The 57,671-nt window shown below is 72.9% G+C and carries 44 protein-coding genes and 1 other RNA gene (1 of these 45 running past the window's edge); 24 read left to right on the plus strand and 21 right to left on the minus strand.

The window, feature by feature from the left end; translation table 11 throughout:
• Nucleotides 1-167: 167 nt before the first annotated feature.
• From ACF1AL_RS38005 to ACF1AL_RS38025, 5 genes are all read right to left on the minus strand, one after another.
• A complete protein-coding gene (locus tag ACF1AL_RS38005; RefSeq protein ID WP_391828716.1) occupies nt 168-1,478 on the minus strand; it encodes a DUF58 domain-containing protein in 1,311 nt (436 codons plus the stop codon).
• A complete protein-coding gene (locus ACF1AL_RS38010; RefSeq protein ID WP_366842100.1) occupies nt 1,478-2,467 on the minus strand; it encodes a MoxR family ATPase in 990 nt (329 codons plus the stop codon). The genes ACF1AL_RS38005 and ACF1AL_RS38010 overlap by 1 nt, the downstream gene beginning before the upstream one ends.
• On the minus strand, nt 2,467-3,666 hold the full coding sequence (locus tag ACF1AL_RS38015; protein ID WP_391779352.1) for a DUF4350 domain-containing protein: 1,200 nt from the start codon (nt 3,664-3,666) through the stop codon (nt 2,467-2,469). Before ACF1AL_RS38015 ends, ACF1AL_RS38010 begins: the two co-directional genes overlap by 1 nt.
• Entirely contained in the window at nt 3,663-4,388 is a 726-nt protein-coding gene (locus ACF1AL_RS38020; protein WP_391779363.1) for a DUF4129 domain-containing protein, read from the minus strand. The genes ACF1AL_RS38015 and ACF1AL_RS38020 overlap by 4 nt, the downstream gene beginning before the upstream one ends.
• 226 nt (nt 4,389-4,614) lie before the next feature.
• Nucleotides 4,615-5,979, minus strand: coding sequence for a glycerophosphoryl diester phosphodiesterase membrane domain-containing protein (locus tag ACF1AL_RS38025; protein ID WP_391779351.1), 1,365 nt, complete (start codon nt 5,977-5,979; stop codon nt 4,615-4,617).
• A 140-nt stretch (nt 5,980-6,119) separates the two neighbouring features.
• On the opposite strand from ACF1AL_RS38025, the gene mtnA reads away from it, so the two are divergent.
• The 7 genes from mtnA (at nt 6,120) to ACF1AL_RS38060 (ending at nt 15,026) form a co-directional block, all read left to right on the plus strand.
• On the plus strand, nt 6,120-7,262 hold the full coding sequence (gene mtnA, locus ACF1AL_RS38030; protein WP_391828719.1) for an S-methyl-5-thioribose-1-phosphate isomerase: 1,143 nt from the start codon (nt 6,120-6,122) through the stop codon (nt 7,260-7,262).
• 249 nt (nt 7,263-7,511) lie between these two features.
• A complete protein-coding gene (mtrA, locus tag ACF1AL_RS38035) occupies nt 7,512-8,201 on the plus strand; it encodes a two-component system response regulator MtrA (protein ID WP_003975799.1) in 690 nt (229 codons plus the stop codon).
• 1 nt (nt 8,202) lies between these two features.
• Entirely contained in the window at nt 8,203-10,281 is a 2,079-nt protein-coding gene (gene mtrB / locus ACF1AL_RS38040) for an MtrAB system histidine kinase MtrB (RefSeq protein WP_391828721.1), read from the plus strand.
• Entirely contained in the window at nt 10,271-12,106 is a 1,836-nt protein-coding gene (locus tag ACF1AL_RS38045; RefSeq protein WP_391828723.1) for an LpqB family beta-propeller domain-containing protein, read from the plus strand. Before mtrB ends, ACF1AL_RS38045 begins: the two co-directional genes overlap by 11 nt.
• A 90-nt stretch (nt 12,107-12,196) precedes the next feature.
• Complete coding sequence (locus tag ACF1AL_RS38050; RefSeq protein ID WP_391828725.1) at nt 12,197-13,063, plus strand: ComF family protein; 867 nt, start codon at nt 12,197-12,199, stop codon at nt 13,061-13,063.
• A gap of 315 nt (nt 13,064-13,378) precedes the next feature.
• Entirely contained in the window at nt 13,379-14,071 is a 693-nt protein-coding gene (gene hpf / locus ACF1AL_RS38055; RefSeq protein ID WP_384214643.1) for a ribosome hibernation-promoting factor, HPF/YfiA family, read from the plus strand.
• A 205-nt stretch (nt 14,072-14,276) separates the two neighbouring features.
• Nucleotides 14,277-15,026 (plus strand): response regulator transcription factor, encoded by a 750-nt coding sequence (locus ACF1AL_RS38060; protein ID WP_366842089.1) that lies wholly within the window; start codon nt 14,277-14,279, stop codon nt 15,024-15,026.
• Nucleotides 15,027-15,029: 3 nt separating this feature from the next.
• Here ACF1AL_RS38060 and ACF1AL_RS38065 read toward each other — a convergent pair whose 3' ends face one another.
• Together ACF1AL_RS38065 and ACF1AL_RS38070 are read right to left on the minus strand one after the other, a co-directional pair.
• On the minus strand, nt 15,030-16,217 hold the full coding sequence (locus ACF1AL_RS38065; RefSeq protein WP_391828727.1) for a winged helix-turn-helix domain-containing protein: 1,188 nt from the start codon (nt 16,215-16,217) through the stop codon (nt 15,030-15,032).
• Nucleotides 16,218-16,504: 287 nt separating this feature from the next.
• Complete coding sequence (locus ACF1AL_RS38070; RefSeq protein ID WP_366842155.1) at nt 16,505-17,077, minus strand: GNAT family N-acetyltransferase; 573 nt, start codon at nt 17,075-17,077, stop codon at nt 16,505-16,507.
• 281 nt (nt 17,078-17,358) lie between these two features.
• Here ACF1AL_RS38070 and secA point away from each other — a divergent pair, with 281 nt between their 5' ends.
• The gene (gene secA, locus ACF1AL_RS38075) at nt 17,359-20,172 is read left to right on the plus strand and encodes a preprotein translocase subunit SecA (protein ID WP_366842156.1); all 2,814 of its coding nucleotides are present in this window, start codon (nt 17,359-17,361) and stop codon (nt 20,170-20,172) included.
• Between the two features lie 111 nt (nt 20,173-20,283).
• Here the strand turns inward: secA and ACF1AL_RS38080 are convergent, their stop codons facing one another.
• The gene (locus ACF1AL_RS38080) at nt 20,284-20,844 is read right to left on the minus strand and encodes an Rv3235 family protein (protein ID WP_391694219.1); all 561 of its coding nucleotides are present in this window, start codon (nt 20,842-20,844) and stop codon (nt 20,284-20,286) included.
• 314 nt (nt 20,845-21,158) lie between these two features.
• Here ACF1AL_RS38080 and ACF1AL_RS38085 point away from each other — a divergent pair, with 314 nt between their 5' ends.
• On the plus strand, nt 21,159-21,671 hold the full coding sequence (locus ACF1AL_RS38085; protein WP_391828729.1) for a DUF6912 family protein: 513 nt from the start codon (nt 21,159-21,161) through the stop codon (nt 21,669-21,671).
• Nucleotides 21,672-21,728: 57 nt separating this feature from the next.
• On the plus strand, nt 21,729-22,394 hold the full coding sequence (locus tag ACF1AL_RS38090) for an HAD family hydrolase (protein ID WP_366842159.1): 666 nt from the start codon (nt 21,729-21,731) through the stop codon (nt 22,392-22,394).
• A 101-nt stretch (nt 22,395-22,495) separates the two neighbouring features.
• Here ACF1AL_RS38090 and ACF1AL_RS38095 read toward each other — a convergent pair whose 3' ends face one another.
• Complete coding sequence (locus ACF1AL_RS38095) at nt 22,496-23,062, minus strand: DJ-1/PfpI family protein (protein ID WP_391694221.1); 567 nt, start codon at nt 23,060-23,062, stop codon at nt 22,496-22,498.
• Between the two features lie 586 nt (nt 23,063-23,648).
• On the opposite strand from ACF1AL_RS38095, the gene ACF1AL_RS38100 reads away from it, so the two are divergent.
• A complete protein-coding gene (locus ACF1AL_RS38100) occupies nt 23,649-28,601 on the plus strand; it encodes an NAD-glutamate dehydrogenase (RefSeq protein ID WP_391694224.1) in 4,953 nt (1,650 codons plus the stop codon).
• 81 nt (nt 28,602-28,682) lie between these two features.
• On the opposite strand, the gene ACF1AL_RS38105 is transcribed toward ACF1AL_RS38100, so the two are convergent.
• From ACF1AL_RS38105 to ACF1AL_RS38115, 3 genes are all read right to left on the minus strand, one after another.
• Complete coding sequence (locus tag ACF1AL_RS38105; RefSeq protein WP_391828745.1) at nt 28,683-30,407, minus strand: protein kinase; 1,725 nt, start codon at nt 30,405-30,407, stop codon at nt 28,683-28,685.
• A gap of 110 nt (nt 30,408-30,517) precedes the next feature.
• On the minus strand, nt 30,518-31,360 hold the full coding sequence (locus ACF1AL_RS38110) for an ABC transporter ATP-binding protein (RefSeq protein WP_391779361.1): 843 nt from the start codon (nt 31,358-31,360) through the stop codon (nt 30,518-30,520).
• A gap of 7 nt (nt 31,361-31,367) precedes the next feature.
• Nucleotides 31,368-32,285, minus strand: a complete 918-nt coding sequence (locus tag ACF1AL_RS38115; protein WP_366842038.1) for an ABC transporter permease — start codon at nt 32,283-32,285, stop codon at nt 31,368-31,370.
• A 183-nt stretch (nt 32,286-32,468) separates the two neighbouring features.
• Here ACF1AL_RS38115 and ACF1AL_RS38120 point away from each other — a divergent pair, with 183 nt between their 5' ends.
• Nucleotides 32,469-33,095, plus strand: coding sequence for a TetR/AcrR family transcriptional regulator (locus ACF1AL_RS38120; protein WP_391659975.1), 627 nt, complete (start codon nt 32,469-32,471; stop codon nt 33,093-33,095).
• A gap of 259 nt (nt 33,096-33,354) precedes the next feature.
• On the opposite strand, the gene ACF1AL_RS38125 is transcribed toward ACF1AL_RS38120, so the two are convergent.
• The gene (locus tag ACF1AL_RS38125; RefSeq protein ID WP_391828731.1) at nt 33,355-34,605 is read right to left on the minus strand and encodes a glycosyltransferase 87 family protein; all 1,251 of its coding nucleotides are present in this window, start codon (nt 34,603-34,605) and stop codon (nt 33,355-33,357) included.
• Between the two features lie 82 nt (nt 34,606-34,687).
• Nucleotides 34,688-35,176, minus strand: coding sequence for a MarR family winged helix-turn-helix transcriptional regulator (locus ACF1AL_RS38130; RefSeq protein WP_391779345.1), 489 nt, complete (start codon nt 35,174-35,176; stop codon nt 34,688-34,690).
• 127 nt (nt 35,177-35,303) lie between these two features.
• Between ACF1AL_RS38130 and ACF1AL_RS38135 the strand changes: the two genes are divergently transcribed.
• Nucleotides 35,304-35,717, plus strand: coding sequence for an organic hydroperoxide resistance protein (locus ACF1AL_RS38135; protein WP_366842042.1), 414 nt, complete (start codon nt 35,304-35,306; stop codon nt 35,715-35,717).
• Here the strand turns inward: ACF1AL_RS38135 and ACF1AL_RS38140 are convergent.
• The 6 genes from ACF1AL_RS38140 to ACF1AL_RS38165 form a co-directional block, all read right to left on the minus strand.
• Nucleotides 35,707-37,317 (minus strand): hypothetical protein, encoded by a 1,611-nt coding sequence (locus ACF1AL_RS38140; protein ID WP_391828733.1) that lies wholly within the window; start codon nt 37,315-37,317, stop codon nt 35,707-35,709. The genes ACF1AL_RS38135 and ACF1AL_RS38140 overlap by 11 nt on opposite strands.
• 94 nt (nt 37,318-37,411) lie before the next feature.
• On the minus strand, nt 37,412-37,792 hold the full coding sequence (locus ACF1AL_RS38145; protein WP_391828735.1) for a hypothetical protein: 381 nt from the start codon (nt 37,790-37,792) through the stop codon (nt 37,412-37,414).
• Between the two features lie 191 nt (nt 37,793-37,983).
• Nucleotides 37,984-38,898 carry a carbohydrate ABC transporter permease gene (locus ACF1AL_RS38150; protein ID WP_366842045.1) on the minus strand — a complete coding sequence of 305 codons (915 nt, stop codon included), beginning with the start codon at nt 38,896-38,898 and terminating at the stop codon, nt 37,984-37,986.
• Nucleotides 38,895-40,238, minus strand: a complete 1,344-nt coding sequence (locus ACF1AL_RS38155) for a carbohydrate ABC transporter permease (RefSeq protein ID WP_391828737.1) — start codon at nt 40,236-40,238, stop codon at nt 38,895-38,897. Before ACF1AL_RS38155 ends, ACF1AL_RS38150 begins: the two co-directional genes overlap by 4 nt.
• 4 nt (nt 40,239-40,242) lie before the next feature.
• Nucleotides 40,243-41,637, minus strand: coding sequence for an ABC transporter substrate-binding protein (locus ACF1AL_RS38160; RefSeq protein WP_391818799.1), 1,395 nt, complete (start codon nt 41,635-41,637; stop codon nt 40,243-40,245).
• Between the two features lie 192 nt (nt 41,638-41,829).
• Nucleotides 41,830-45,525, minus strand: coding sequence for an FHA domain-containing protein (locus ACF1AL_RS38165; RefSeq protein ID WP_391828747.1), 3,696 nt, complete (start codon nt 45,523-45,525; stop codon nt 41,830-41,832).
• A gap of 339 nt (nt 45,526-45,864) precedes the next feature.
• On the opposite strand from ACF1AL_RS38165, the gene ACF1AL_RS38170 reads away from it, so the two are divergent.
• The 4 genes from ACF1AL_RS38170 to ACF1AL_RS38185 all read left to right on the plus strand — a co-directional run bounded on the left by ACF1AL_RS38170 (nt 45,865) and on the right by ACF1AL_RS38185 (nt 52,049).
• The gene (locus ACF1AL_RS38170) at nt 45,865-47,571 is read left to right on the plus strand and encodes a serine/threonine-protein kinase (RefSeq protein WP_391694249.1); all 1,707 of its coding nucleotides are present in this window, start codon (nt 45,865-45,867) and stop codon (nt 47,569-47,571) included.
• A gap of 105 nt (nt 47,572-47,676) precedes the next feature.
• Entirely contained in the window at nt 47,677-48,927 is a 1,251-nt protein-coding gene (locus tag ACF1AL_RS38175) for a serine/threonine-protein kinase (RefSeq protein ID WP_391828739.1), read from the plus strand.
• An 802-nt stretch (nt 48,928-49,729) separates the two neighbouring features.
• Nucleotides 49,730-50,836, plus strand: coding sequence for a peptide chain release factor 2 (prfB, locus tag ACF1AL_RS38180; RefSeq protein WP_391659970.1), 1,107 nt, complete (start codon nt 49,730-49,732; stop codon nt 50,834-50,836).
• 283 nt (nt 50,837-51,119) lie between these two features.
• Nucleotides 51,120-52,049, plus strand: a complete 930-nt coding sequence (locus tag ACF1AL_RS38185) for a hypothetical protein (RefSeq protein ID WP_391828741.1) — start codon at nt 51,120-51,122, stop codon at nt 52,047-52,049.
• 126 nt (nt 52,050-52,175) lie between these two features.
• Here the strand turns inward: ACF1AL_RS38185 and ACF1AL_RS38190 are convergent, their stop codons facing one another.
• Nucleotides 52,176-52,367 carry a hypothetical protein gene (locus ACF1AL_RS38190; RefSeq protein WP_366841556.1) on the minus strand — a complete coding sequence of 64 codons (192 nt, stop codon included), beginning with the start codon at nt 52,365-52,367 and terminating at the stop codon, nt 52,176-52,178.
• A 249-nt stretch (nt 52,368-52,616) separates the two neighbouring features.
• Between ACF1AL_RS38190 and ftsE the strand changes: the two genes are divergently transcribed.
• From ftsE to ACF1AL_RS38225, 7 genes are all read left to right on the plus strand, one after another.
• Entirely contained in the window at nt 52,617-53,306 is a 690-nt protein-coding gene (gene ftsE / locus ACF1AL_RS38195) for a cell division ATP-binding protein FtsE (RefSeq protein ID WP_361622374.1), read from the plus strand.
• A 52-nt stretch (nt 53,307-53,358) separates the two neighbouring features.
• Complete coding sequence (gene ftsX, locus ACF1AL_RS38200) at nt 53,359-54,276, plus strand: permease-like cell division protein FtsX (protein ID WP_366841555.1); 918 nt, start codon at nt 53,359-53,361, stop codon at nt 54,274-54,276.
• Between the two features lie 68 nt (nt 54,277-54,344).
• Nucleotides 54,345-55,517, plus strand: a complete 1,173-nt coding sequence (locus tag ACF1AL_RS38205; RefSeq protein WP_391694255.1) for a S41 family peptidase — start codon at nt 54,345-54,347, stop codon at nt 55,515-55,517.
• 85 nt (nt 55,518-55,602) lie between these two features.
• Nucleotides 55,603-56,082, plus strand: coding sequence for an SsrA-binding protein SmpB (gene smpB, locus ACF1AL_RS38210; RefSeq protein ID WP_366841552.1), 480 nt, complete (start codon nt 55,603-55,605; stop codon nt 56,080-56,082).
• Between the two features lie 163 nt (nt 56,083-56,245).
• Nucleotides 56,246-56,648: a transfer-messenger RNA gene (gene ssrA, locus ACF1AL_RS38215) on the plus strand.
• 112 nt (nt 56,649-56,760) lie between these two features.
• Nucleotides 56,761-57,165, plus strand: coding sequence for a tRNA (N6-threonylcarbamoyladenosine(37)-N6)-methyltransferase TrmO (gene tsaA, locus ACF1AL_RS38220; RefSeq protein ID WP_391828743.1), 405 nt, complete (start codon nt 56,761-56,763; stop codon nt 57,163-57,165).
• A gap of 298 nt (nt 57,166-57,463) precedes the next feature.
• Nucleotides 57,464-57,671: the start of a DUF4232 domain-containing protein gene (locus ACF1AL_RS38225; protein ID WP_366841549.1), read on the plus strand. Its footprint extends 464 nt past the window's final position; the window shows 208 of its 672 coding nt (coding positions 1-208); the start codon lies at nt 57,464-57,466; the stop codon falls past the right edge of the window.

Raw genomic sequence — 57,671 nt, forward strand, 5'->3', positions numbered from 1 at the left:
GCTAAGCCTTACAGCGCCGATGGTACTGCAGGGGGGACCCTGTGGGAGAGTAGGACGCCGCCGAACAATTCTTGGGAAAACCCCCGCATCGGAAGATGCGGGGGTTTTCTGCGTTCCGGGGGTTTTCCGGGTTTTCCGCTCCCCTCCGGAGGGGAGCGGAATGCGCGTCAGAGGCGCCCCGCCGCCTTCAGGGCCAGATACGCGTCTGCCAGCGCCGGCGCCAGCTCGTCCGGTGTCGCGTCGACGACCGTGACGCCGTGACGGCGGAGCTGTTCTGCCGTGCGGTTGCGTTCTGCCTGCGCATGGGCCGCTGCGGCCGCTTCGTAGACGGCTTCGGTGGTGCCGCGGCCCGCCGCCATGCGGGCGATGTGCGGGTCGGCCACCGAGGCCACCAGAACGGTGTGGCGCTGGGTGAGCTGCGGCAGTACGGGAAGCAGGCCCTCCTCGACGGGGGCCGCGTCCAGCGTGGTCAGCAGCACGATCAGCGAGCGGCGCGGTGCCGTACGCAGAGCCCTGGCGGCCAGGCCGCGGGCGTCCGTTTCCACGAGTTCCGGTTCGAGCGTGGCCATGGCGTTGACCAGCGACGGCAGGAGGTCGCCGGCGGTGCGGCCCTGGACGAGGGCGCGGACCCTGCGGTCGTAGGCGAGGAGGTCCACGCGGTCGCCGGCGCGGGAGGCGAGGGCGGCCAGGAGCAGGGCGGCGTCTATGGACGCGTCGAGGCGCGGGGCGTCGCCGACTCGGCCGGCGGAGGTGCGGCCGGTGTCGAGGACGAGCAGGATGTGACGGTCGCGTTCGGGGCGCCAGGTGCGGACGGCGACCGCGGACTGGCGGGCGGTCGCGCGCCAGTCGATGGACCGGGTGTCGTCGCCGGGGACGTACTCGCGCAGGCTGTCGAACTCCGTGCCCTCGCCTCGTTGCAGGACGCTGGTGCGGCCGTCCAGTTCGCGCAGGCGGGCCAGTTTCGACGGCAGGTGCTTGCGGCTGGTGAAGGGCGGCAGGACGCGGACTGTCCAGGGAACCTTGTGGGTGCCCTGGCGGGAGAACAGGCCGAGGGGGCCGTAGGAACGGATGGTCACGCGGTCGGCCTGGCGGTCGCCGCGGCGGGTGGGGCGCAGGCGGGTGGTGACGCGGCGGCGTTCGCCCGCCGGGACCGTCAGGCGGTGGCGGGACGCGTCGATCTCCGTGCCGGGGTGCCAGCTGCTCGGCGGCCATGCGTCGCGCAGGTGGGCGCGCAGCGGGCGGCCGCTGGGGTTGGTGACCGTCAGCGTGACGTCGGCCGGCTCGCCGAGGCGTACGGAGGTGTCGCCGGAGCGGGTGAGGCCGAGGCGGCGTACGGGGGCGGCGAGGGCGTAGTCGCAGGCGCAGGCGAGGGCCAGGGAGCCGTTGACCGCGAGGATGCCGGTCCAGCCGGGGTCCAGGATGCCGACGGGGAGGGAGCCGAGTGCCGCGAGGAGCGCGGCGCGTCCGGTGAGGGCCATCAGCGGGGCACGGGGACGTGGGCGAGGATCGCGGTGATGACGGAGTCGGCGGTGACGCCCTCCATCTCGGCCTCCGGGCGCAGTTGGACGCGGTGGCGCAGCGTGGGCAGGGCGAGGGCCTTCACGTCGTCGGGGATGACGTAGTCGCGGCCGGTGAGCCAGGCCCAGGCGCGGGCCGTGGCCAGCAGGGCGGTGGCGCCGCGGGGGGAGACGCCCAGGGTGAGGGAGGGCGACTCGCGGGTGGCGCGGCAGAGGTCGACGACGTACGCGGCGATCTCGGGGGAGACGGTCGTCTTGGCGACGGCGGCGCGGGCGGCTTCGAGGTCGGCGGCGTTCGCGACGGGGCGTACGCCGGCGGCGCGCAGGTCGCGCGGGTTGAAGCCGGCGGCGTGGCGGGTGAGGACGTCGATCTCGTCCTGGCGGGAGGGCAGGGGGACCGTGAGCTTGAGCAGGAAGCGGTCCAGCTGGGCCTCGGGCAGGGGGTAGGTGCCCTCGTACTCGACGGGGTTCTGGGTGGCGGCGACCAGGAAGGGGTCGGGGAGCGCGCGCGGCGTACCGTCGACGGTGACCTGGCGTTCCTCCATGGCCTCCAGCAGGGAGGACTGGGTCTTCGGGGGCGTGCGGTTGATCTCGTCGGCCAGCAGGAGGTTGGTGAAGACGGGGCCGGGCTGGAAGGAGAACTCGGCGGTGCGGGCGTCGTAGACGAGGGAGCCGGTGACGTCGCTCGGCATGAGGTCGGGGGTGAACTGGACACGCTTGGTGTCGAGTTCGAGGGCCGCGGCGAGGGCGCGCACGAGGAGGGTCTTGGCGACCCCGGGGACGCCTTCGAGCAGGACGTGGCCGCGGCACAGCAGGGCTACGACGAGGCCGGTCACGGCGGGGTCCTGACCGACCACGGCCTTGGCGATCTCGGCACGCAGGGCTTCGAGGGCGGCGCGGGGGTCGCCCGGCTGTCCGGTCTGCCCGGCGTTGTCAGTGGTCGGGTCCATCATGGACGGCGTACCTCTCTTTCGAGGGCGTCGAGTCGGTCGGCGAGGGTGATCAGGGCTGCGTCGTCGCTGGGCGGCGCCCCGAAGAGGAGGGTGTGCAGGGCCTGTTGGCCGTCGCCGTGGAGGCGGGCGGACAGGGCGGGGAGCAGGGCTTCGGGCGTGTGCGCCTGGGAGGCGGGCACGCCGACGAGGGGGGCGATTCGGGTGCGTGTGGTGGAGCGCAGAGCGGCGGCGGCGCGGTCGCGGGCGTTGGCTTTGCGGTAGAGGCGGGCGCGGCCTTCGGCGGTTTCGGAGGCGCGGATCGCCACGGGGAGTTTCTCGGGGACGAGCGGGCCGAGCCGGCGGGCCCGCCACAGGGCGGCGAGTGCCGCCGCGACGAAGAGTTGCAGGGTGCCCCACAGCCAGCCGGAGGGGAGCAGGTCGACGAGGGACTTCTGGTCGCCGGGTTCGGTGGCGGCGCTGTCGGAGAGCGAGGGGAGGTACCAGACCAGATGGGGGCGGGAGCCGAGGAGTTGGAGGGCGAGCGAGGCGTTGCCCTGCTCGTCGAGGCGGTCGTTGACGAGGATGTCGGGCGCGCCGAGGACGACGGTGTCGCCGCCTCCGGTGGTGTCCGGGACGCGGATCAGGGTGGCGAGGCGGTTGCTCGGGTAGCACTCGTCGGCGTCGAGGTGGGTGGTGGTGTAGCGGATGCCGCCGGTGTCGGCGCTGCCGGCGCGCCGGGCCGCGGGCAGGGCGCAGTCGGGGTCGAGGGTGGAGTCCGCGCTGGTGACGGGGTCGGCGGTGACGCCGGGGGCGAGCCGCCCGACGGAGGAGCTGCCGGCGGCGACGAGGACGGTGCGGCCGCCCGAGTCGGCGGTCGCGGTGCGCAGTTGCCGTTGCTGGCCGGGTGTCAGCAGGTCGGGTGCGGCGACCAGCAGGGTGGTGTCCGGGCCGGTCGCGGCGCGGGCGGCGTCCAGCGTGGTGACGACGCGGGTGTCCACGCCGTGGCCGGTGAGGAGCGCGGCGACGGCGTGGCTGCCGGCGGGGTCGGCGGAACGCGGGTCCAGGGCGCCGTGCTTGGTCTGGGAGCGGACCAGGGCGATCACCACGGCGGCCGCCAGGAGCACCACGAGGGCCAGGGCGATGCCGCGGGTGCGGGTGAGGACCTGGCGGGCGGTGGGGGAGGCCGAGGTGGCGGGGAGCGTGGCCTCGGTGGTCATCCGGCGGCTCCCTGGCGGCTGTCGGCGGTCGTGCCGGCGGTGCCGGCCGCGAGCTGGGGCTTGGTGCGCTCCAGGTCGCTGTCGAGTGCGGCGAGGCGTTCGTACGTCTGCCGGCCGGCGCTGCGGCCGCCGTATGTGACGTCGTCGAAGTCGCGGGCGGCGGCGCGCAGCCGGTCGAGGTGGGCGGGCAGGGCGCGGCCGGCCTCGGCGGCGGCTTCGTCGGCGGTGCGGCCGGGGCGTACGTCGAGCAGGGCGCGTTCCTCCAGGGAGCGGACGAGGGCACGCATGCGTTCCTGGACGGCCTGGTTCCAGTGGCCTTGGGCGGCGTGTGCGTCGGCGGCCGCGCGGTGTTCGGCGGCGCTGCGGGGGCGGTCGTCGAAGAGGGCGGCGGCGGAGGCGGGCGCGCGGCGGGGGGTGCCCAGGCGCCACCACAGGGCGGCGAGGATCGCGAGGACGGCGATCACGATGACGACGAGGCCGATGGTTCCGCCGGGGGTGGCGGTGGAGGCGGCGTCGAAGAGCCGGTCGAGCCAGTCCCAGAAGGCGTTCAGCGCGCGTTGCAGCGGGCTGGGGTCGTTCTGGTGGTACATCGGCTTGGACAGTTCGCGGCGGGCGGCCTCCCGCGCGGGGTCGCGCGGGACGGTCACCGGGGGCTCGCCGTCGGAGCGGGCCTGCGCGAGCAGGGCCGTGCCGGGGACGCGCAGCAGTGCGCGTACGGCAATGTCGCCGGCGTGGGCGAGTGCGTGCGCGGCGATGCCGCCCGCGTGGGCCAGGGCCTGGGCCGTGGTGTCCGCGGTGTGGGCCAGTGCGGTCGCGGCGGTGTCCGTGGTGCGTGCCAGTGCCGTCGCGGCCGTGTCGGTGGCGTGCGGCCAGGCCGCCACGGCCGGGTCGGCGGCGCGTGGCGGTGCGGTGGCCGCCGTGACGATTCCCCCCGTCAGGCTCACGGCATCAGCTCCTCGGGGTGCTGCCGGCGGCGTCGGCGCCGTAGCCCTGGAGGCCGGCGGCGCGGGCCAGTTCGAGGTCGAGGGCCTCGCGGCGGATGCGCTGGTCGATGTAGAGCAGCACGGTCACGCCGGCGCTGATCGGGAAGGTGATCATGGAGCCGATCACCGAGCCGATGCCGCTGATGATGAGGAACGTCCAGCCGACGTCGCCGTTCACGAAGCCGGAGATGCCGCCCCCGTTGAACGCCGCGGCGATGAAGGTGAAGGGCAGGACGACGATCGCGGCGACGATGTTCGCGATGATCGCGGCGAGCAGCTGGATGCCGAAGACCCGCCACCACGAGCCGCGTACGAGCTTGACGGAGCGGCTCATCGACTTGCGGATGCCCTGCTTCTCCAGCATCAGGGCCGGGGAGGCCAGGGAGAAGCGGATCATCAGCCACAGCACGACGACGGACGCGGCGAGGCCGCCGAGGACGGCGAGGGCCGCTCCGGCGTCCGTGCTCGCGGTGACGGCGACGAGGATGCCGGGCAGGATGCCCACGCCGACGAGGACGGCGCTGATGAGGATCAGCAGCACGATCAGGCCGAACAGGCGCGGCAGTTGGGAGCGGGCGTCGCGCCAGGCCTCGGCGACGGTCACCGGCCGGCCGAGCACGGCGCGGCTGGTGACGGTGGTGAGCAGGGCGGTCGCCGTGACCGTGCCGATCATGGAGATCAGGAAGACGACCGCGGAGTTGAGCAGGCTGTCGCCCATGGCGCGGGTGACCTCGCCGAAGGTGGCGCTGGGGTCGCTCAGGGCGTCGGCGGAGGCGGTGTCGAGGGCGAGGCCCTGGAGCAGGACGACGAGGACCTGGGTGACGACGGCGACGGTGAGCGAGATGCCGAGGACCGTGCGCCAGTAGGTGCGCATGGTGGACACCGCGCCGTCGAGGATCTCGCCGACGCCGAGCGGGCGCAGCGGGATCACGCCGGGCTTGGCCGCGGGCGGGGGGCCACCCCAGCCGGCGCCCCAGCCGCCGTAACCGGGTGCGCCGTAACCGGGAGCGGCGCCGTATCCGGGAGTGCCGTGCCCGGGTCCGCCGTACCCGCCGGGCGTTCCGTGGCCGCCGGGGCCCGCCGGGGGCGGGGTGCCCCAGCCGGGGCCCTGCGGTGGGGGCGGCGGGGTCTGGCCCGGGCCCTGCGGGGCGGCCGGCGCCGACCACTGGCCGGCCGGCGGCTGCACCTCGGACCACTTCGCGCCGGGGCGCTGCGTGTCCTGGGCCGGCTGGTCCGCGGGCTGGGACGGCTCGGCAGGGCGGGAAGCGCCGGGCTCGTGCCCGTCGGACGGGGCGGATCCGGGCGAGGCCCAGCCCGGAGTGTCGTTCATCGTCGCTCCTTCACGGTGCCCGTCCGCGGTCGCGGCGGCAGGTTGGCAGCCATCGTGCCATGGGGTGGTCATCCGGGTACCGGCCGAGGTCGTGCCCGCACACCTTCAATTGTCCGCCGGATACGGGGAAGACTGACGGCATGGCTGATCAGTACGCGCACGCCGGCGAGGACAGGCAGCACACCGGAGCTCCGGCGATCCGCTGGGAGGAGCCGCCCGAAGGGCCCGTCCTGGTCCTGCTGGACCAGACGAGGCTGCCGAGCGAGGAGGTCGAACTGGTCTGCACGGACGCGTCCGCGCTGGTCGAGGCGATCCGTTCGCTCGCCGTGCGCGGGGCACCGCTGCTGGGCATCGCGGGGGCGTACGGGGTCGCGCTCGCCGCCGCGCGCGGGTTCGACGTGGACGAGGCCGCGACCGCGCTGGCCGGGGCCCGGCCGACGGCGGTGAACCTGTCGGTCGGGGTGCGGCGTGCCCTGGAGGCGCACCGTGCCGCGGTCGCGAAGGGTGCCTCGCCCGGGCAGGCCGCGCAGGCGGCGCTGGCCGCGGCGCGCACGCTGCACCGGCAGGACGCCGAGGCCAGCTCCCGCATGGCCGAGAACGGTCTGGCGCTGCTCGACGAGCTGCTGCCCGCCGGGGGACACCGCATCCTCACGCACTGCAACACGGGGGCGCTGGTGTCGGGTGGTGAGGGCACGGCGTTCGCGGTGGCGCTCGCGGCGCACCGGGCGGGCCGGCTGCGGCGCCTGTGGGTGGACGAGACGCGGCCGCTGCTGCAGGGCGCCCGGCTCACGGCGTACGAGGCGGCCCGCCACGGCATGGCGGCCACGCTGCTCACGGACAACGCGGCGGGGTCGCTGTTCGCGGCGGGCGAGGTGGACGCGGTGCTCATCGGCGCGGACCGGATCGCGGCCGACGGGTCGGTGGCGAACAAGGTGGGCAGTTATCCGCTCGCGGTGCTCGCCCGCTACCACCATGTGCCGTTCGTCGTGGTGGCGCCGGTGACGACCGTGGACCTCGGCACGCCGGACGGGGCGGCCATCGAGGTGGAGCAGCGGGCCGGGTTCGAGGTCACCGAGATCCCGGTGCCGCAGGTGCAGGCGAGCGGTCCGGGCGGCGGGGTGCCGGTGGCGCCGCTGGGGACGCAGGCGTACAACCCGGCGTTCGACGTGACGCCGCCGGAGCTGATCACGGCGATCGTCACGGAGGAGGGCGCGCTGTCGCCGGTGACGGCGAAGGGGCTCGCGGAGCTGTGCGAGCGGTCCCGGGAAGGGGCCGCCGGGTAGGGGCGGTGCGGCCGGGCGCGGGGGCGTGACGCTCCCGCGGCGGGCCGCAGGCGCCACTGGGCCGTCCCGGCTCGAGGCGAGGCCCGTTCTCGTAGCGCAGAGGTGAGGGGTCGCGGACGCTGGGTGACCGACTTCCACTCATGAGGTCGACACCGGCGGGCGAGGGCAGACAGTGACCGCTCAGTACGACTATCGTCACAGGTCAGTGACCTGCCTCACCAGCGCCCCAGACACTGTTACGAGAATGGGATGATGTCGTTTATGAAGGGACGAGTCCTTGTCGTCGACGACGACACCGCACTGGCCGAGATGCTCGGCATCGTGCTGCGTGGTGAGGGTTTTGAGCCGTCTTTCGTAGCCGACGGCGACAAGGCGCTGGCCGCTTTCCGCGAGACCAAGCCCGACCTGGTGCTGCTGGATCTGATGCTGCCCGGCCGGGACGGCATCGAGGTGTGCCGGCTGATCCGGGCCGAGTCCGGGGTGCCGATCGTGATGCTCACGGCCAAGAGCGACACCGTGGACGTCGTGGTGGGCCTGGAGTCGGGCGCCGACGACTACATCGTCAAGCCGTTCAAGCCCAAGGAGCTGGTGGCCCGTATCAGGGCGCGGCTGCGCAGGTCGGAGGAGCCCGCGCCGGAGCAGCTGGCCATCGGTGACCTGGTCATCGACGTGGCCGGGCACTCCGTGAAGCGGGACGGGCAGTCCATCGCGCTGACCCCGCTGGAGTTCGACCTGCTGGTGGCGCTCGCCCGCAAGCCGTGGCAGGTGTTCACCCGCGAGGTGCTGCTGGAGCAGGTGTGGGGCTACCGCCACGCGGCGGACACCCGCCTGGTCAACGTGCATGTCCAGCGGCTGCGCTCCAAGGTCGAGAAGGACCCGGAGAAGCCGGAGATCGTGGTGACCGTCCGTGGCGTCGGTTACAAGGCCGGACCGAGCTGAGATGTCCCGGGACAGTGCCGCCTCGGCACCCGGACGGTCCGGGGTCCGCGCCGGGCGGCCTGTCGGCCGCGCGACGATCAGGTCGCGCTGGACCCGGCTGCTCGCGGGCGGGCTGCTGCAGGGCGGAGTGCACGGCAGCCCGGTGATCCGGCTGTTCATGCGCTGGATACGGCGCCCGCTGCTGCCGGTGATGCGGCTGTGGCGGCGCAACATCCAGCTGAAGGTCGTCGCCACCACCCTGCTGATGTCGCTCGGCGTGGTGCTGCTGCTCGGCTTCGTCGTCATCGGGCAGGTCCGCAACGGCCTGCTGGAGGCGAAGGTGAAGGCCTCGCAGAGCCAGGCCACGGGCGGGTTCGCGGTGGCCAAGCAGAAGGCCGACGAGGCGGCGGCGGGCACCGACGGCACCGGTGTGGACCCGCGCCCCTCGCAGAACGTCATCGAGTGGATGAGCAACCTCGTCTCCTCCCTCGCCAGCGGCGGCCAGGGCGCCTTCGACGTGGTCACGCTGCCCGCGGGCACCGGCAGCGCCGGCAGCGCGGGCGGGCTCGGGCCGCGTGCCTCCGGATTCGTCAGCCCGTCGGCGAGCGTGCCCGACGCGCTGCGCGACCGGGTCGACGCGGGCACGGGCGCGGCGCAGAGCTACACCCGCATCGTCTACAGCAACGGCCGCGCCTCGCAGCCGGCGCTCGTCATCGGCAAGCAGGTCAACGACCCCAACGGGGACCCCTACCAGCTGTACTACCTCTTCCCGCTCACCCAGGAGGAGAAGTCCCTCAGCCTGGTCAAGGGAACGCTGGCGACGGCCGGGCTGTTCGTCGTCGTCCTGCTCGGGGCGATCGCCTGGCTGGTCGTGCGGCAGGTGGTCACGCCGGTGCGGATGGCGGCCGGGATCGCCGAGCGGCTGTCGGCGGGGCGGCTGCAGGAACGTATGAAGGTCACCGGCGAGGACGACATCGCCCGGCTGGGCGAGGCCTTCAACAAGATGGCGCAGAACCTCCAGCAGAAGATCAGCCAGCTGGAGGATCTGTCGCGGATGCAGCGCCGGTTCGTCTCCGACGTCTCGCACGAACTGCGCACCCCGCTGACGACCGTGCGGATGGCCGCCGACGTCATCCACGAGGCGCGCGAGGACTTCGACCCGGTGACCGCGCGGTCGGCGGAGCTGCTCGCGGACCAGCTGGACCGGTTCGAGTCGCTGCTCGCCGACCTGCTGGAGATCAGCCGGTTCGACGCGGGCGCGGCCGCTCTGGAGGCGGAGCCGATCGACCTGCGGGACGTGGTGCGGCGGGTGGTCAGCGGCGCCGAGCCGCTCGCGGAGCGCAAGGGCACCCGCATCCGCGTCGTCGGCGACCAGCAGCCCGTGGTCGCCGAGGCCGACGCGCGGCGCGTGGAGCGCGTGCTGCGCAACCTCGTCGTCAACGCCGTGGAGCACGGCGAGGGCAAGGACGTCGTGGTCAAGCTCGCCTCGGCGGGCGGGGCGGTCGCGGTCGCGGTGCGCGACTACGGCGTCGGGCTCAAGCCCGGAGAGGCGACGCGGGTGTTCAGCCGCTTCTGGCGGGCCGACCCGGCACGCGCGCGTACCACGGGCGGGACGGGCCTGGGCCTGTCGATCGCCCTGGAGGACGCGCGGCTGCACGGCGGCTGGCTGCAGGCGTGGGGTGAGCCGGGCGGCGGCTCGCAGTTCCGGCTGACGCTGCCGAGGACCGCGGACGAGCCGCTGCGGGGCTCCCCGATACCGCTGGAACCCAAGGACTCGCGGCGCAACCGCGGGCTGAACGACGCGGGGCTGCCGCGCGGCGGCGGGGACAAGAGCGCCACGGTCCCGGCCCAGCCGGCCCGTGAGCAGCGGCCGGCGCTGCCGGGCGGGGCGCCGATGACGCCCCGGTCGTCCGGGCCGGCACCGACGGCCGATCCGACGGCGCTGCCCGGCAACGGCGCGCGGGTGGTGCCGCGTCCCGCCGGCGGTACGGCGCGCCAGGACAAGCCGGCGGGTGGGGAGCCCGCCGGGGGCCGCGGGGACGCCGCCGTCACCCGGCCCGACGACTCGGACACGCAAGGGGAGGCCTTCCGTGGGCGCTGACCGCGAGGGGGGCGCACGGCACACGCCGGCGCGCGCGGTGGCGTACGCCGCCTGCGGTGTCGTACTGCTGGCGGGGTGCGCGTCGATGCCCGACAGCGGGGATCTGCGCGGGGTGGAGTCCACGCCGCGGCAGGACTCGCAGGTGCGGGTGTTCGCCATGCCGCCCGCGGAGGGCGCGCCGCCGGCGGACATCCTGCAGGGCTTTCTGGAGGCGCTGACCAGCGACGATCCCGGGTATGCGACGGCGCGGCAGTATCTGACGCCGCAGGCGGCGCGCCTCTGGCAGCCGGGCCGGGTCACCACCGTGCTCCAGGACGGCCCCAGCATGCAGGCCGCCCGCACCGGAGGCCGCGACGACAGCGACGACGCCGCGTTCACGCTGACCGGCACCCGGGTCGCCACGGTCGACGCGCAGCAGTCCTACGCGCCCGCCGACGGGCCCTACCGGCAGACCGTGCACCTGTCGCGTGACGACAAGACGCAGCAGTGGCGCATCGACGGGCTGCCGCAGGGCGTCGTCATGGGCCGGTCGGACTTCCAGCGCAACTACATGTCCGTGAACAAGTACTACTTCGCGTCCAACGGCGCCGGGGCGAGCGGGGAGACCACGGCGGTCGCCGACCCCGTCTACGTGCGCGAACGGGTCGACCCGATGACGCAGGTGGTGCGCTCCGTGCTGCAGGGCCCCACCACCTGGCTGCGGCCGGTGGTGCGCTCCAGCTTCCCCACCGGCACGGACCTCGCCAAGGGCACCCCCGCCCTGACGCCCGACGACCAGAACAAGCTGACCGTGCCGCTCAACGAGAAGGCCGCGGGGGTCGGCCGGGCGCGGTGCGACGAGATGGCGGCGCAGCTGCTGTTCACCCTGCAGTACGTCACGCCCACGGTGAACGAGGTCGAGCTGCGCTCCGGCGACCGGCACCTGTGCTCCCTGACCGCCGACCAGGCCGAGGCGGTGGCCGCGCGCGGCTCGACCGCCCACCCCGACTACGTGTACTTCATCGACGAGCAGCACCGCCTGGTCCGTCTGGCGACCGGTGCGAGCGGCACCAAGGCCGAGCCGGTGCCCGGCGCCCTGGGACAGGGCGCGCAGCCGCTGCGGGCGGCGGCCGTGTCCCGGGACGAGCGCACGGCGGCCGGTGTCAGCAGCGACGGCAGTGCCCTGTACGTCGGCTCGCTGGTCTCCAGCGGCTCCCTCGGCAGCCCGGTGCTCACCAGCCGCGGCCCGACGCCCGGGGACCGGCTGACGACGCCCAGCTGGGACGCGTACGGCGATCTGTGGGTGGCCGACCGTGACCCCGCCCGGCCGCACCTGTGGCTGCTGCAGCAGGGCGGGGGCGCGCCGGTGGACGTCAGCGTCCCGGGCCTGGACGGGCGCATCCGGGACGTGCGGGTGGCCGCCGACGGGGTGCGCATCGCGCTCAAGGTCGACAAGAACGGCAAGCAGTCGCTGCTCGTCGGGCGGATCCAGCGCGCCGACGACAAGGACGCCGGCCGGCCGGCGGTGTCCGTCCTCGAACTGCGCTCGGCCGCGCCCGGGCTGGAGGAGATCACCGCCATGTCGTGGGCGGGCGACAGCCGGCTCGTGGTGGTCGGGCGCGAGGAGGGCGGGGTGCAGCAGATGCGGTACGCCCAGGTCGACGGCTCCACGCCGGAGGGGCCGCCGCCGGCCGCGCTGTCCGGGGTCGAGGACGTCGCCGCCTCCGAGGACGACCGGGTGCCGCTGGTGGCGTACTCCGGCGAGGACGGCATCGTGCGCCTGCCGAGCGGCACGCAGTGGCAAAAGCTCGTCAAGAGCGGTACGGCACCGGTCTATCCGGGCTGATCAGCCGCGGTCCCGGGCGCCCGGGGAGTTTTCCACAGGGCGTTGTCCACAGGGGTGGCCGGGCCGTTCCGGGCGGGGCACAGTGGTCCTATGCGGGGGTGGTGGCAGGACCTCAGCGACCTGGTGCTGCCGGCCGAGTGCGCCGGCTGCGGCCGGCCTCGCGCGGTGCTCTGCCCGCGGTGCCGTACGGCGCTGAGCGGTGCCGCGCCGCGCCGGGTGCGGCCGGAGCCGATGCCGCCGGGGCTGCCGGCGGTGCACGCGGCGGCGGCCTACGCGGACGAGGTGCGGGCGCTGCTCCTGGCGCACAAGGAGCGGGGCGCGCTCGCGCTGGCACGGCCGCTCGGCGAGGCGCTGGCAGGAGCGGTGCGCGCCGGGCTGCGGCAAGCCGGTGACGGTGGCGTGTCCGGAAGCCGACGCGTGTCCGGGGACGGGTGCGTGCTGCTGGTGCCGGTGCCGTCGGCGCGTGCGGCGGTGCGGGCGCGGGGGCACGACGCGGCGCGGCGGATCGCGCTGGCGGCGGCCGGGGAACTGCGCCGGGGCGGGACGCCGGTCCGGGTGGCCGCCGTGCTGCGCCAGCGGCGCGCGGTGGCCGACCAGGCGGGGCTGGACTCCCGGCAGCGGCTGGCCAATCTGGCGGGCGCGCTGGGCGTCGTCCCCGGCGGTGACCGGCTGCTGGCGCGGGGGCCGGTGGTGCTGGTCGACGATCTGCTGACCACGGGCGCCTCGCTGACGGAGGCGGCTCGTGCGGTGCGGGCGGTGGCCGATTCCGGCGTGTCGGCCGTGTACCGGCGGGCGGGTGGGGAAGGACGAGAGGAACACGGGGCCGCAGTGCCGGAAGGGAGACCGGATCGGGCGCACCTGAGGTGGGGAATGCGAGACGGGAACCGCGCGGGTCGTGTCGTCTGCGCGGCGGTGGTCGCGGCCTCTCCTGATTCCTTCGAATTAAACCGGAACTGACATCGAACGTGCGTCGTTGCAGGTAATGAGGGGTCAATTCACCTGAACGGAGGTACGCGGCAGTAGAGGGTGACGACATCCTGCCGGGCGAGATATGTTCGGTTGTGAGGGAAAGCCGCAGGCCATGACCCTCGTTTCCGAATGCCGTGCCGTGGGTTTTGAGTAATCATCCGCAGCACAGGGGGTGTAGATCTTGCCCATGGGGGAGGAGGAGGTGAAAGTCACCGAGTCCGAGGTTCCGGACCCTTCCGGAGCCTGGTGCAAAAGGGAGATGCCCCGCCGGTGAAGCGGGGTGATCCGGGAACGGAGTTCTGCGTGGACATCGTCGTCAAGGGCCGCAAGACCGAGGTGCCCGAGCGGTTCCGGAAGCACGTGGCCGAGAAGCTGAAGCTGGACAAGATCCAGAAGCTCGATGCCAAGGTGATCAGCCTCGACGTCGAGGTGTCCAAGGAGCCCAACCCCCGACAGGCCGACCGCTGCGACCGGGTGGAGATCACGCTCCGCTCCCGCGGTCCGGTGATCCGGGCGGAGGCAGCGGCCAACGATCCGTACGCGGCACTCGACCTGGCGGCGGAGAAGCTGGAGGCCCGGCTGCGCAAGCAGCACGACAAGCGGTTCACCCGACGCGGAGCCAAGCGCATCACGGCAGCAGAGGTTCCCAACCACGTCCCGGGCGTCGCGACGCTCAACGGGAACGGCCATCCCGTCCCGGCGGAAGAGCCGGACAGCGTGCCCACCAAGAAGATCGGTTCGCTCGAGGTGCAGGGCGACGGCCCCCTCGTCGTACGCGAGAAGACCCACGTCGCCGCTCCCATGACGCTCGACCAGGCCCTCTACGAGATGGAGCTGGTCGGCCACGACTTCTACCTCTTCGTCGACTCCGAGACCAAGGAGCCCAGCGTCGTCTACCGGCGCCACGCCTACGACTACGGCGTGATCCACCTCCGGACCGACACGATGGTCACCGAGGGGTCCTCTCCTGACGCGGGCGGTTCGCTGGGCGGCTGAGTTCCCGTACGAGAGCCGGGCCGGTGCCCCTGGTGCGCGGTGTGCGCCCCCAGGGGCACCGGCGTGCGACCACTTCGCCCGCCGCTTCGTCACCGCGATGTCGCCGGGGCATGGAATCATGGCCGCAACGGCTCAACGGGTGGGTCGTTGCCTTGGGTTGGCGATGGCACAGGACCACAGGCCACAGCCTTCAGGGGGAGGAACGATGGCGGACACCTTCGGACCGATGCGGGACGAGGACGCCGATGACGGCGTCGTCGGCAGGAGCCCCGAGACGGCGGGCTCCGCACGCAGCGAGCCGATCAGAGTCCTGGTCGTCGACGACCACGCGCTGTTCCGCCGCGGACTGGAGATCGTGCTCGCCGCCGAGGAGGACATCCAGGTCGTCGGCGAGGCCGGGGACGGCGCCGAGGCCGTGGAGAAGGCCGCCGACCTGCTGCCCGACATCGTGCTGATGGACGTCCGCATGCCCAAGCGGGGCGGCATCGAGGCGTGCACCTCCATCAAGGAGGTCGCCCCCAGCGCGAAGATCATCATGCTGACGATCAGCGACGAGGAGGCCGACCTCTACGACGCGATCAAGGCGGGCGCCACCGGCTATCTGCTCAAGGAGATCTCCACCGACGAGGTGGCCACCGCCATTCGCGCGGTGGCCGACGGCCAGTCGCAGATCAGCCCCTCCATGGCCTCCAAGCTGCTCACCGAGTTCAAGTCGATGATCCAGCGCACCGACGAACGCCGGCTGGTTCCCGCGCCCCGGCTGACGGACCGTGAACTGGAGGTGCTCAAGCTCGTCGCCACCGGCATGAACAACCGGGACATCGCCAAGGAACTGTTCATCTCCGAGAACACCGTGAAGAACCACGTGCGCAACATCCTGGAGAAGCTGCAGCTGCACTCCCGGATGGAGGCCGTGGTCTACGCGATGCGGGAGAAGATCCTCGAGATCCGCTGAGCCTCACGCCGTCAGCCGCGCGAGCTCGGCGACCAGCGGCTCCCGCAGCTCCGGCGCCTCCACCCGTTCGACGCGTACGTCGGTGCAGTCCACCCAGGACGCCGCCTCGACCAGGGCCTGGGCGACCGCGGGGACGGCCTTCCCGGTGTCCACGGTGACCTGCCTGGCGACCAGCGTCCGCCCCTCGCGGGCCGGGTCGACGCGGCCGACCAGCCGGCCGCCCGCCAGCACCGGCATGGCGAAGTAGCCGTAAACCCGCTTGTGCCGGGGGACATAGGCCTCCAGGCGGTGGGTGAAGCCGAAGATCCGCTCCGTGCGCGCCCGCTCCCAGATCAGGGAGTCGAACGGGGACAGCAGCGTGGTGCGGTGCCGGCCGCGCGGCGGCGTCTCCAGGGCCGCCGGATCCGCCCAGGCCGGACGGCCCCAGCCCGCCACCGTCACCGGCACCAGGCCCGAGTCGGCGAGTACGGCGTCCACCTGCTCGCCCTTCAAGCGGTGGTAGTCGGCGATGTCCGCGCGCGTGCCCACGCCGAGGGCCTCGCCGGCCTGGCGGACCAGACGGCGCACGCACTCGGTGTCGTCCAGGTCGTCATGCAGCAGCTCCGGCGGGACCGCGCGCTCGGCCAGGTCGTAGACCCGCTTCCAGCCGCGGCGCGTCACGCACACCACCTCGCCGTACATCAGCGCGCGCTCGACGGCGACCTTGGTGCCGGACCAGTCCCACCAGTCGTTCGTCTTCTTCGCGCCGCCCAGCTCCGTCGCGGTGAGCGGGCCGTCGGTGCGGAGCTGCTTGATGACCTGGTCGTAGGCGCCCTCGGGGAGGTCGTGGTTCCAGTGCGGGCGGTTGCGGTAGGCACGGCGGCGGAAGGCGAAGTGGGGCCACTCCTCGATGGGGAGGATGCAGGCGGCGTGCGACCAGTACTCGAACGCGTGCGTGTCCGTCCAGTAGGCCTGCTCGACGGTCGCGCGGCCGACCGCGCCGAGGCGGGCGTAGGGGACGAGCTCGTGGGAGCGGGCCAGGACGGAGATGGTGTCGAGCTGGACCGCGCCGAGGTGGCGCAGGACCCCGCGGACGGCTGCGCCGGGACTGCGGCGGGCGTGCGGTGGGGTGCCGAGGAGGCCCTGGGCGCGGAGGGCGATGCGGCGGGCGTCGTCTGCGGTGAGCTCTGCGGTGGGCGGGGGCGTGGTCATGGTCCGCACGATAGGGGTGGGGACTGACAGGGTGGGGGTGAACTGGGGGTTCTTTGTCTGTGCGGGGGGTGTCCGCCGTTGTGGGGTGCCCGGGGTTCTCGGTGACCGCCGTGGGGTGCGCTGCCCGGCGGTGCGGGGTGCCGCTGCGCCCACCCGTGCCGCCCCAGCGGCACGACTGCCCGCAGCTGCGTTGGGTGGGTGGCTGCCCGGCGGTGCGACTGCCCGCAGCTGCGTCGGGTCGGTGGCTGCCCGGCGGTGCGACTGCCCGCAGCTGCGCGGCTTCGCCGTCAGCTGCGGGTGCTCGGCAAGTACGGGGTCGTTGAGGGGAGGGAGAGGTCTGAGGGGAGTAGGGAGCCTACCCAGCAGTCTCGGTGGGTGCCCTTGGTGGTGAGGGCTGCGCGGAGGGTGCCTTCGATGGTGAAGCCGGCGCGTTCCGCGACCGCGCGGGAGGCGTGGTTGCCGACCTCGGCCCGCCATTCGACGCGGTCGACGGACAGGCGGGTGAAGGCCCAGCGGGCGGCCGCCACGGTGGCCTCGGTGATGTAGCCGTGGCCGCGGTGTTCCTTGGCCGCCCAGTAGCCGACCTCCGTCATGCCCAGCGCGCGCATCGTCAGGGCGAGCATGCCCGCCAGCTCCCCGCCGGGCAGGAACACGCCGAAGGTGAACATCGACGCGTCCGCCCAGCCCTCGGGGACCGTCTGCTCGGTGAAGCTGCGCGCGTGCTCCGGCAGGTACGGGGAGGGGATCGTGGTCCAGCGCTGGATGTCCGGGTCCTGCGCGGCGGCGTACACCGCGTCGGTGTCCTGGGGACCCACCGGCCGCAGCACGAGGCGGTCGGTGGCGAGCGTGACGGGTTCCATCGGCCGATTCTGCTCGCGCGGGCCGCGCCCCGCCATCCTTTTGCTGAGGGTGAGGGCGCGATCACGTTTCGCGCAATTCGTCGACGGGATCCGGCACCATCGGCGAGGCTCGGCCGTTGTCCTCTTTGAAGGAGTTTCGAAGCGGAGCAGAGAAGGAGCGGACGGTCCTCGTCACGGCAGGCCTCCCGGCGCGGCGGGGTCCTCGCATACGATGGCCGTTGCTCAGTAAGTCAAGTGGTAACCGACCGTCCCAGGCCCGACCGGCAAGGAGACCAACCCCCGTGTCCGTCCTCTCGAAGATCATGCGTGCAGGCGAAGGCAAGATCCTGCGCAAGCTGCACCGCATCGCGGACCAGGTCAACTCCATCGAAGAGGACTTCGTCGACCTCTCCGACGCCGAGCTGCGGGCCCTCACCGATGAGTACAAGCAGCGGTACGCCGACGGCGAGAGCCTGGACGACCTGCTGCCGGAGGCGTTCGCCACGGTCCGCGAGGCCGCCAAGCGCGTCCTCGGCCAGCGCCACTACGACGTGCAGATGATGGGCGGCGCCGCCCTGCACATGGGTTACGTGGCCGAGATGAAGACCGGTGAGGGCAAGACGCTCGTCGGCACCCTGCCCGCGTATCTGAACGCCCTGTCGGGCGACGGCGTGCACATCGTCACGGTCAACGACTACCTCGCCGAGCGCGACTCCGAGATGATGGGCCGCGTTCACCGCTTCCTGGGCCTGACCGTCGGCTGCATCCTCGCGAACATGACGCCGGCGCAGCGGCGCGAGCAGTACGCGTGCGACATCACCTACGGCACGAACAACGAGTTCGGCTTCGACTACCTGCGCGACAACATGGCGTGGTCGCAGGACGAACTGGTCCAGCGCGGGCACAACTTCGCCATCGTCGACGAGGTCGACTCCATCCTCATCGACGAGGCCCGTACGCCGCTGATCATCTCCGGCCCCGCCGACCAGGCCACCAAGTGGTACGGCGACTTCGCCAAGCTGGTCACGCGCCTCAAGCGCGGCGAGCCCGGCAACCCGCTCAAGGGCATCGAGGAGACCGGCGACTACGACGTCGACGAGAAGAAGCGCACGGTCGCCATCCACGAGTCCGGCGTCAGCAAGGTCGAGGACTGGCTGGGCATCGACAACCTCTACGAGTCGGTGAACACCCCGCTGGTCGGCTACCTCAACAACGCCATCAAGGCCAAGGAGCTGTTCAAGCGCGACAAGGACTACGTCGTCATCGACGGCGAGGTCATGATCGTCGACGAGCACACCGGCCGTATCCTCGCCGGCCGCCGCTACAACGAGGGCATGCACCAGGCGATCGAGGCGAAGGAAGGGGTGGACATCAAGGACGAGAACCAGACCCTCGCCACGATCACCCTGCAGAACTTCTTCCGCCTCTACAACAAGCTCTCCGGCATGACCGGTACGGCGATGACCGAGGCCGCCGAGTTCCACCAGATCTACAAGCTCGGCGTGGTCCCGATCCCGACCAACCGGCCGATGATCCGCAAGGACCAGTCGGACCTGATCTACCGCACCGAGGTCGCGAAGTTCGAGGCGGTCGTCGACGACATCGCCGAGAAGCACGAGAAGGGCCAGCCGATCCTCGTCGGCACCACCTCGGTGGAGAAGTCCGAGTACCTCTCGCAGCAGCTCAGCAAGCGCGGCATCCAGCACGAGGTGCTCAACGCCAAGCACCACGAGCGCGAGGCGCAGATCGTCGCCCAGGCGGGCCGCAAGGGCGCCGTGACCGTGGCCACCAACATGGCCGGCCGTGGTACGGACATCAAGCTCGGCGGCAACCCCGAGGACCTCGCCGAGGCGGAGCTGCGCCAGCGCGGCCTCGACCCCGAGGAGCACATCGAGGAGTGGGCCGCGGCCCTGCCCGAGGCCCTCAAGCGGGCCGAGGAGGCGGTCAAGGCCGAGAAGGAAGAGGTCGAGAAGCTCGGCGGCCTCTACGTGCTCGGCACCGAGCGGCACGAGTCGCGCCGCATCGACAACCAGCTGCGCGGTCGTTCCGGCCGTCAGGGCGACCCGGGCGAGTCCCGGTTCTACCTCTCGCTCGGCGACGACCTCATGCGGCTGTTCAAGGCCCAGATGGTCGAGCGCGTGATGTCGATGGCGAACGTCCCCGACGACGTGCCGATCGAGAACAAGATGGTCACGCGCGCGATCGCCTCCGCGCAGGCGCAGGTCGAGACGCAGAACTTCGAGACCCGCAAGAACGTCCTGAAGTACGACGAGGTCCTCAACCGCCAGCGCGAGGTCATCTACGGCGAGCGGCGCCGCGTCCTGGAGGGCGAGGACCTGCACGAGCAGGTGCAGCACTTCATGGACGACACCATCGACGCCTATGTGCAGGCCGAGACCGGCGAGGGCTTCCCGGAGGACTGGGACCTGGACCGGCTGTGGGGCGCGTTCAAGCAGCTCTACCCGTGCAAGGTGACCATCGAGGAGCTCGAGGAGGCGGCCGGCGACCGGGCCGGGCTCACCGCCGAGTTCATCGCCGAGTCCATCAAGGACGACATCCACGACCAGTACGCGGCGCGCGAGGAGCAGCTCGGCTCCGAGATCATGCGTGAGCTGGAGCGCCGGGTCGTGCTGTCGGTGCTGGACCGCAAGTGGCGTGAGCACTTGTACGAGATGGACTACCTCCAGGAGGGCATCGGCCTGCGGGCGATGGCCCAGAAGGACCCGCTGGTCGAGTACCAGCGCGAGGGCTTCGACATGTTCACCGCGATGATGGACGGCATCAAGGAGGAGTCCGTCGGCTACCTGTTCAACCTGGAGGTCCAGGTCGAGCAGCAGGTCGAGGAGGTGCCGGTCGAGGACGTGGTGCCGGCCGCGGGCGTGCAGGACGCCGTTCCGGCGCAGGCCGGGGCCGTGCGTCCGGAGATCCGGGCCAAGGGCCTGGACGCCCCGCAGCAGCGGAACCTGCACTTCTCGGCGCCGACCGTCGACGGTGAGGGCGGGGTCATCGAGGGCGACCTGCCGACCGACGAGGAGCCGGTGCGCTCCGAGGCGGACGGGCTGACGCGGGCCGAGCGGCGCAAGCAGGCGCGCACCGGACGTCGCCGCAAGAAGTGACGTACGCGGCGCGGGACTTCACCGCGTGACGTGAGCGGAGGGGCCGGGTACCTGTCGGGTGCCCGGCCCCTCCGCTTTCCGTTTTTCCTCAGGGGGCCGTGTGGGCCTGTGTCAGTCCGTGTCCGGGCGGCGTGGGCCGCCCGCGTCGACCGCCGTGCAGCGCCAGCGGTGGTCGGTGCCGCGTTCCAGGCGGAAGGCCAGGGCGCTCAGGCGGTCGCCGGTGCCGATCCGGGCGAAGACCTCCAGGGCGCCGGGGTGGACCTCGTAGTAGCCGAGGTCGTGGACGACCGGGCGGGGGCCGCGGGCGGCGCGCAGCGGGCTCCGTTCGGCCAGCCAGGCCAGCTCGTCGTAGGCGCGGCCGCGGGTGTGGCCGAGCATGAAGTGGACGGGGCGCAGTCCGCTGAGGACGGCGAGGAGCCGTTCGGCGAAGAAGTCCGCGGGGCGGGTCGCCGGGACGGGCGGGCGGGGCGCGGGAGCCGTCGCCGGGCGCGTGTCCGTGGGCCGCGTGCGGAGGCGCGGGGTGCGGCCGGGGCCGGAGGGCGGACGGGACCCGGTGGTCGTGCGGGTGCCGCCCGGGGTGCGGGGCGGCGGGCCGGCGGGACGCCGGGAGTCGCGCCGGGCCGGAGGGCGGGAGGCGGTCGGGCGCTGGGTCCTGGTCATGACCTTGTGCATGCGTTCCCCGTTTCGGTCGGCCCGGAGTACCAGGCGGTAACTTGTGTGGATCTTGTAGCGGGGCGGCTCGGCGGGCGGCAAGGGAGCCCGGCGTTGGCCGGGGGCGCCGGGAGGTTCACCTATCCGGGTGATGGCCGGCTCGGCGGGACCCCGCAGCGCGCGGACGGACCGGGTGAGCCGGCGGCGCCGGGTGGACGCCCCGGAGGACGGCCGCACGAACCCGAAAGAGGACCGCCCCACGTATCCTGAAGGCCCTCCGGGCGGGCGCCACGGCGTTCGGCCGGGAGTCCTCGATCTCGAGAAAGCGGCCTGCCATGCGCGTCTACGTCCCCCTGACCCTCCCCGCGCTCGCCGAGGCGTACAAGTCGGGTGAGCTCGGGGCCGGCGGATCCGTCTCGGCGTACGCGGTGACCCCGGGGCTGCGCGAGTGGTACCTCTCCGACGACATCGAGGAGCTGGAGTACGCCGCCCTGAGCCGGGCCGCGCTGGCCTCGCTGCGGCTGCTCGCGGCGGACCCCGAGGCGGCGCGACGCCGGGTGGTCGTCGCCGTCGACGTGCCGGACCGAGCGGCGAGCTTCGACCCCGGGCGGGCACTGGACCCGGCGGCCCTCGGCGAGGTGCGGGTCGAGGGGCCCCTGCCGCTGGCGAAGGCGGCCGCGGTGCACGTGGACGCGGACGACGCGGAGACGGACGTGGCGGCCGCCGCGGACGCGCTGGAGGCGGCGGACGGCGGGGACGACGACGCGCAGTTCGTGGTGGACGGCGCCGAGGACCACGAGCTGCTCTGGTTCGCCACGCAGGAGATCCCCCATCTCGTGGGCCAGTGACCTGCGATGATCACGGAGCGTCTCGGATTGTCAGTGGGGGCGGGTACCTTTTCTGACATGGGGATGCGAGGAGCACCGCACATTGTCTGGGACTGGAACGGCACGCTGTTCCACGACAATGAGGCGATCATCGGGGCGACGAACGCGGCGTTCGGCGAGCTGGGGCTCGAGCCGATCACGCTGGAGCAGTACCGCGCGCTGTACTGCGTGCCGGTGCCGAAGTTCTACGAGCGGCTGCTCGGGCGGCTGCCCACCGACGCCGAGTGGGAGCTGATGGACGGCGTCTTCCACCGGTACTACGCCGAGCACCGCACACGGTGCTCGCTGACCGAGGGCGCGGCCGAACTGCTGGCCGGCTGGCGGTCGGCGGGCTGCAGCCAGTCCATATTGAGCATGTACGGGCACGAGGAGCTCGTGCCGCTGGTGCGGACCTTCGGGATCGAGGAGCACTTCCTGCGGGTGGACGGGCGGACGGGGCCGTCCGGCGGCAGCAAGGCCGAGCACATGGTGCGGCACCTGAGTCTGCTCACCGGCGTGGACCCGGCCCGCACGGTGGTGATCGGGGACGCCGCCGACGACGCGGTGGCCGCGCGTCACGCGGGGGCGCAGGCCGTGCTCTACACGGGCGGCTCGCACAGCCGGGCCAGCCTCGAGGGCGTCGGCGCGCCGGTCGTCGACACGCTGGCGGAGGCCGTCGAGGAGGCCCGGCGCATAGCGGCGTAGGGGATCGTCAGGTCCCCGGCGCCTTGGCCGCGGGATCCTCAGGTCCCCGGCGCCTTGGTGGTGGGATCGTCAGGTCCCCGGTGCCTTGGCGCGCGGGATGGTCAGGTCACCGGCGCCTTCGCGCGCAGGATCGTCAGGAACTCGCGCATCCAGGTCGGGTGGTCCGGCCAGGCGCGCGAGGAGACCAGGGTCCCGTCGACGACCGCCTCGGCGTCCTGGAAGGTGGCGCCGGCGGACTGCATGTCCAGCTCCAGCGCGGGGTACGCGGTGACGCGGCGGCCTTGCAGGCCGTCGACGGCGGCGGTGACGAGCGGACCGTGGCAGATCTGGGCGACCGGCTTGTCGGCGTCGAAGAAGGATTTGAGGATCTTACGGAGTTCGGGATCGTTGCGGAGGTACTCCGGGGCGCGCCCGCCGGGGATGACCACGGCGGCGTACGCGCCGGGGTCGACCTCCGAGAAAGCGAGGTCGGCGGGCCAGGTGTAGCCGGGCTTCTCGGTGTAGGTGTCGAAACCGGGCTCGAAGTCGTGGACGACGAACTGCAGCTTCTTGCGGGTGGGGGCCGCGATGTGAACCTCGTAGCCCTCCTCGATGAGGCGCTGGTAGGGGTAGAGGACCTCCAGGGACTCTGCTGCGTCGCCGGTGACGATGAGGATTTTCGCGGGCATGGCGGTTGCGCTCCCCTCGGGGCAGTTGCTTCCAAGGGCAACGTGCCTCGGTGCGGTGCCGTTGCCAAGAGGACGCGCCGGTTTCCGGGCACCGCAGGGCGGGCGCGGGGCGCGCGTGCTGCGGATTCCGCACCTACGCCACCCCGGGCCACCCCACCCCTGTGCAGAACGTCAAACTTCCACCCCTGGATTTGTACACATACGGCTCATGACGGGCCCCCGGTAAGGAGCGATAGCCTTAGTGGCGTGATCAGCGCGATATCTCGCGGGGGCGCTGTTGCCCCTGCCCTGCGCCCGGTGAGCACGGACGACATCCGTGACCGGGCGGCGGTCGCTGGTCTTCACGGGCGGGTCGGGGCCCCCAGGGCTCCCAGGACGCCGGACACATCCCCGAAGCAGGCGGCACGCGAAACGGCGTCCCGCGTTGCGGGTGTGTTGAACATGGCCGATATCCCCCCACTCATCTCACCTTGCGGCATAGCGTCGGAGCAGACCGGACACCCCGCGTCTCGGCGTCACGTCGGAAGGGCGGAGACCGTACTTCCTTCTACGTCACGCAACGGCGCGCGACAGGAGCCAGAGGACAATGCAGACCAAGCTGGACGAAGCCAAGGCCGAGCTGCTCGAGAGGGCGGCCCGGGTCGCTGAGAACAGCCCGGTCGGGGGGCACCTACCGACCGGGACGACGGCCGAGGGCTCCCCGGACACCCCGGGCAAGGGCACCGCGGACCGTGAGACCGTACTCGCGTTCCTCCAGCGTTACTACCTGCACACCGCGCCCGAGGACCTCACCGACCGCGACCCGGTCGACGTCTTCGGCGCCGCCTACTCGCACTACCGCCTGGCCGAGAACCGCCCCCAGGGCACGGCCAACGTCCGCGTGCACACCCCGACGGTCGACGAGAACGGCTGGACGTGCAGCCACTCCGTCGTCGAGGTCGTCACCGACGACATGCCCTTCCTCGTCGACTCGGTCACCAACGAGCTGACCCGGCAGGGACGCGGCATCCACGTCGTGATCCACCCGCAGATCGTGGTGCGCCGCGACCTCACCGGCAAGCTGATCGAGGTCCTCACCACCCCGCCGTCCGGCGACCTGCCGCACGACGCGCACATCGAGTCCTGGATCCACGTCGAGATCGACCGCGAGACCGACCGCGCCGACCTCAAGCAGATCACCGCCGACCTGCTGCGCGTGCTGTCCGACGTCCGCGAGGCCGTCGAGGACTGGGAGAAGATGCGGGACGCCGCGACCCGCCTCGCCGACGGCCTGCCCGCCGAGCCCCGCCCCGGCGACCTGCCCGAGCAGCAGGTCGAGGAGGCCCGCGAGCTGCTGCGCTGGCTGTCCGACGACCACTTCACCTTCCTCGGCTACCGCGAGTACCAGCTGCGCGAGGACGATTCCCTGGCCGCCGTCCCCGGCACCGGCCTCGGCATCCTGCGCGCCGACCCGCACCACGCCGGCGACGACCAGCACCCGGTCAGCCCGTCCTTCGAGCGGCTGCCCGCCGACGCCCGCGCCAAGGCGCGCGAGCACAAGCTGCTGGTGCTGACCAAGGCCAACAGCCGCGCCACCGTGCACCGGCCCTCGTACCTCGACTACATCGGTGTGAAGAAGTTCGACGCGGACGGCAACGTCGTCGGCGAGCGCCGCTTCCTCGGCCTGTTCTCCTCGGCCGCCTACACCGAGTCCGTGCTGCGCGTGCCCGTGATCCGCCGCAAGGTGGACGAGGTGCTGCAGCGCGCCGGGTTCTCCCCGAACAGCCACGACGGGCGCGACCTGCTCCAGATCATGGAGACCTACCCGCGCGACGAGCTGTTCCAGATGCCCGCCGCGGAACTCCAGCCCATCGTCACGTCCGTCCTCTACCTGCAGGAGCGCCGCCGGCTGCGGCTGTACCTGCGGCAGGACGAGTACGGCCGCTACTACTCGGCGCTGGTCTACCTGCCCCGCGACCGCTACACCACCGGCGTGCGCCTGCGGATCATCGACATCCTCAAGGAGGAGCTCGGCGGCGTCAGCGTCGACTTCACCGCCTGGAACACCGAGTCGATCCTGTCCCGGCTGCACTTCGTCGTCCGCGTCGCGCCCGGCACCGAGCTGCCCGAGCTGAGCGACGCCGACAAGGAGCGCATCGAGGCCCGCCTGGTGGAGGCCGCCCGCTCCTGGGCGGACGGGTTCGCCGAGGCGCTGAACGCCGAGTTCGGCGAGGAGCACGCCGCCGAGCTGCTGCGCCGCTACAACAACGCCTTCCCGGAGGGCTACAAGGCCGACCACAGCCCGCGCTCCGCGGTCGCCGACCTGGTCCACCTGGAGGCGCTCGGCGAGGACAAGGACTTCTCGCTCAGCCTGTACGAGCCGGTCGGCGCGTCCCAGGACGAGCGCCGGTTCAAGATCTACCGCAAGGGCGACTCCATCTCCCTGTCGAAGGTGCTGCCCGTGCTGGCGCAGCTCGGCGTCGAGGTGATGGACGAGCGGCCCTACGAGTTGCGCTGCTCCGACCGGTCCGTGGCCTGGATCTACGACTTCGGTCTGCGCATGCCGAAGGCGGCAGGCGGCGGCGACTACCTCGGCGACGACGCCCGCGAGCGCTTCCAGGACGCCTTCGCCGCGACCTGGACCGGCCAGGCGGAGAACGACGGCTTCAACGCCCTCGTGCTGAGCGCCGGGCTGACCTGGCGCCAGGCGATGGTGCTGCGGGCGTACGCCAAGTACCTGCGGCAGGCCGGCTCCACCTTCAGCCAGGACTACATGGAGGACACCCTCCGCAACAACGTCCACACCACGCGGCTGCTCGTCTCCCTGTTCGAGGCGCGGATGGCGCCGGAGCGGCAGAAGGCCGGGCTGGAGCTGATCGACGCGCTGCTGGAGGAGGTCGACGCCGCCCTGGAGCAGGTGGCCAGCCTCGACGAGGACCGCATCCTGCGCTCCTTCCTCACCGTCATCAAGGCGACCCTGCGCACCAACTTCTTCCAGAGGACGGACGCGGGCACGCCGCACGCGTACGTGTCGATGAAGTTCGACCCGCAGGCCATCCCGGACCTTCCGGCGCCGCGCCCGGCGTTCGAGATCTGGGTGTACTCGCCGCGCGTGGAGGGCGTGCACCTGCGCTTCGGCAAGGTCGCCCGTGGTGGTCTGCGCTGGTCCGACCGGCGTGAGGACTTCCGCACCGAGATCCTCGGCCTGGTCAAGGCGCAGATGGTGAAGAACACCGTCATCGTGCCGGTGGGCGCCAAGGGCGGCTTCGTCGCCAAGCAGCTGCCCGACCCGGCCGTGGACCGCGACGCCTGGCTGGCCGAGGGCATCGCCAGCTACAAGACGTTCATCTCGGCGCTGCTCGACATCACCGACAACATGGTCGCCGGCGAGGTCGTGCCGCCCAAGGACGTGGTGCGCCACGACGAGGACGACACCTACCTGGTGGTCGCCGCCGACAAGGGCACCGCGACGTTCTCCGACATCGCCAACGAGGTCGCCCAGTCGTACAACTTCTGGCTCGGCGACGCCTTCGCCTCCGGCGGCAGCGCGGGCTACGACCACAAGGGCATGGGCATCACCGCCCGCGGCGCCTGGGAGTCGGTCAAGCGGCACTTCCGCGAGCTGGGCGTGGACACCCAGAGCGAGGACTTCACGGTCGTCGGCATCGGCGACATGTCCGGTGACGTGTTCGGCAACGGCATGCTGCTCAGCGAGCACATCCGCCTGGTCGCCGCCTTCGACCACCGGCACATCTTCATCGACCCGAACCCGGACGCGGCCGTCTCCTACGCCGAGCGCCGCCGCCTGTTCGAGCTGCCGCGCTCCAGCTGGGAGGACTACAACAAGGAGCTGCTGTCCGCGGGCGGCGGCGTCTTCCCGCGCAGCGCCAAGTCCATCCAGCTCAACGGGCACATCCGGGAGGCCCTCGGCATCGAGTCGGGCGTCACCAAGCTGACCCCGGCCGAGCTGATGAAGGCGATCCTCCAGGCGCCGGTCGACCTGCTGTGGAACGGCGGCATCGGCACCTACGTCAAGGCCTCCACCGAGTCGAACGCCGACGTCGGCGACAAGGCCAACGACGCCATCCGCGTCGACGGCGCCGACCTGCGGGTCAAGGTCGTCGGCGAGGGCGGCAACCTGGGCCTGACCCAGCTGGGCCGGATCGAGTTCGCGCACCACGGCGGCAAGGTCAACACCGACGCCATCGACAACAGCGCGGGCGTGGACACCTCCGACCACGAGGTGAACATCAAGATCCTGCTCAACGGGCTGGTCGCGGACGGCGACATGACCGTCAAGCAGCGCAACAAGCTGCTCGCCGAGATGACCGACGAGGTCGGCGCGCTGGTCCTGCGCAACAACTACGCGCAGAACACGGCGATCGCCAACGCGCTCGCCCAGTCCAAGGACATGCTCCACGCCCAGCAGCGCTTCCTGCGCCACCTGGTGCGCGAGGGCCACCTGGACCGGGCGCTGGAGTTCCTGCCCACCGACCGGCAGATCCGCGAGCGCCTCGCGCAGGGCCAGGGCCTGACCGGCCCGGAGACGGCCGTGCTGCTGGCGTACACGAAGATCACGGTCTCCGAGGAGCTGCTGGCGACCTCGCTGCCGGACGACCCGTACCTGCGGGAGCTGCTGCACTGCTACTTCCCGACCGCGCTGCGCGAAGGGTTCGCCGAGCGGATCGACACCCACCCGCTGCGCCGCGAGATCACCACGACCGTGCTGGTCAACGACACGGTCAACACGGGCGGTACGACGTATCTGCACCGCCTGCGCGAGGAGACCGGCGCGTCGCTGGAGGAGATCGTCCGGGCGCAGACCGCGGCCCGCGCGATCTTCCGCTCGGCGATCGTGTGGGACGCGGTGGAGGCCCTGGACAACAAGGTCGACGCCGCCGTGCAGACCCGCATCCGACTGCACTCGCGCCGTCTGGTCGAGCGCGGCACGCGCTGGCTGCTCAACAACCGGCCGCAGCCGCTGCAGCTGAAGGAGACGGTCGACTTCTTCGCCGAGCGGGTCGAGCACGTGTGGCAGGAGCTGCCGAAGCTGCTCAGGGGCGACGACCTGGAGTGGTACGAGCAGATCTACGACGAGCTGACGCGCGCCGGCGTCCCGGACGAGCTGGCCACGCGGGTCGCCGGGTTCTCCTCGGCGTTCCCGACGCTCGACATCGTCTCGATCGCCGACCGCATGGGCAAGGAGCCGCTGGACGTCGCCGAGGTGTACTACGACCTCGCCGACCGGCTGGGCATCACCCAGCTGATGGACCGCATCATCGAGCTGCCGCGCAACGACCGCTGGCAGTCGATGGCGCGCGCGGCGATCCGCGAGGACCTGTTCGCGGCCCACGCGGCGCTCACCGCGGACGTCCTGGCCGTCGGCAACGGCACCTCCACGCCGGAGGAGCGGTTCACGCTGTGGGAGCAGAAGAACGCGCCGATCCTGGCGCGGGCGCGCACCACGCTGGAGGAGATCCAGGGGTCGGACGCGTTCGACCTGGCCAACCTGTCGGTGGCGATGCGCACGATGCGCACGCTGCTGCGGACGCACTCGTAAGTCACCCCTGCGTCGAAGGGGGGGCGCCCCGGACCTCGTACGGTCCGGGGCGCCCCCCTTTTTTTCGCCTGCGCGCCTCGGCTACCGCTGCTTCCACAGGGTGAGCTTGGTGGCGTAGTCCGGGAGGTTGCCCGCGCTCGCGGTGATGCCGGTGACCTTCAGCATCGCCAGGTTGCCCTCGTCGGTCTCGGTGCACAGGACGGTGCCGGCCGGGATCGTGGTGCGCAGGTCCTTCGCGTCGATCTGGGTGGGCAGGACGTCGCCCCGGGCGCCCTCCAGGCACTGCTCGGGCGTGGTGCCGGCGCTCTTGCCCCAGGGCGTCTTGAAGCTCCAGTGCCCGCCCGCCACCTCGTCGAGCTCGATCTCGTTGCCCGACGTGATGTCCGAGGTGCCGTGCACCTTGGGGATGTCCAGGTCGGCCTCGACGACGGCGGCCGCGCCCGGGGAGCGCAGGGCGAAGGTGCGGTCGGTGAACACGGCCGTGTAGGCCGACTCCTGCGACGGGGTGTCCGTGGGGGCCGGGCTGGTGGGGCCGGGTCCGGTGGGCGTCGCGGAGTGGGTGGGCTGCTCCCGCGCACCGTGCGCGGTGCCGCCCGAGCGGGCCAGGGTCCAGGTCACCGTCACCGCGACGACGAGGGCCACCGCCGCACCGGCGACGACCAGCCCCGTGCGGTCGCGCCGCGGGGCGGCCGGGCTGTACGTCGGCGGGGGCGGGGCCGTGGTCGGAGCACCGGCGAAGGTGGGCCCGTGCGGCGGGACGGGCCCCGGCGCCTCCGGCCCGTGCGGCGGGACGGGCCCCGGCGCCTCCCGTCCGTGCGGCGGCACGGGCCCCGTCCCCTGCGCCCCGTGCGGCCCCCGCGCCCCCTGGTCGGTGACCGTCGGCTCGGGCGGCGGCGTCAGCGCGGCCCGCTCCCGGGCGGCGAGGTCGGCGGCGAGCGGCTCGGGCAGCCAGCCGGTGAAGTCGTTCAGGGGCCGGCCGGCGGCCTGCTCGCACAGCGCTGCGAGTTCCTCGGTGCCGATGCGGGCGGCCGGGGCCGCGGCGAGGCAGCGCTCCAGGAGCGGGCGCAGCCGCTCGTCGTAGGCGTCCAGGCGGGGCGGCCGCAGGGCGGTGTTGGCGATCTGCGCGGCGAGCGTGAGGGCGCCGCCGTCGCCGTACGGGTGGCGGCCGGTCGCGGCGACGGCGGCGATCAGGCCGAGCGAGAAGACGTCGGTGGCGGGCCCCACGGTCTCGCCGAGGGCGTGCTCGGGCGACATGAACTGCGGGGTGCCGATGACCCCGCCGGACACGGTGAGCTGGGTGGCGTCGGCGGCGCGGGCGATGCCGAAGTCGATGACGTACGGCCCCTGGTTGCTCAGCAGGATGTTGCTGGGCTTGAGATCGCGGTGGACGATGCCGGCGGAGTGGATCGAGGTGAGGGCCCGCGCGGTGCAGCCGACGAGCGTGAAGACGGCCGGCAGCGGCAGCGGGCCGTGCGCCGCGAGCGCCTCGTGCAGGGGCAGCCCGGGCACGAACGCCGAGGCCAGCCAGGGCCGTTCGCCGGTGGTGTCGTGGTCGACGACCGGGACGACGTGGTAGCCCTGGACCCGGCGGGCCGCCTGCACCTCCTGCTCGAAGCGCCGGCGGAAGCCGGGGTCGCCGCCGAAGTCGCGCCGGATCACCTTCAGCGCGACGGGCTGGCCGCCGCGGGTGCGGGAGAGGTAGACGGTGCCCATGCCGCCCTCGCCGATCCGCGCGTACAGCCGGTATCCGGCGATCTCCCGTGGGTCCTCGGCCCGCAGCCGTTCGCCCACCACGTCCGCCCCCATGCCGACCACGCCCCCGTTTTCTTGATCCCTGCGTGCGGAGGGTGAGCGTAGCGGAGGCGGGTGCGGCGGCACCGCCCGTTTCAACTGCCAGGACGGGGGCGGAGGTTGGGTCAGGCGGCGAGCGGCCGGGGCTTCTTGCCGCCCTTGGTGAAGGCCTCGTACTCCTTCATGACCTCCTCCGTGGGGCCGTCCATGAGGAGTTCGCCGCGTTCCAGCCACAGCACGCGGCCGCAGGTCTCGCGGATGGAGGCGTTGCTGTGGCTGACCAGGAAGACCGTGCCGGCCTGGGCCCGCATCTGCTCGATCCGTTCGGCCGAGCGCTTTTGGAACTTGGCGTCGCCGGTGGCCAGGGCCTCGTCGATGAGGAGGACGTCGTGGTCCTTGGCGGCGGCGATGGAGAAGCGCAGCCGGGAGCCCATGCCGGAGGAGTAGGTGCGCATCGGCAGGGAGATGAAGTCGCCCTTGTCGTTGATCCCGGAGAAGTCGACGATGTCCTGGTAGCGGGCCTTGATCTGCTCGCGGGACATGCCCATGGCGAGGCCGCCGAGGTGGACGTTGCGCTCGCCGGTCAGGTCGCTCATCAGGGCGGCGTTGACGCCGAGCAGGGAGGGCTGGCCGTCGGTGTAGATCCGGCCGCGCTCCACCGGGAGCAGGCCCGCGACGGCCTTGAGCAGGGTGGACTTGCCGGAGCCGTTGGTGCCGATGAGGCCGATCGCCTCGCCCTTGTACGCCACGAAGGACACGTTCTTCACGGCGTGCACGCGGCGTACGCCGGCCGCCTTCTCGGTCTGCCGGCGGCGCAGGATGCGGTTGAGCGCGGCGGTGGCGGCGCCGCGGCCGCCGCCGGTGCCGTTGACCCGGTAGACGATGTCGACGTGGTCGGCGATGACGGTGGGGACCGGTTCGCCCGGGGCCGCCGCCGTCGCGAGGCGGTCGGCCGGAGCGGCGTTCAGGAGGGTGTCAGCCACGGCCGTAGGTCTCCTCTGCCTTCCAGAAGTAGATGAATCCGCCGACGCCGGCGAGCAGCGCCCAGCCCGTCGCGACCGCCCACACGTGCGGCGGCAGCTGGCTCGCGTGGAAGGTGTCGATGAGGGCGAAGCGGATGAGGTCGATGTAGACGGCGGCCGGGTTGCACTGCAGGGCGGTGACCACCCAGTGCGGCAGGTGGTCGTGGCCGACCGTCTTCTGGATGCTCCACATGACGCCGGAGACGTACATCCAGGTGCGCAGCAGGAACGGCATCAGCTGGGCGATGTCCGGGGTCTTCGCGCCCATCCGCGCCATGATCATCGACACGCCGGCGTTGAAGGCGAACTGCAGCACCAGCGCCGGGACCAGCAGCACCCAGGACAGGGCGACGGGGACACCGCAGCACAGCAGGATGACCAGCAGCGCCGCCATGGAGAACATCAGCTGCTGGAGCTGCTGCAGGCAGAACGAGATCGGCAGCGCGGCGCGCGGGAAGTGCAGGGCGCGGACCAGGCCGAGGTTGCCGGAGATGGCCCGGGTGCCGGCCATGATCGAGCTCTGGGTGAACGTCCAGACGAAGACGCCGGTGACGAGGAACGGGATGTAGTCCGCCACGCCGTGCTTGGTGCCGAGCAGCACGCCGAAGATGAAGTAGTAGACCGCCGCGTTGAGCAGCGGGGTCATCACCTGCCACACCTGGCCCAGCTTCGCCTGGCTGTACTGGGCGGTCAGCTTGGCGGTGGCGAAGGCGGTGATGAAGTGGCGGCGCGCCCACAGCTGGCGGACGTACTCCGGCAGGGAGGGGCGGGCGCCGCTGACCGACAGGCCGTGGCGGGCGGCGAGCGCCGCGAGGTCGAGCGCGGCGGCCGGTCGCGAGGTCGGGGGCGGTGTGTCGAGGGCCTGGCTCACATCCGCTGCTTTCGTTCGGGGCGGGGTGCTTCCCGTCGTTCCCGCGGGTGGTCTCCCCGTCGTTCCTTACGGTTTTCCCGACATCTTCTTACGTCGGGACGAGACCGTATCGTCGTAACGGGAGCGTAGGCCCAATCGACGTCGGGACGCAACCGTTTCGTCGTGACGCCCTATGCTGGGGGCATGACCACCAACGCCGACGGGCCGCAGACGCCGCCGCGCCGCCGGGCACCCGCCGGGGCCGCCGTCCTCCGCGAGGAGGTGACGGAGGCCATCCGGGCGGCCGTCTTCGAGGAGCTGGCGGCGGTCGGGTACGCGCGCATGTCCATCGAGGGCATCGCGCGCCGGGCGGGCGTCGGCAAGACCGCGGTGTACCGGCGGTGGCGGTCCAAGCTGCACCTGGTCCTCGACGTGGTGTCGGCGATCGCGGTCATGGGCCTGCCGGTGCCGGACACGGGCACGCTGGAGGGCGACCTGCGGCTGCTGTACGAGGTGACCTCGCGCGCCCTGCGCCACCCGGTGGCCTCGCAGATCATCCCCGACCTGCAGGCGGAGGCGGCCCGCAATCCCGACATCGCCGAGGCCATGCAGAAGACTCTGCGGGAGGGGCAGGAGGGCGTGGCCAGCGGTATCGTCGCGGCGGCCCAGCGACGCGGCGAGGTCCGCGACGGCATCGACGCGGACCTGGCCCTCGACCTGATCTCCGGCCCCCTGTACTGGCGCTCGGTCGTCATCCGCAGCCCGAAACTGCCCAAGGGCTACCTGGACGCCCTGTCCCGCAGCACGGCGGGAGCACTCCGGGCGCTCTAGCGCGCGGCGGCGGGACGGGCGGGTGCCGGGGTGCCGGCCCGGCCCGGTGACCCGGCGAGCCGGCGAGCGGGAGGGGCTGCGGGCGGTCGGCCGGTGACCTGGCGAGCCGGCGGACGGGAGGTCACCGGGCGGGAGGGTCTGCGGGCGGTCGGGCCGGTGACCTGGCGAGCCGGCGGGCGCGAAGGCCTGCGGGCGGTCGGGTGCCTGGCGTGGCACAGCCGTACGCAGCGCGCTGAGCGCCCCCGGCAGGGAGTGCCGGTCAGGACGCGCTGGTCAGGGCGCGGTCCGGCGAGCGGCGGGTGTCCGGGACCGGGGCCGGGTCCGGGGCCGGGCGCGTGGCGCGCCACAGGCGGACGAAGGACCAGACGGCGGCCGTGACGAGCAGGCCGTTGCGGACGAGCATCAGGACCGCGCCCGTGGTCGTGCCGACGATGACGTCGCGGTACAGCACCGGATACACGACGATGCTCGCCACCGCCGCCAGCGCGATCAGCACCGTCACCGGGCGCTGCACGGTGTGCCGGGCGGCCAGGCAGGCGGCGGACAGCCCCAGGAGCCAGATCAGGTACTGCGGGCTGAGCACCCGGCTGGTGACCGTGAACAGCAGCACCGCCGCCAGCGCCGCGTCGCACGACGTCGCCGCCGTCCGGCGCCGGGCGCGCAGCCGCCACAGCAGTAGTCCCGCGAAGGCCACCCCCGTCAGCGCCAGCGAGGCGTCGGCGACCGCGGTGACGTGCGGGCCGACGTACTCCATGGCGCCGTACTGGTAGCGCACCCGGCCGTGCCAGCCGGCGTGCCGGGCCAGGCCCAGCAGGGTGCCGCCGAGCGACTCGATCTGCACGCCGCGACCGCCCTGGTTGCCCAGGAAGGACAGGGAGTTGCGGAAGACCAGCGCGAGCAGCGCGAACGTCACCGCGCCCACGCCCGCCGCCCAGGTCCACGCCGACCGGGTCGCCCGGCCCTTCGCCGTGCCCAGCAGCACCAGCACCGGCCACACCTTCACCAGCGCCCCGAGCGCCGCCAGCGCGCCGCCCACGCGCGGGAAGCGCGGCAGCGCCAGCAGGGCGAGCACGGCGAACGCGGTCACCAGCACGTCGTAGCGGGCCAGCGGCAGGTGCAGCAGCAGGGGCAGGCCGCACGTCCAGTACCAGAAGCCGAGCCGGCTGCCGCCCTCGCGCGCACCGGAGCGGGCCAGCGCGAAGGCGACGGTGGCGTCGGCGAGCAGCGTGAGGGCGACGAAGGCCTGGAGGTACGTCAGTCCCGGCAGCGCCGCCGGGGCGAGCATCACCAGCCCGGCGCCCGGCGGGTACTGCCAGAGCGTGTCGTGCGCCGGGAACGCGCCGTGCGCGAGGGCGTGCGCCCAGTGGTGGTACAGCCCCCACACCTCGTGCGCGACCCGGCCGTTGCCGAGGGCCGCCGGGCCGCTGTGGGTGAGCACCCACAGCATGAAGCCGCGGGTGAGCAGCCACGCGGCGGCCGGCGGGACGGCGCGAACCAGTCGTCTTGTCATCACGGCGGATCGTAAGCCGGATGAAGGGGACGACCCCGGTAATCCGTCGTGTATGGCGCCGAACGCCATCAATTCGGGGCAACTAACCCCGCTCCGGAGTCTCCTCGTGGGCCGCCGCGTCGAGTGCCGTGGTGAGCCGGTCGAGGCGGGCGCGCAGTTCGCGGATCTCCTCCAGGTCGAAGCCGGTCGAGGCGACGATCCGGCGCGGCACCTGTTCGGCGCGCTCGCGCAGCGCCGCGCCCTCCTCGGTGAGGCGCACCCGCACCGAGCGCTCGTCCCGGGTGTCGCGCTCGCGGCGGACCAGGCCGGCCGCCTCCAGCCGCTTGAGCAGCGGCGACAGCGTGCCGGAGTCCAGCCGCAGATGCTCGCCGAGCTTCTTGACGGGCAGTTCGCCCCGCTCCCACAGCACCAGCATCGCCAGGTACTGCGGATAGGTGAGCCCGAGGTCCTTGAGGATCACGCGGTAGACGCCGTTGAAGGCGCGGGACGCGGCGTGCAGCGAGAAGCAGATCTGGCGGTCCAGGCGGAGCCAGTCCTCCTCGGTGGCGTCGGGCGAGGTGCGCGGGGTCATGTCCTCCAGGGTAGCGCCGGTGAGCCATTCAGTGATGCGCAAGCCAACTGTGTGCCATTCAGTTGTGCACAATCTAATTTCGTGCTCTACTTGAGCCCGTCAACGACACCGAGAGGGAAGGTCCGCCATGGACGCGCTCTACACCGCCGTCGCCACCGCCACCCACGGCCGCGAGGGCCGCGCCGTCAGCTCCGACGGACGGCTCGACCTGCAGCTGGCCATACCGGCGGAGATGGGCGGCACCGGTCAGGGCACCAACCCCGAGCAGCTCTTCGCCGCCGGCTACGCCGCCTGTTTCGCCAGCGCCCTCGGCCTGGTCGGCCGTCAGGCCAAGGTGGACGTCAGCGAGGCCGCCGTCACCGGCGAGGTCGGCATCGGCAAGCAGGGCGAGGGCTTCGGGCTCGCCGTCACCCTGCGCATCGAGCTGCCGGAGCACATCGACGAGGCCACCGGGCGCAAGCTCGTGGAGACCGCCCACCAGGTCTGCCCGTACTCCAACGCCACCCGCGGCAACATCCCCGTCGACCTGGTCATCGAGTAGCGGCCCCCGGACCGGTCGCGACCCGCGCCAGCACCTCCCCGGTCCGCCCGCTCCACGCCACCACCACCGCCTCCTCGGGCACCCGGCGCCGGGGCGTCAGCAGGAGCCAGCGCACGTGGTAGCGGCGGGCGATCGCGACGCGCCCGGCGCGGGTCGAGCCGTCCGCGAGATAGGCGCGCACGTCGGCCTGGCGGCGCTGCCGCTCCCGCTCGTCCAGCGCCGGGTCGGGCCAGGTGGGCGCGGCCAGGTCGACGCCGTAGCCCGCGATCGACCGCCGGGCCTGGTAGCCGTCGGCGATCACCGGCTCGCCCGGGTGGATGTAGCGCGCGGCCCAGGCGTACGACGGCCAGTCGGGCGGCTGCGCGAAACCCACCGGGTCCAGCCAGCGCGGGACGACCGCCCCGGCCTGCACCGTGCAGAAACCCACGCCCGCCGCCACGGCGGTCACCGCGCCCAGTACCCGCCGGCCCGTCCGCCACGGCCGCGGCTCCGCCAGCTCCACCGCCAGCGCGACCTGCGGCGGAATCAGCGTCAGGCCCAGGATCCGGCCGTACGTGTAGTGGCCGCTGACCCAGCCGTACGCCACGACCGCGCAGTCCAGAACGAACATCAGCACCAGCGGGTCCCTCGGGCCGTGGCGCCGCGCCCGCAGCCACAGCGCAGGCAGTCCCGGCAGCAGCGCCAGCCAGAAACGGCCCGCCAGATCGTCGTACAGCCCCCGGTGGATGGGGTCCGCGCTGCCGTTCCCGAGCAGCGCGAACACGTCGAAGTACGGCCACGCGGCGGCCGTCAGCACGGCGAACCCGCAGGTCAGCGCCCAGCGTGCTGCCACCGCGGGACGCCACGCCCGCTGCCGTCCCGCGACCAGGGCCACCGCGCCGGTCGCCGTCGCCACGAAGGTGATGGGGTGGACCAGCAGGACCACCCCGTACAGCACGCCGAGGGCCGCGTACCCCGGGAAGCCGCGCAGGCCGCCCGGGCCGACGTAGCGCACCCGGCGGATGTCGCGCGCCCGCGTCGCCGTCAGCGCCCACGCCCAGAACGTCAGCCCGATCGCCGCGGTGGACGGGTAGCCGAGGTTGGTCGTCATCGCCATCAGGCTCGGATAGCCGCTCCAGACGACCCGCTCGGTGCCCCACAGCAGCGTCATCGCGCCGAGCGCGAGCGCCGGCGCCCACGGGCGCGGGGTGAGCGTGCGCACGAAACGGCCGAGGCCCGTCAGCAGGAGCACCAGGTTGAACGGCCCGGCCAGCCGCACCACCTCCCAGCCGCCCAGCCCGGTCAGCCGCGCGAACACGCCCTCCGCGAGCGCGTACGGCGAGTAGTAGGGGCTGCCCGCGCCCGGCAGGTCGGCCATCGGGTGGCGCGGGTGGAGCAGGTCGGCGCGCAGCCGTTCGATCACCGCGGCGTGCTGCCCGGCGTCGCAGCACTGCGGCACCCGCCAGTACGCGAGCGTCATGCCCAGCCAGAACACGAAGCCGGCGGCCTGGTACGGCGTCGGGCGCCACAGGCGGCCGCCGCGCGGGGCGGTCGCGCCGCGCGGGGCGCCGCCGCGCACGGACCGCCGGACCGGGGCGCCGGTGGGCAGCTCCGCGCTCATCGGACGAGCGGATGATCGGACATTCGGGGCATTGGGCTTGTATGCCCGCCGTGAGCGGCGGGTTCCCGGCCCCTCACCCCGTCGAGGCGTCCCATCACTCCGACGAGACGACCCACCACCCGGTCGGCCCATCCGCGGCGCGCGGCCGAGCGGAGAACCCGGCCCGCTCAGGCGGCCGGGCGACCCGGGCGACGCACGGCAGCCGGGTCTCGTCCCGCCCGGGCCCGCTCCAGCCGACGGCCCGCACGGCGGTACACCCGTCGTACCCGTCGTACCCGTCGTGGCACCCCCGCCAGGGCCGCCGCGGGGCCGCCACCCGCAGAACCCGGCCGAGCCGCACGGCGAGCCGGCCCGCGCGGCGTCCCGCGGCGGCCGTGAGCCGCAACGCGCGCACGGTGCGCCGCAGGCCGCACCGGACCAGCGCGCGGCGCGGCGGGGGCGCGGCCACCCGCACGATGACACTGAGCCTGGGCAACGGGCATCCCTGGGTCGGCACGGGCATCTGCCCGGCAACGGCCCGGGTGAGGGCGGGGTTACGGCCCCTACGGCATCCGGGGGACGGCGAAGGGACGGCGCGAAGGGACGGCGAAGGGGCGGCGAAGGGGCGGCGAAGGGGGCGGCGAAGGGCTCAGCCCCTCGCCGCCCCCTGCCGGCCGGACGCGGTGACTACTTGACCGCGCCCGCCATCACGCCGGACACGAACTGCCGCTGGAACGCGAAGAACACCGCCAGCGGCACCACCATCGAGATGAACGCACCGGGCGCCAGCACGTCGATGTTGTTGCCGAACTGCCGTACCTGCGTCTGCAGCGCGACGGTGATGGGCTGGGTGCCGGACTTGGTGAACACCAGCGCCACCAGCATGTCGTTCCACACCCACAGGAACTGGAAGATGCCCAGCGAGGCGATCGCCGGCCCGCCCAGCGGCATCACGACCCGCGCGAACAGCCGCAGTTCACCCGCGCCGTCCAGCCGCGCCGCCTCCAACAGCTCCCGCGGGATCTCCGCGAAGAAGTTGCGCAGCAGGAACACCGCGAACGGCAGGCCGAAGCCGACGTGGAACAGGATCACCCCGAGGATCGTGCCGAACAGGCCGATCTTGCCGAACAGTTCGGCGATCGGGATGAGCGCCACCTGCACCGGCACCACCAGCAACCCGACCACGGCCAGGAACCACCAGTCGCGCCCCGGGAACTCCATCCACGCGAACGCGTAGCCCGCGAGCGAGCCGATCACCACGACCAGCACCGTCGCCGGGACCGTGATGAGCACGGTGTTGAGCAGCGAGTCGGTGATGTCCGGGTTCTGCAGCAGCTTGGAGTAGCTGTCGAAGGTCAGCTGGGACGGCTCGGTGAACACCGTCCACCAGCCGCTCGCGCTCATGTCCTGCGGCGTGCGCAGCGAGGAGATCAGCAGCCCGATCGTCGGCACCAGCCAGAACAGCCCGACGACGATCAGGAACACCCGCACCGCGCCGCCGCTGACCCAGCCCGCGAGCCGGGACCCCACCGACTGCCTCGCCTTCACCGTCCCGGCGGGCGGCGGCGCCGCCTGCGCCAGACTGCCGGCGTCCGCCGTCATCGCCGCACCTCCCGCCTGAGCCGCCTGATGTTGAACCACATCACCGGGATCACCAGCAGCAGCAGGAACACCGCGATCGCGCTCGCGATGCCCGGCTGGTCCTCCGAGAAGCCCTTGCGGTACAGCTCCAGGGCCAGCACGTTCGCGTCGTCCTGCGAGGAACCCGGCGCGATGATGAAGACCAGGTCGAAGATCTTCAGCACATTGATCATCAGCGTGACGGCGACGACCGCGAGCACCGGCGCCAGCAGCGGCACCGTGACCCGGCGGAACACCTGCCACTCGTTGGCCCCGTCGACCCGCGCCGCCTCCAGCAGCTCCCGCGGCACACCCGCGAGCCCGGCCGCGATCAGCACCATCGCGAAGCCCGCCCACATCCAGATGTACGACCCGATGATCGCCGGCGTCACCAGCGACGGGCCGAGCCAGTCCAGGCCGTTGTAGGGCTCGTCGAAGTTGCTCGCCGGCAGCCTCAGCTGTGCCCCGGTGGCTTTGTCCGGCAGCGTGAACGAACCGTCGTCACCGGCCGTCGTGGACGCCACCACCTTGCCGTCCTTGACCGCCTCGATCCGCATCCCGGCGTACCCGAGTTCGGACGGGTCGGGCGAGCCAGGAGTGCCGACGCCCTTGCCGCGGGTGAAGTCCTGCCAGGTCGTGCCGGTGATCTTCCCCGGTTCGGCCCGGGGCGGCGCGGCCTTCTTGGCGCTGTCGGGCATCTGGTCGGGCGCGACACCGACCAGCGGCAGCAGCACCGGCTGCCCCGCCTGCACGGGCGCCTTCGTCACGAAGCCGCCGCCCTCCGCCTTCAGCGGCGAGTTGCGGCCCGGGTGCGCCTTCGGGAACGCCGAGGACTGCACGAACGTGTCGTGCACACCCACCCACACCGCGTTCGCCACGCCCTTGTCCGGGTCCTGGTCGTACACCAGGCGGAAGATGATCCCGGCCGCGAGCATCGAGATCGCCATCGGCATGAAGACGACCAGCTTGAACGCCGTGCCCCAGCGCACCCGTTCGGTCAGCACCGCGAAGATCAGACCCAGGGCGGTGGCCACCGTGGGCGCGAACACCACCCAGATGATGTTGTTCTTCAGCGCGGTGCGGATGCCCTCGTCCGTGAACAGGGCCTTGTAGTTGTCGAATCCGGCGAAGCCGTCACCGGACTGGTCGTAGAAACTGCGCACGACCGAGTACCCGATCGGGTACACCACGAGCGCGCCCAGCAGCACCAGCGCGGGCAGCAGGAACAGCGCCGCCACGGTCTTGCGGGTGCCGGTCACACTCTTGCGCCTGCGAGGAGCGGCAGGGGTCTTGGAGACCCCCGCCGCCGTGGCCGACGCCATGACATCAGCTCCCGTAGGCGGCGGACGCGTCCGCCTCCAGCTTCTGCTGCGTACCCGCGACGTTCGACGGGTTCTTCAGGAAGTCCTGCAGGTCCTTCCACTCGCCCTTGCCGGGCGTGCCGCCGAAGGACTGCGGGGCCTGGTCGGACATGTCGAACCGGAAGTCGTCACCGGAGTCGATGAGCGCCTTGGCGATCTTGCGCTGCACCTCGTTCGGGTAAGCCGAGTTGGGCACGCTCTTGTTCGGCGAGAGGTAACCGCCGAGCTTCGCCTGGATGGTCGCCGCGTCCGGGGAGGCCAGGAACTTCGCCAGCGCCTGCGCCCCCTTGGAGTCCTTCAGGATCACCGCCGCGTCGCCGCCGGAGACCACGGGGGCGGTGGAGCCGACCGTCGGGAACGGGAACACCTTCGCGTCGGTGCCCACCTTCGCCTTGGTCTCACCGATGTTGACCTGCGCGAAGTCGCCCTCGTAGACCATGGCGGCCTTCGGCTGGTCGCCGCCGGTGAAGGTCTGCGTCACCGACGCCGGGAACTCCGTCTGCAGCGCGCCGTTCGGGCCGCCCGCGATCCAGTCCTTCTTGCCCCAGATCTGCGCCAGCGTGGTCAGCGCGTCCTTCACGGACGGGTCCGTCCACTTGATCTTGTGCTGGGCGAGCTGGTCGTACTTCTCCGGACCGGCCTGCGACAGATAGACGTTCTCGAACCAGTCGGTGAGCGTCCAGCCGTCCGCGCCGCCGATCGAGAACGGCGTGACACCGGAGTCGGACACCGTCTGCGCGGTGGACAGCAGGTCCTTCCACGTCTTCGGCTCGTTCGCGCCCGCGTTCTCGAAGACCTTGGCGTTGTACCAGATCAGCGACTTGTTGGCGGCCTTGTAGTACACGCCGTACTGCTTGCCGCCCACCTTGCCGATGTCCTGCCAGCCCTGCGAGTAGTTCTTGGCCAGCTCCGCCTGGACACCGGCGTCCACCGGCTTCGCCCAACCCTTGTCCACGGCCTGCTTGATGGCGCCGGGCTGCGGCAGCATCGCCACGTCCGGCGGCTGCCCGCCCGCGATCTTCGAACCGAGGAAGTTGATGATCGGGTCCTGCGCCGGCACGAACGTCACCGTCGCACCCGTGCGCTTCTCGAACTCGGCCAGAACCTTCTTGAAGTTCGCCTGCTCCCCGCCGGTCCAGACGGCGGCGACCTCCAGGTGCGTGCCGTCCAGCTTCGGCAGGCTCAGCCCGCTGTCGCCGCCGTCGGCACTCGCGGTGGGCCCGCCAGTCTTCGTGGCGTCGCTCTTGTCATCGCCGCCCCCGCAGGCGGCGAGGGTGAGGGCCAGGGCGCCCGCGGCGACGGCCGCCGCGGCTCTGGTCGCCCTGGTGTTCCGGATGGTGCTGCTGCTCGTGGTGCGCATCACTTCCCCGTTCTTTCGTTCGTCGTCGAACGATCGAGTGTCTGCCCCGTGCCGTCTGGTCTACGCCGGGACAAAGGGGACGGCAAGAGCGCGAAGGGTGTCGACCAGGGGATCGTGACCGCGTCGTGATCAGCTCTCCAGCGCCGCTGAGGCCCGGGTCGAGAAAACGCCGTCCCCGAACGGCCCGCTGGGCTAGAGGAGTGACGGCACGTGAGCCGCCGACGCCTCCTTCGCCGCTCTCTGCAGCGCACTGGCGAGCAGCGCCAGATCCGTCGGGCCGTTGCCCAGTTCGCGCACCGGGCGGCGGGCCGGCGGGTCGCCCATCCGGTGCCACTCCAGCGCGACCACCGTCGGGCGCAGCGTCGCCGTGCGCGGGATACGGCCCGTCACCCGCCCCGCCTGCAGCGCCGTGATCCGCCCCTGCGCACCGGTCAGCCGGCCGCGGCCGGGGGAGGGCGCGTCGGGTCCGTCGCCCGGCGCGTCCAGCACGATCCGCAGTGCCGCCCGCCGCGCCGGCTCCGACTCGGCCGTACGGCCCCCGGGATGAGCCGCCGCCACCAGGTGCACGCCGAGCCGCTCACCGTCGCGGGCCACCGCCTCCAGGGCCCGCATCACCGAACCGGCGCTGGGCCGGCCCGGCGCGCCCAACGGCGGCGAGACCAGGGCGTCCAGGTCGTCGACGACCACCACCAGACGGGGCAGCGGCGGCGCGGCCTCCGCCTGCCGGCGCGCGGCGGCCGAGGGCCGCAGCCGCAGCGTCGAGCTGGGCGGGGCGTCGAGGTCGGCGGCGCCGGAGACGGCCCCGGGAGCCGCGGGGGAGGGGCGGGTGCCGGGCGCCGAACGGGCGCCGGGGGCGGGCCGCTGGGCGACCAGACGGCCGGAGACCTCGCGGTGGCGGTGCCACTCGGCGAAGTCCGCACGGCCCAGCAGCTCCGCGCGCCGCTTCAGCTCCGCGCTCAGCGACTGCGCGAACTCCCGCATGCGCACCGGGTCGTTGGCGGTCAGATGCGTGGTGACGTGCGGCACGTCCGTGCACACGTGCAGGCCGTCACCGCCCGCGCCGCCCGCCCGGTCCCGGCCGTCCATCAGCACGATGCCGAGCCGGTCGGGCCGCTCCGCCGCGGCCAGCGAGGCGACCACGGCCCGCAGCAGCTCGGTGCGGCCGCTGCCGGGCGGGCCCTCGACGAACAGGTGCGGGCCCTCGGCGACCAGGTCGACGGTGACCGGGCCGCGCGGTCCGGCGCCCAGCACCGCCCACGCCCGCCCGCCGAGCGCCTCGGTGTCGTCGGCCGCGTCCGCCCACCGCGCCATCAGCGAGTTCGGTGTGGCCCGGGCGAGACCCAGCTCGTCCAGCAGCCGGGCCGACGAGGGCAGCGGCGCCGACACACGCGCGTGCTTCTCCCCGGTGCCGTCCGGGCGCAGCGGCGCCAGCGCCCGCGCGAACCGCTCCGCCCAGGCAGCGGACACCGCGTCCACCACCGCGAGCGTGCCGTGCCCGACCGGCGCCGGATGCGGTGCGGGCGCCACCCGCAGCAGCCGCAGCGCGCTCGCCACATCGCCGCTGAGCAGGGCGACGGCACCGCACTGACGGAACGTCGGCGCGACCGCGCAGGCCGCCTCGTACGTCTCCGACACCGGCGAGGCGGGGGACGCGGGGGCCGTCTCCGCGAGGCACACCACGTGGATGCCGGCGCGCGGGCCCTCCAGCGCGAGCCGCGCCACGGCCTCCCGCAGCCCGGCCCCGCCCGGGTCGCCGTCCACGACGACCACGGTGTAGGGGCCGGGGAAGGCCGGCGCTCCGGAGGGATCGTCGTCGGGACGGGCCCAGGACGGGCGGCGCGAGGCGGTGGGGGAGCCGCCCGGGGCGGGGGAGCCGGGGGCGGCGGGGTGCGTGGGCGGGGTCTCCGCCGAGGCGGTGGGCGAGGTGGGGGCGAAGGGGGCCGCCGACGTGGCAGCGGCAGTCGTCGTTGCCGGCGGCGGGCCGGCCGGGGAGCCCACGGGGCCCGGTGCGGTGCGGGCGGCGGACCGTGGGGCGAAGGTGGCCGGCGTGCCCGCAGGCGCAGGGGCGCCCGGTGCGGCGGCAGGCGTCTCCCAACCCGGCAGGGCGGACTCCGCCACCGCAGTGGCGTGGGGCTGGGCCCGGCGCCGGTCGGCGTGGTGATCCGCCAGGCGGCGCAGCAGTTCGTCGGTGCGGGCGGCGGCCTGTTCGCGGTCGTAGGCGAGCAGCAGGCGGCAGTCCTGGCCGTGCCCGGGCCGCACGTGGGGCAGCCAGCCGAGCCAGGCCCACTCGGCGGTGCGCTCCTCCAGCGGGCGGGAGCGGTCGACGCTGATCAGCACGATCTCCAGCAGGTCCGGCGAGTGCAGCGCGGCCAGCTGGGCGACCACCGCGCGGGCCAGCCCGGCCAGCCGGGGACGCGGCCCCGCCAGCCCCAGCGCCCCGGCCTCCCGCAGCCCGGCCGTCACCGGTACGGCGGGCAGCAGCCCGGAGCCGTCGGGGGTGGCCCGGTCGGCCGTGCCCAGGCGGACGGTGAGCGCCTCGGGGTGACCCGGTCCGCGCTCCCACAGCCGGGGCCCGGGGCCGAGCGCGGTGAGCAGCAGGGCCGCCGGGTCGGGCCAGGTCTCGGGGCGCGCGGAGGCAGCGTCGGCCGTGGCGGGCGGCACGGTGGCGGCCGGCTCGCCCACATGAACGTCGTAGGGCTCCTCGTCGCTCGCCGGGGCCTCCGGTGTGCCGCGGCCGCCGGCCAGCCGCCGCGCCCAGGCGCCGAGCCCACCGCGCCGCCGGCCGCCGCCCCTGCGGCCTCCCGCGTCGGGGTGCCCGGCCGCCTCGCCCTGCGCGTACGCGCCGAGCGGGAGGCCCGCGCCGTGCGTGTCGAGGGCGCGGCGGTGATCCGGGGCGGAGGAGTCCGCGGAGGGCCGGCCGGCCGCCGCACCGGGAAGGCCGCCGGGAGCCTCGCCGGGCGCGTGCGGGCCGGGGAGAGGCGCGGTGCCGCTCCCGTGCGGGCCGGGGACGGGTGCGGCGCCGCCCGGGTGCGCGCCGGACGACGGGTCCGTGGCGCCGTACGCGTGCGGGCCCGGGCCGCCGGCGGGGCCCGGCGTGCCGTACGCGTGCGGGGCGGGCGCGGTGCCGTGGCTCTCCGCGCGAGGTGCGCCGCCCTGGCCCGGCACCACCGCGGGTGCCGTACCGGTCAGGCCCTCGTGCGGCCCTGCTGTGGGCGCCGTCGTGGCGGAGAGGCTCTCGTGGCGCACGCGTACGTGCCCCTCACCGTCGGGGGCGGTCGGCACGCGCGTGCCGGGACCGCCGGGCGGGGCGAGGCGCAGGGCGGACTCGCCGATCCGCAGCAGCGAGCCCGGGGCGAAGCGCACCGGGCGGTCGCTGACGCGGCCGCCGTCCAGGGTGGTGCCGTTGGTGGAGCCGAGGTCGGCGACCGTGACCCGCCCGTCGGCGGACAGGGTCACCGCGCAGTGCAGCCGGGAGACGTCGGGGTCGTCGAGCGGAACGTCGGCGTCGGCGGAGCGGCCCACTCGCACCTCGCCGCCGTGCAGCAGGTGGACGCCGCCCGCGTCGGGGCCCGCCACGACCTGGAGCTGGGCCGGGGCGTCGTCGAGCTCGGGGTGGGGTTCGGGGTCGGCGGGGGCGCCCAGGGAGAGCACGGCGCCGTCGGTGAGCGGGGGCTCGCCCAGCGTCGCGCGCTGGGCGTCGAGCCGCTCCGCGCCGGCGTACACCACCACCGGACCGTCACCGGCCTGGACCGCCTGGGCGAGGCCCGACGCCACCGCGGCCAGCGCCGTGCCCGCGGGCGCCGTGACCAGCACGTCGCAGCTCGCGGCGCGTCCGCGCGCCCCGGAGGGCGGGGCCAGCGGATCTACGACGGTCAGCCGGATCTGCATCGGCGTCAGCGGTCCCTTCTGCGCGGGCGCGGACTCCCCCCACCCCACACGAGCACGACGGCCAGTTGCTTGCAGCATCCTCGCACCTGCCACTGACAACACGCCCGCACGTCCACGACAAGTGATCTTGATTGGTCGGCTCTGCCCGCAAAAGTGCCTGACCAGTGTGGTGCGGGTGACCGCTTGAGATCGGTCACGTTTGCTTCCGGCAACCTGTGAGACCGCCTCGTGCGTCTTTCGTACGCAAGACGTACGGATCTCCGACAACGGCGGGGCCGGGCACCACGGCACTACAGTGGGTCGGAACGTAGGCAAGGCAAGCAGCAGGGAGCGCGTGACGTGCGGCCAGTCGGCAGCAAGTACCTGCTCGAGGAGCCGCTCGGACGCGGCGCCACGGGCACCGTCTGGCGAGCCCGCCAGCGGGAGACCGCGGGTGCCGAGGCCGCCGTGCCCGGCCAGCCCGGCGAGACCGTCGCCATTAAGGTCCTCAAGGAGGAGCTGGCGAACGACGCCGACGTGGTCATGCGGTTCCTGCGGGAGCGGTCCGTCCTGCTCCGGCTGACCCACCCGAACATCGTCCGGGTGCGCGACCTGGTCGTCGAGGGCGATCTCCTCGCCCTCGTGATGGACCTCGTCGAGGGCCCCGACCTGCACCGCTACCTGCGCGAGAACGGCCCCTTCACGCCCGTCGCCGCCGCCCTGCTCACCGCGCAGATCGCCGACGCGCTCGCCGCCAGCCACGCCGACGGCGTCGTCCACCGGGACCTGAAACCGGCCAACGTGCTGCTGAAGCAGACCGGCGGCGAGATGCACCCGATGCTGACCGACTTCGGCATCGCCCGGTTGGCCGATTCGCCCGGCCTCACCCGGACCCACGAGTTCGTCGGCACGCCCGCGTACGTCGCTCCCGAGTCCGCGGAGGGCCGCCCCCAGACCTCCGCCGTCGACATCTACGGCGCCGGCATCCTGCTGTACGAGCTGGTCACCGGCCGTCCGCCGTTCTCCGGCGGCAGCGCGCTGGAGGTCCTGCACCAGCACCTGAGCGCCGAGCCGCGCCGCCCCTCCACCGTGCCCGACCCGCTGTGGACGGTCATCGAGCGCTGCCTGCGCAAGAACCCCGCCGAGCGGCCCGGTGCCGAGAACCTCGCGCGCGCCCTGCGGGTCGTCGCCGAGGGCGTCGGCGTGCACGCGAGCTCCGCGCAGATCGCCGCCGCCGAGGGCGTCGGCGCCCTGCTCGCGCCCGACCCGTCCCCCACCGCCGTCCCCGGGGCGCCGGGCGCCGCCGACCCCACCCAGGTGCTGCCGCACGGCGCCGGGGCGTACGACCCGAACGCCGCGACCAGCGTCCTGCCGCACACCGGCGGCCCGGCCGGCGCCGCCGACCCCACCGCCGTCCTGCCCAGCACCGGCCCGAACGCCGACCCGACGGCCGTCCTGCCGCCGGTCCCGCAGCACCAGCCCGGGCAGCAGGGGCCGTACGGCCAGGGACAGCCGGGGCAGCAGGGGCAGCAGGGACCCGAGCAGCCGCACCCCTGGCAGACCCAGCTGCGCGCCGCGCGCGACCGCAACGAGCAGACGCAGATCCAGTACCTCGACCCGAACGACGACCCGCTGCGCCGCCGCCCCCAGCGGCAGGTCGCCCGGCCCCAGCAGCAGCCGCCGCGCCCGCAGCCGCAGCGCGCCCCGCAGGGCCGGCAGCCGCGTTACCAGCAGGGATACGGCCACCAGCCGCAGCAGCCCCAGCAGTACGCCCCGCCCGCGCCGCCCCAGCCGCAGCGGCCCGCGCCCGAGCCGCGGGCGCCGCGGCAGCGCAGCGCCAACCCGATGAAGATCCCCGGCCTGGGGTGCCTGAAGGGCTGTCTGTTCACGATCGTCGTCCTGTTCGTCGCGGGGTGGCTGATCTGGGAGTTCACGCCGCTGCAGGACTGGATCGGGACCGGCAAGAGCTACTGGGCGCAGCTGAAGGACTGGTTCGACACGGTCACCGGGTGGATCGGCGACCTGGGTGGTTCGTCGGGCGGTTCCTCCGGCGGCAGCGGCACCTGAGTCTGGGGATTTGTCGACAACGAGCGGGTGATTTCCGTCTCCGCGGTGAACGCCGGCTGCTCGGACGCGTAGTTTTAGCGACAACACGCGTCTGTAGGAGCAGTCTTGGCACGGAAGATCGGCAGCCGGTACACCGCCCACCAGATCCTCGGCCGGGGCAGCGCCGGCACGGTGTGGCTGGGCGAGGGCCCCGACGGGCCCGTCGCCATCAAGCTGCTGCGTGAGGACCTCGCGTCCGACGAGGAGCTCGTGGGCCGCTTCGTGCAGGAGCGCACGGCGCTGCTCGGCCTGGAGCACCCCAACGTCGTCTCCGTGCGCGACCTCGTCGTCGACGGCAACGACCTCGCGCTGGTCATGGACCTCGTACGCGGCACCGACCTGCGGACGCGGCTGGAGCGGGAGCGGCGTCTCGCGCCCGCCGCCGCGGTGTCCGTCGTCGCGGACGTCGCCGAGGGGCTGGCCGCGGCGCACGCGGCCGGGGTGGTGCACCGGGACGTCAAACCGGAGAACGTCCTGCTCGACATGCAGGGCCCGCTCGGCGCCGGCGGCTCGCACCGGGCGCTGCTGACCGACTTCGGCATCGCCAAGCTGATCGACACCCCGAAGCGCACCCGCGCCACGAAGATCATCGGTACGCCGGACTACCTCGCCCCCGAGATCGTCGAGGGCCTGCCGCCGCGCGCCTCCGTCGACATCTACGCCCTCGCGACGGTCCTGTACGAGCTGCTGGCCGGCTTCACGCCGTTCGGCGGGGGACACCCGGGCGCGGTGCTGCGGCGCCACGTCACCGAGACCGTGGTGCCGCTGCCCGGCATCCCCGAGGAGCTGTGGCAGCTGATCGTCCAGTGCCTGGCCAAGGCCCCGGCGTCCCGGTTGCGCGCCTCCGAGCTCGCGGTACGGCTGCGCGAGCAGCTGCCGACGCTGGCCGGGCTGCCGCCGCTGGACGTGGACGAGCCGGACGTGGACGCGGAGGCGGAGGAGGCCGCCGCGGGGGACGTGGAGGGCGGCCGGGGCGCCGAGGACACCGCGGTGCGGGCCCGCCGCGGGGCCGTGCCCCTGGTGCGCGGCGCCAAGCCGGACTCCAACCGGGACACGCACACGTCGATGAGGGTGCCCGCGCCGGACGAGCTGGCCGGCGGCGCCCGCGGCACGGCCCGCGCCCCGCGCGCGGCGGGAGCCCCACGGCCCGGCTCGGCCCGCAACCGCGCCGCGACGGCACGCCGCCGCCGGGTCACGCTGGGCGTGGCAGGCGTGGTCCTCGCGGCAGCGATCGGGGCCGGCACGTGGGCGGCGCTCTCCGACGACGACGGCGGGTCGTCGCCGGACACGAAGAACTCGGCGCCGGTCACGCCGTGACGTGTGTCGTGACGTGCGTCGTGACGTGCGTCGTGACGTGCGTCGCGTCGGGGGTGTGGGGTGCGGTGGGGTTGCGGCGCGCCGTGGGGTGAGCCCCCGCCACGGGGCTCCGCCCCGGACCCCGGTGGGTGTTTGCCCGCCCACCCACCCGTTGCTGTTGGGCAGCAGGCGCCGCCGCGGGGCTGCGCCCCGGACCCCGGGCCTCGGGGCCCCGGCCCCGGCCTCGGGCCTTGGGCCCCGGCCCCGGCCTCGGGCCCCGGCGCCGGCCTCGGGCCTTGGGCCCCGGCCTCGGGCCCCGGCGCCGGCCTCGGGCCTTGGGCCCCGGCCCCGGCCTCGGGCCCCGGCCTCGGGCCCCGGCCTCGGGCCCCGGCCTCGGGCCCCGGCCTCGGGCCCCGGCCTCGGGCCCCGGCCTCGGGCCCCGGCCCCGGCCTCGGGCCCCGGCCCCGGCCCCGGCCCCGGCCCCGGCCCCGGGCCTCGACTCCCGGCCCCGGCCTCGGGCCTCAACTCCGGGCCCCGGGCCACGGGCCCCGACTCCGGGCCCCGGGCCCTCGGCCCCGGACGTGCCCGGGGCGCGGTCCCGGCGGGAACCGGGCCGTAGCCCCGCACCGTGCCTCCTGCGTCACGGGGTGGGTGACGCCCCGGGGTCCGGGGCGGAGCCCCGGTGGGTGGCTCTTGCGCAACCGAGTCGGGTGGGTGGGTGGGGAAACACCCCCCGGGCACGGAACCCGGCGGCGCCCCGCGCGAGCGGGCCCGCGGCAGGCGCCCGGCGTTGGTCGGGCGGCGGAGCCGTTACGCTGGAGGCGTGGCAGTCGTCGATGTATCCGAAGAGCTGAAGTCCCTCTCCTCGACCATGGAGTCGATCGAGGCCGTTCTGGACCTCGACAAGCTGAGGGCAGACATCGCCGTGCTCGAGGAGCAGGCGGCCGCGCCGTCCCTGTGGGACAACCCGGACGAGGCGCAGAAGATCACCAGCAAGCTCTCCCACCTCCAGGCCGAGGTGCGGAAGGCGGAGGCCCTGCGCTCGCGGATCGACGATCTCGCCGTGCTGTTCGAGATGGCCGAGGAGGAGAACGACCCGGACACCCGTGCCGAGGCCGAGTCCGAGCTCGCCGCCGTCAAGAAGGCGCTGGACGAGATGGAGGTCCGCACGCTGCTCAGCGGCGAGTACGACTCCCGTGAGGCGCTGGTCAACATCCGCGCCGAGGCGGGCGGCGTCGACGCCGCCGACTTCGCCGAGAAGCTGCAGCGCATGTATCTGCGGTGGGCGGAGCAGAAGGGCTACAAGACCGAGCTCATCGAGACGTCGTACGCCGAAGAGGCCGGCATCAAGTCGACCACCTTCGCCGTGCACTCCCCCTACGCCTACGGCACCCTCTCCGTCGAGCAGGGCACCCACCGCCTCGTGCGCATCTCGCCCTTCGACAACCAGGGCCGCCGCCAGACGTCCTTCGCGGGCGTCGAGGTGCTCCCCGTCGTCGAGCAGTCCGACCACGTCGACATCGACGAGTCCGAGCTGCGCATCGACGTCTACCGGTCCTCCGGCCCCGGCGGCCAGGGCGTGAACACGACCGACTCCGCGGTCCGCATCACCCACCTGCCCACCGGCATCGTCGTCTCCTGCCAGAACGAGCGCTCGCAGATCCAGAACAAGGCCACGGCGATGAACGTCCTCCAGGCCAAGCTGCTGGAGCGGCGCCGGCAGGAGGAGCAGGCCAAGATGGACGCCCTCAAGGGCGACGGCGGCAACTCCTGGGGCAACCAGATGCGTTCGTACGTCCTGCACCCGTACCAGATGGTCAAGGACCTGCGCACCGAGCACGAGGTCGGCAACCCGGAGGCCGTCTTCAACGGCGAGATCGACGGCTTCCTGGAGGCCGGGATTCGCTGGCGCAAGCAGCAAGAGAAGTAGGTTTGTCGACAAACCCAACCGCCCCTGATACAGGGGCGGTTGTTGTTTGTCCGGGTTTTACAGCACGCTCACAGCCCCTGATCCCGAGCAAAGATCACCTTATCCGGACAAGGCGTCCACATCGGCCTTGACGTTGCTTTGAAAAATGGGAAGGGTTGGGCGCGGCATGCGTATTTCTGGGGCGCATGTGAACCGGGGGACTTGAGCGAATTCGCTGCCTCCGTCGATCACCGTCCCGAGCGCCGCCTCACAGACGATTTCAGCTACTGGGGGTAGCAACTACATGACCAAGAAGACGCGGATCCGGGTCGCCCGCATAGCTGCCGGCGCCGTGATCGCCGCAGGCGCCTCGCTGACCGCCGCGGGCGCCGCCTCGGCCCTCGACGCGGACGTGCAGCTGGGCCCGGTTTCCCTCGGGGCACATGTCGAGGGGGACCCCGTCCCGCCGTGCGACATCGTCGTCGACCCGACGAGCTGCCCCCCCACGGGTGGCAACGAGAACGGCGGCAACGAGAACGGCGGTACCGGCAACAACGGCGGTACTGGCGAGAACGGTGGCACCGGCGAGAACGGTGGCACCGGCGAGAACGGTGGCACGGGCAACAACGGCGGTACCGGTGAGAACGGCGGTACTGGCGAGAACGGCGGCACCGGTCAGAACGGTGGCACGGGCAACAACGGCGGTACTGGCGAGAACGGCGGTACCGGCAACAACGGTGGCACCGGCCAGAACGGTGGCACGGGCAACAACGGTGGCACCGGCGAGAACGGCGGTACCGGCAACAACGGCGGTACCGGCCAGAACGGTGGCACCGGCAACAACGGCGGCACCGGCGACGGCGGCTCCCAGAACGGCGGCGCCGGCAACAACGGCGGCAACGGCAACGGCGGCACCGGCACCAACGGTGGCAACGGCAACGGCGGCTCCGGCAACGGCGGTGTCACCGGTGGTTCCTCCACCGGCGGCGACCAGACCGACCCCAACGGTGGCAGCTCCCCCCAGGAGGGTGGTTCCTCCGCGCTGACCGACACCGGTGAGAGCTCCGCCACCGGCTCCGCGCCGTCCGCCCAGGGCAAGGACGGCCAGCTCGCCGAGACCGGTGCCGGTCAGACCGCGTTCCTGGTCATCGGCGCCGCCACGATGATCGCCGGCGGTATCGGCTTCCGCATCCTGCCGCGCCTGGCCGCCGGTCGCGGCGCGGCCGCTGCCTGACGGTAGCGGCGGGCCCACGGGCCGTACGCACGGCACAGCACGACGAAGGGCCCGGAGCATCCCGCTCCGGGCCCCTTCGGCGTCTGTGCGTCCGCCGTGGCGGCGCGTGCGCTCGGTGACCGTCCGTTACGCGGTCTGGTGCGCCAGCAGCGCCACCGCCGCGATCAGCACCGCCAGCAGCGCGATCAGCGCCATGGGGTTGAGCCCACCGAGGAAGTTCTGCTGCTGGAGCCGCTCGCGGTTCGCACGGCACACGGGGCACCGGCCCTCGCTCACGGGCGCCGCGCAGTTCGCGCACACCAACCGGTCGTACGTCATGCGCTCGCCCTCCTTGAACCGGTTTCTGTCCTCTACAACGCATACGGAAACGCGAACGTTCCCCTACCACTGTGCCAGGTTCCCGCGCGGCGTGCGCCGGGACGCCGGGAGGCCGACCGTGCGCACGGTGCCGTCAAAGTTCCGTACAAAAACGCACAAGCCTCGCTCAACCGCAACCGGTGACTGCGCTCCTCCACCCGGTTCGCGTATGGTCACGCTCATCTACCCCCGGCGACCCGTGGTGCATCCGTGATCCGATTCGACAACGTGTCCAAGGTCTACCCCAAGCAGACCCGCCCCGCCCTCAGGGATGTCTCCCTGGAGGTCGAGAAGGGCGAGTTCGTCTTCCTCGTGGGGTCCTCCGGCTCCGGAAAGTCCACCTTCCTGCGGCTGATCCTCCGCGAGGAGCGGTGCAGCCACGGACAGGTGCACGTCCTCGGCAAGGACCTCGCGCGGCTCTCCAACTGGAAGGTGCCGCAGATGCGCCGCCAGCTGGGGACCGTCTTCCAGGACTTCCGCCTGCTGCCGAACAAGACGGTCGCCGAGAACGTCGCCTTCGCGCAGGAGGTCATCGGCAAGTCCCGGGGCGAGATCCGCAAGTCCGTGCCCCAGGTGCTGGAACTGGTCGGCCTCGGCGGCAAGGAGGACCGGATGCCGGGCGAGCTGTCCGGCGGTGAGCAGCAGCGCGTGGCCATCGCGCGCGCGTTCGTCAACCGGCCCAAGCTGCTGATCGCCGACGAGCCCACCGGCAACCTCGACCCGCAGACCTCCGTCGGCATCATGAAGCTGCTCGACCGGATCAACCGGACCGGCACGACCGTCGTGATGGCGACGCACGACCAGAACATCGTGGACCAGATGCGCAAGCGCGTCATCGAGCTGGAGAAGGGCCGCCTCGTCCGCGACCAGGCCCGCGGCGTCTACGGCTACCAGCACTGACCGTACGCGTACACGACCGCGTCCAAGCCACGGAAAGGCACAACCAGCCGCCATGCGCGCCCAGTTCGTCCTGTCGGAGATCGGTGTGGGTCTCCGCCGCAACCTGACCATGACCCTGGCGGTCATCGTCTCCGTCGCCCTCTCGCTGGCGCTGTTCGGCGCCTCGCTCCTGATGAGCGACCAGGTGAGCCAGATGAAGGGCTACTGGTACGACAAGGTCAACGTCTCGATCTTCCTCTGCAACAAGAGCGACGCCGAGTCCGACCCCAACTGCGCCAAGGGCGCGGTGACCGAGGACCAGAAGAAGCAGATTCTCGGCGACCTGAAGAAGATGCCGGTCGTCGACAAGGTCGTGTACGAGTCGCAGGACGAGGCCTACAAGCACTACAAGGAGCAGTTCGGCAACTCCCCGCTGGCCAGCTCGCTGACGCCGGACCAGATGCAGGAGTCGTACCGGATCAAGCTGAAGGACCCGGAGAAGTACCAGGTCATCGCGACCGCGTTCAACGGGCGGGACGGCGTGCAGTCGGTGCAGGACCAGAAGGGCATCCTGGACAACCTGTTCACGCTGCTCGGCTATCTGAACCTGGGCGCGCGCGGCGTGATGCTGGTGATGCTGTCGGTGGCGCTGCTGCTGATCGTCAACACCGTGCGCGTGTCGGCGTTCAGCCGCCGGCGGGAGACCGGGATCATGCGGCTGGTCGGCGCGTCCGGCCTGTACATCCAGGCGCCGTTCATCATGGAGGCGGCGGTCGCCGGCGTGATCGGCGGCACGGTGGCCTGCACGTTCCTGGTGCTCGGTCAGTACTTCGTCATCGACCACGGTGTGGCGCTGTCGCAGAAGCTGCCGCTCATCAACTTCGTCGGCTGGGACGCCGTGTTGACCAAGCTGCCGCTGATCCTCGCGGCGAGCTTCCTGATGCCCGCGTTGGCGGCGTTCTTCGCGCTGCGCAAGTACCTGAAGGTGTGACGCACGCCAAGAGGGCCGCGGGGGCAAGAGCCCCTGCGGCCCTTCGTCGTTGTCCTAGACTCACCGCCATGTCAGGTCGTGACCTGTTCTGTCAGCCCCGCCGCATCGGCCGCGGGGCCACCCTGACATTGGTGTTCGCGAGCGTGCTCGTCGCGGGTGCGGCCACCGGCTCGCTGCCCGGCACGGACCGCCGCAGCACCGGGGACACCGTCCGCACCGCCGCCGCCCCGAGCACGCGTCACGAGGACGTCGCGCGGGCCGCCGCGCAGGCGATGGCCGACGGCAAGTCCCCGACGGAGGCCGCCGAACGGGCCGTCAGCCGCAGCGGGGACCGCTGGGGCGCCGTCTACTCGCAGGGTGAGTACGAGGAGTTCCAGGAGGCCCTCGACGGCCGCTACACCGGCGTCGGCCTGTGGGCGCGGCGCGAGCGGGACGGCCGGATCGAGGTGACGAAGGTCAGCGGGGGCTCGCCCGCCGCCGAGGCCGGCATCCGCGCCGGCGACCGGCTGCGCAGCGTCGACGGGCACGCGGTCGACGGCCGCCCGGTCACCGAGGTCGTCTCCCTGCTGCGCGGCGACGCCACCGACTCCGGTGCCGGTACGACGGTGACGCTCGGCCTGGAGCGCGGCACGCGCGCGTGGACGCTCACGCTGCGCCGGGCGAGGCTGTCGACGGACTCGGTGACCGTGCGCACGCTGCCCGGCGGCGTCACCGTCATCAGGATCGCGTCGTTCACCAAGGGCGTCGGCGACAAGGTCCGCGCGGCGGTACGGCGGGCCCCGGCCGGCGCCGGGGTCGTGCTGGACCTGCGGGGCAACTCCGGCGGCCTGGTCACCGAGGCCGTGGACACCGCGTCCGTCTTCCTCGACGGCGGGCTCGTCGGCACCTACGACGTGGACGGCGACGAGCGCGTCCTGCACGCGGCGCCCGGCGGCGACACCACCAGGCCCCTGGTCGCGCTGGTCGACGGCGGCACCATGAGCGCGGCCGAACTGCTCACCGGCGCGCTGAAGGACCGCGGGCGGGCGGTCGTCGTCGGAACGCGCACCTTCGGCAAGGGCTCGGTGCAGATGCCGAGCCGGCTGCCCGACGGCTCGGTCGCCGAACTGACCGTCGGCCACTACCGCACGCCCTCGGGCCGCGGTGTCGACGGCGCCGGCATCACCCCGGACCTGGAGGCCGACGAGCAGGCCCTGAAGCGGGCGGAGACGGTGCTCGGCGGGCTCGGCGACACGACGTAGCTCCCCGCGCGGGCGCGACGCTCCCGGACCGCGGGTTAATCCACTTCCTCCGCACCCCGGGTGTGGTGCGAAAATGGGCGGCACTATGGCTAAGGAAAAAGGGCGCAAGCTGATCGCGCAGAACAAGAAGGCGCGGCACGACTACCTCATCCTCGACACCTATGAGGCCGGTCTGGTCCTGACCGGGACCGAGGTGAAGTCACTGCGCCAGGGACGGGCGTCGCTGGTCGACGGCTTCGTGCAGCTCGACGGGAACGAGGCGTGGCTGCACAACGTGCACGTCCCGGAGTACAGCCAGGGCACCTGGACCAACCACAGCGCCCGCCGCAAGCGCAAGCTGCTGCTGCACCGCGAGGAGATCGACAAGCTGGAGGCGAAGTCGCAGGAGACGGGTCACACGATCGTGCCCCTCGCCCTGTACTTCAAGGACGGCCGGGCCAAGATCGAGATCGCGCTGGCCAAGGGCAAGAAGGAGTACGACAAGCGGCAGGCGCTGCGCGAGAAGCAGGACCGCCGCGAGACCGAGCGCGCGATCTCGGCGGTCCGGCGCAAGCAGCGGGCGTAGCGGGAGCGTCCGGCCGGGAACATCCCGGGCCGGCGGCGCGTTGAACGGGGTACGACGGCGGGGTGACCGCCGGGAATACGCTGGCATCGGCGGGCGTTGATCCCGTACGATGGCGGTAGCACCGGACGTATGACGGCCGGTGTGCACCTTGAGAAATCAACATGGGGATGATCGGTTTCGACAGCGGCTGTCGAAGCAGGGGAAGCGTGTCGAGGAAGCGGCCATGATCTCGTAAACCACAGGCCGAAAAAAATAATCGCCAATTCCAAGCGCGATCTCTCCCAGGGCGAGCTCGCCCTCGCTGCCTGATCCAGGTAGCGAGTTGCGGCTCCCCTACTCATAGGGAGTGTCAGCCCGGGGATGTTCCCGCCCCGGATCCTGGCATCAGCTAGGGAACTAAACCTTGATCCCGGTCACGGGGTGAAGAGGGAAACCACACAGTGACTGGGCCCGTCGGAGACTTGTCCGCGTGATCTCCGGGGCCGAGAAAAGCACAGCGGACTGCACACGGAGAAGCCCTGGTTCTGCACCGTTGGACGCGGGTTCGATTCCCGCCATCTCCACGAGATCCCTTCGGGGATCACCCCATGTGGGCGAAGGCCCCGTCGCTTCCGAGCGGCGGGGCCTTTTCCTTTGCGCGCGCCTGCCTCTGCGCCTGCACGGAAGGAACCGAGAACGTTGACCGACTACACCCTGCGCCCGATCGGCCACGTCGCCTCCCCCCTCACCGACCGCTCGGCGGCCCCCCGCCAGCCCGACGAGGGCGCACCCGACGCCTGGCTGGTCCTCGACGAGGACTACCTGCCCGCCCTGGACGGCCTGACCCCCGGCACCGACGTACTGCTGCTGACCTGGCTGGACCGCGCCGACCGCACCACCCTCACCGTGCGCCCCCGCGGCGACGCCGGCCGCCCCCTCACCGGTGTCTTCGCCACCCGGGCCCCCGACCGCCCGAACCCGATCGGCCTCCACACGGTCCACCTCCTCACCGTCACGGGCCCCCGCCTCCACGTACGCAACCTGGAAGCGATCGACGGCACCCCCATCCTGGACATCAAGCCCCTCCTGACCCCGAACCGCTGAAACCGCCGGGGCGGTCGCCGGTGCTTGTGACAGGGCTGTGACCGGAGTGGTGGCTTCCGTCACTGTGGGGGGTGGGGTGGGCTGATGGGGTGGGCGGATGCCTCGACCTCGTCTTGTTCTGCCTGTTGCCGCCGTTCTCGGGGCGGTGCTTTCCGCCTGTGGGACGCAGGCCGGAGGTGGGGCGGGGGCGGCTGGGCGTTCCTGTGCCTCTGCCTCGCCGGCCGGCGGGGACGTTGTGGAGGGGGTGCGGATCCTCTCGGTGCCCGGGGCCGGGGGCGGTTGTGGGGCTGACCGGGGTGTGATCTACGAGGTCGTCAACGCCGGGCGGTCGGAGATGACGTACACCGTGACCATCGGTTTTCTGGCCGCCTCCGGTGGGGCCGTGGACAACGTCACGCAGACCGTGGAGCGGGTGGCGCCGGGCGCGACCGTCCGCCGTACGGTGCGGCGGGCGGAGGCCGTCGGGCCCGAGGTGACCGGGGCGAAGATCGTCAAGGTGCGCAGCG

This window comes from Streptomyces sp. NPDC014801 (assembly GCF_043082085.1).
In the GTDB taxonomy this organism is placed as follows: Bacteria; Actinomycetota; Actinomycetes; order Streptomycetales; family Streptomycetaceae; genus Streptomyces.

What these genes read in the sequence shown, in the direction of transcription:
- ACF1AL_RS38050 (WP_391828725.1), top strand. Translation starts at nt 12,197, where the DNA reads ATGCGGGGGTGGTGGCAGGACCTCAGCGACCTGGTGCTGCCGGCCGAG.
- ACF1AL_RS38025 (WP_391779351.1), bottom strand. Translation starts at nt 5,979, where the DNA reads ATGAACGACACTCCGGGCTGGGCCTCGCCCGGATCCGCCCCGTCCGAC.
- ACF1AL_RS38080 (WP_391694219.1), bottom strand. Translation starts at nt 20,844, where the DNA reads ATGCACAAGGTCATGACCAGGACCCAGCGCCCGACCGCCTCCCGCCCT.
- ACF1AL_RS38205 (WP_391694255.1), top strand. Translation starts at nt 54,345, where the DNA reads ATGTCAGGTCGTGACCTGTTCTGTCAGCCCCGCCGCATCGGCCGCGGG.
- ACF1AL_RS38060 (WP_366842089.1), top strand. Translation starts at nt 14,277, where the DNA reads ATGGCGGACACCTTCGGACCGATGCGGGACGAGGACGCCGATGACGGC.
- ACF1AL_RS38150 (WP_366842045.1), bottom strand. Translation starts at nt 38,898, where the DNA reads ATGACGGCGGACGCCGGCAGTCTGGCGCAGGCGGCGCCGCCGCCCGCC.
- ACF1AL_RS38065 (WP_391828727.1), bottom strand. Translation starts at nt 16,217, where the DNA reads ATGACCACGCCCCCGCCCACCGCAGAGCTCACCGCAGACGACGCCCGC.
- ACF1AL_RS38085 (WP_391828729.1), top strand. Translation starts at nt 21,159, where the DNA reads ATGCGCGTCTACGTCCCCCTGACCCTCCCCGCGCTCGCCGAGGCGTAC.
- ACF1AL_RS38010 (WP_366842100.1), bottom strand. Translation starts at nt 2,467, where the DNA reads ATGGACCCGACCACTGACAACGCCGGGCAGACCGGACAGCCGGGCGAC.
- ACF1AL_RS38005 (WP_391828716.1), bottom strand. Translation starts at nt 1,478, where the DNA reads ATGGCCCTCACCGGACGCGCCGCGCTCCTCGCGGCACTCGGCTCCCTC.
- ACF1AL_RS38100 (WP_391694224.1), top strand. Translation starts at nt 23,649, where the DNA reads ATGCAGACCAAGCTGGACGAAGCCAAGGCCGAGCTGCTCGAGAGGGCG.
- ACF1AL_RS38125 (WP_391828731.1), bottom strand. Translation starts at nt 34,605, where the DNA reads ATGACAAGACGACTGGTTCGCGCCGTCCCGCCGGCCGCCGCGTGGCTG.
- ACF1AL_RS38015 (WP_391779352.1), bottom strand. Translation starts at nt 3,666, where the DNA reads ATGACCACCGAGGCCACGCTCCCCGCCACCTCGGCCTCCCCCACCGCC.
- mtrA (WP_003975799.1), top strand. Translation starts at nt 7,512, where the DNA reads ATGATGTCGTTTATGAAGGGACGAGTCCTTGTCGTCGACGACGACACC.
- ACF1AL_RS38140 (WP_391828733.1), bottom strand. Translation starts at nt 37,317, where the DNA reads ATGAGCGCGGAGCTGCCCACCGGCGCCCCGGTCCGGCGGTCCGTGCGC.
- mtrB (WP_391828721.1), top strand. Translation starts at nt 8,203, where the DNA reads ATGTCCCGGGACAGTGCCGCCTCGGCACCCGGACGGTCCGGGGTCCGC.
- ACF1AL_RS38190 (WP_366841556.1), bottom strand. Translation starts at nt 52,367, where the DNA reads ATGACGTACGACCGGTTGGTGTGCGCGAACTGCGCGGCGCCCGTGAGC.
- ACF1AL_RS38165 (WP_391828747.1), bottom strand. Translation starts at nt 45,525, where the DNA reads ATGCAGATCCGGCTGACCGTCGTAGATCCGCTGGCCCCGCCCTCCGGG.
- ACF1AL_RS38120 (WP_391659975.1), top strand. Translation starts at nt 32,469, where the DNA reads ATGACCACCAACGCCGACGGGCCGCAGACGCCGCCGCGCCGCCGGGCA.
- mtnA (WP_391828719.1), top strand. Translation starts at nt 6,120, where the DNA reads ATGGCTGATCAGTACGCGCACGCCGGCGAGGACAGGCAGCACACCGGA.
- smpB (WP_366841552.1), top strand. Translation starts at nt 55,603, where the DNA reads ATGGCTAAGGAAAAAGGGCGCAAGCTGATCGCGCAGAACAAGAAGGCG.
- ACF1AL_RS38095 (WP_391694221.1), bottom strand. Translation starts at nt 23,062, where the DNA reads ATGCCCGCGAAAATCCTCATCGTCACCGGCGACGCAGCAGAGTCCCTG.
- ACF1AL_RS38130 (WP_391779345.1), bottom strand. Translation starts at nt 35,176, where the DNA reads ATGACCCCGCGCACCTCGCCCGACGCCACCGAGGAGGACTGGCTCCGC.
- ACF1AL_RS38090 (WP_366842159.1), top strand. Translation starts at nt 21,729, where the DNA reads ATGGGGATGCGAGGAGCACCGCACATTGTCTGGGACTGGAACGGCACG.
- ACF1AL_RS38160 (WP_391818799.1), bottom strand. Translation starts at nt 41,637, where the DNA reads ATGCGCACCACGAGCAGCAGCACCATCCGGAACACCAGGGCGACCAGA.
- ACF1AL_RS38135 (WP_366842042.1), top strand. Translation starts at nt 35,304, where the DNA reads ATGGACGCGCTCTACACCGCCGTCGCCACCGCCACCCACGGCCGCGAG.
- ACF1AL_RS38185 (WP_391828741.1), top strand. Translation starts at nt 51,120, where the DNA reads ATGACCAAGAAGACGCGGATCCGGGTCGCCCGCATAGCTGCCGGCGCC.
- ftsX (WP_366841555.1), top strand. Translation starts at nt 53,359, where the DNA reads ATGCGCGCCCAGTTCGTCCTGTCGGAGATCGGTGTGGGTCTCCGCCGC.
- ACF1AL_RS38105 (WP_391828745.1), bottom strand. Translation starts at nt 30,407, where the DNA reads ATGGGGGCGGACGTGGTGGGCGAACGGCTGCGGGCCGAGGACCCACGG.
- ACF1AL_RS38155 (WP_391828737.1), bottom strand. Translation starts at nt 40,238, where the DNA reads ATGGCGTCGGCCACGGCGGCGGGGGTCTCCAAGACCCCTGCCGCTCCT.
- ACF1AL_RS38070 (WP_366842155.1), bottom strand. Translation starts at nt 17,077, where the DNA reads ATGGAACCCGTCACGCTCGCCACCGACCGCCTCGTGCTGCGGCCGGTG.